Raw genomic sequence first — 55,571 nt, forward strand, 5'->3', positions numbered from 1 at the left:
ACCTCGCCGAAATCCTCGGCACCGATGTACCGATCGACAGCCACTTCTTCGACGACCTCGGCGCCGACTCCATGGTCATGGCCCGCTTCTGCGCACGAGTACGCAAACGACCCGACCTACCCTCGGTGTCGATGCCCGACATCTACAAACACCCAACCATTCGGACTCTCGCGGCGGCCCTCGGCAACACCACAGCCGCACCTGGCTCGCAGCCGACAACCACGCTCGCCGAACGCGAGCGAAATTTCGCCGAGGTGCTCGCCGAAATCCTCGGCACCGATGTACCGATCGACAGCCACTTCTTCGACGACCTCGGCGCCGACTCCATGGTCATGGCCCGCTTCTGCGCACGCGTACGCAAACGACCCGACCTCCCGGCGGTGTCGATTCAGGACATCTACAAACACCCGACCATCCGGAGTCTCGCGGCGAATCCGGACAACACCGATACCGTCCCCACTCCTGCCCCGCGGCCCGCAACTCCGGCGGCTCCCACCGAGCCGCCGAAGCAGGCACGCCACGGTGATCGTGTCCTCTGCGGGGCGTTGCAGCTCCTGGTCCTCCTCGGCTACCCCGCCCTCACCGCGGCCGTCTGGGTGACGGGCTTCCACTGGATCTCGACGAGCCCGAACCTGGTCGAGGTCTACCTTCGATCGGTCGCGTTCGGCGCCGCGATGTTCCTCGGCCTGTGCGCTCTTCCGATCCTCGCCAAGTGGGTGCTCGTCGGCCGATGGAAGCCTCAGGAGATCCGCGTCTGGAGCATGGCGTACGTCCGCTTCTGGCTCGTCAAAACGCTGATCCAGCGGAACCCGATGGTGCTGTTCGTCGGGTCACCGCTCTACTCGCTCTACCTGAGGGCACTGGGCGCGAAGATCGGGCGCGGCGCCGTCATCTTCTCCAGGAACCTGCCCGTGTGCACCGACCTGCTCAGCATCGGCGACGGCGCGGTGATCCGGAAGGACTCGTTCTTCAACGGCTACCGAGCCCACGATGGTGTCATCCGGACGGGTGCGGTGAGCATCGGCAAGGGCGCGCTCGTCGGCGAGGCGACGGTGCTCGACATCTCGACCTCGCTGGGTGACGGGGCCCAGCTCGGACACTCGTCTGCTCTGCACGTGGGTCAGGCAATACCCAGTGGGGAACGCTGGGCCGGCGCGCCTGCCCAGCGGGCCGAAAAGAGCAACCAGATGGCGGTCTCAGCGCGCGACGTGGGCACAGGACGACGGGTGGTCTTCTCGGCCGTGCAGCTGGGGAACCTGCTCCTACTGGGTCTGCCGCTGACGTTCGGCATCGCGGACCTCGCGATCCCTCAGCTCCCGGAGTTCGGCCCCCTGCTGGATTCGGCACCGGTGTCCCTCACGAGCTGGACGTTCTACGCTGACGCGCTGGTCATCTCCGCCGTGGTCTTCTTCGGCGCCGTGCTCGTCGGCCTCGTGCTTGTGGGAGCCGTTCCGCGCGTGCTGAACCTTTTCATCAAGCCGGACAAGGTCTATCCGCTGTACGGATTCCGCTACTGGGTCCATCGCGCGATCGCCCGCACGACCAACATCAGGTTCTTCACGACCCTCTTCGGCGGAACTTCCTACATCATCTACTACCTGCGTTGGTTGGGCTACAGCCTTCGCGGGGTGCGGCAAACCGGCTCCAACTTCGGCGAGATGGTCAAGCAAGACACCCCATTCCTCAGCGCGGCCGGCAGCGGAACGATGGTCGCGGACGGGCTGTCCATCATCAACGCCGATTTCTCGAGCACCTCCTTCCGCCTGTCCCAGGCGTCGATCGGGCCGGACAACTTCCTGGGAAACATGATCGCCTACCCTCCGCAGAGCAAAGCGGGCGACAACTGCCTCCTCGCGACGAAGGTCATGGTTCCCCTCGACGGACAGGTGCGGGAAGGCGTCGGCTTGCTCGGCGCGCCCAGCTTCGAGATCCCACGATCGGTCAAGCGCGACAGGGAGCTCGACGTGAGCAGCGAAGACGAGCTGCGCCGCGGCCTCCGGGCCAAGACCGTCTACAACACCATCAGCATGGCACTGTTCCTGCTGGTGCGCTGGACCTTCTTCGTGTCCGTCACCGTGGTCTACCTGGCTGCTATCAACCTCTTGCACTTCCTCGGTTCGCTCGCACTCGCGGTCGCACTGGCCACCGCACTGGTCATCGTTTTCACGGTCGCCTACAACGTCGTGGTCGACCGGCTGTTCAGGCCGCTGCAGGCCTTGGTGCCGCAGGGTTGCTCGATCTACGAGCGCGCCTTCTGGCGGCACGAACGCTTTTGGAAAGTGACTTCCCTGACCTTTGTCCTCGCGTTCAACGGCACGCCGCTCAAGAACGTGATCTGGCGGCTGCTGGGTATGCGAGTCGGCCGCCGGGTCTTCGACGACGGCCTCCGCGTGCCTGAGCGGAGTTTCACCACGATCGGCGAGAACTGCACCCTCAATGCGGACACCATCGTCCAGTGCCACTCACAGGAGGACGGCGGGTTCAAGTCGGACCGCATCGCGATCGGCGCCGGCTGCACCCTCGGTGTCGGCGCGTTCGTCCACTATGGCGTGACGACGGGCGCCGGCGCGGTGCTCGCCACCAGTTCCTTCCTCATGAAGGGCGAGGAAATGCCACCGAACGCGCTGTGGGGCGGAAACCCCGCCACGGAGATGCGCGAGCGACCCGGCGATCCGCAGGTCCGAGAGACCAGCGATGACAACGGCACCGCCGCACTCGTCCGCGGCGGCTGACCAGGCAAACGTGGAATGTGGAGATGATTCGGTGGACAGACAAGCGGGGTGAGACCGGCCGGGCGTTCTTGCGTGCTGTCCTGCTGCGGGCGGCCGACCGCGATCCCGGGGTGGGCGGCCGACTCGACACCGGACGTCGCCGAGCACACCGCGACCCCTCGATGACGACCTCTCGGCAGCGCCGCGCCGGCCGGCTCCGCCGCTGCACCGGGTCTGGCCGAACACACGAAGGTGCAGTCGCAGGGCGTCTTTAAAGGACATCGCCGAGCCACCACGCGCGAACTGCTGAAGTCGTCCTCTGGTCGGAACCGAAGGGAGATCGAGATGTCGTCATCATCATTGCTGCTGGACGTGGATCTGCAGCCCGGCAGGGTGCCGATGCTGCGAGCCGAGGCCACCGGCGACGGACCGAATTGGGCGGCCGGGCACCGCGACGCCTTGCGCGCCGTCGTCGCCGAGCACGGTGCGGTCCTGGTCCGCGGTCTCGGGCTGCGCGACGCGGTCGAGGTCACCGCGGTGTTCCATGGGCTGGCCACCGCGGCCCTGATGACCGAGCGGGAGGCGTTCGCGGAGCGGCAGACCTACGCAGAGGGCGTGTACTCGTCGTCGAAGTGGCCACCGAACCAGCCGATGTGCATGCACCACGAACTGAGCTACCGGCTCGAGTTTCCCGGCCGGATGCTGTTCGCGTGCCTCTCCGCGCCCGCCAAGGGCGGGGCGACCGGTGTGGCGGACTCGACGGCCGTGCTCGACGCACTGCCCGGTGACCTCGTCGAACGGCTCGAGAGCGAGGGCTGGACGCTCGTCCGCAACTACAACGACGAGATCGGCGCGACGCTCGCCAAGGCGTTCGGCACCGAGGACCGTGGCGCGGTCGAGAGCTACTGCCGCGCCAATGCCATCGAGTTCGAGTGGCAGCCCGATGGCGGGCTGCGCACGTGGCAGCGCCGTAGCGCGGTGGTGCGGCACCCGGTCACCGGCCGGCGATGCTGGTTCAACCAGATCGCCTTCCTCAACGAGTGGACCCTCGACCCCGAGGTGCGCGAGTTCCTGGTCGACACCTACGGCATCGACGGGCTGCCGTTCACCACCCGCTTCGGCGGCGGCGACCCGATAGGCGAGGACGTCGTGCAGCTGCTCAACGAGGTGTACGAGGCCAAAACCATGCGGGAGCCCTGGCAGGCAGGCGATCTGATGCTCGTCGACAACATCCGCAGCGCACACAGCAGGGAGCCCTTCACCGGACCGCGCGAAGTCCTGGTCGGCATGGCGGACCCGGTTCGCCTGGCCGACTGCTCGCCGACCGTCGAGGTCGACGTCGGATGACCACGTCACCCGTGCGGCTGTTCGCGGTCATCTCCGGTGCCCAGGTGCAGCGCGCGCAGGCGTGGCGCGAGCATCGGCCCGGCGGCTTTCGTGGCCTCCCGAATCGAGGGGTCTGATGCGCAACGAGTTGCTGCCGGCGTCCGGGCGATCCGGGTCCCTGTCCTGGAACGGAAAGGAACCTCCGAGATGATCATGCGGTTGCCGGACCTCGTTGCCAGACCCGCCCAACGTGCCCCCGGCGCGCCCGCCCTGACGGCGCGAACGACCACGATCTCCTACGCGGAGCTGGACGAGCGGACGGAGCGAGCCGCCGCCGGCCTGCGCGACCTGGGCCTCGATGGTGGTGAGCGCGTCGCGGTCTTCCTGGACAAGAGGATCGAGACCGTCGTGGCGCTGTTCGCCTGCTCGCGGGCCGGTGGCGTGTTCATCCCGGTGAATCCCGTGCTGCGGCCCAGGCAAGTGAGGCACATTCTCGACGACTGCGCCGCGCGGATACTGGTGACGTCGACTGATCGGCTGCGGGCCCTGCGCGCCGAGCTCGCCGCGTGCAAGTCTCTCTCCCACGTCCTCGCGTTGGGCGACTCGCCTGGCGAGGACAAAGAAGCCCCTTACCGCGTGCATTCCTGGTCAGAGGTCGCCGAGCGCGCGCCCCAGGCGGGATGTCCTCCAACGGGTGGCGTGGACACGGATGTGGCCGCGATCCTCTACACGTCGGGCAGCACCGGAGCCCCGAAGGGCGTCGTGCTGTCGCACCGCAACCTGGTCGTCGGCGCGGAGAGTGTCAGCACTTACCTGAACAACACGGCAGAGGACCGCATCCTGGCAGTTCTCCCGCTGAGCTTCGACGCCGGACTGAGCCAACTGACGACCGGCTTTTGCGTGGGTGCCAACGTGGTGCTTGCCGACTACCTGCTGCCGGGAGAGGTCGTCCGGCTGTGCGCGGAGCACCACATCAGCGGGCTGGTCGGTGTACCGCCGCTGTGGATCCAGCTCGCGGCCCAGACGTGGCCACCCGAGGCCGCTGCCAGGATGCGCTACTTCGCGAACACTGGCGGACGCCTCCCGCGCGTCACTCTGCAGCGACTGCGAGCGATCTTCCCGGCTGCCGCGCCGTACCTGATGTACGGCCTCACAGAGGCGTTCCGCTCCACCTACCTGGATCCGCGGGAAGTCGACCGGCGACCGGATTCGATCGGCCAGGCCATCCCGAATGCGGAGATCCTCGTAGTCCGGGAGGACGGCGGCCTGTGCGGTCCGGGTGAGCCGGGTGAGCTCGTACACCGAGGTCCGCTCGTCAGTTTGGGCTATTGGAATGACGCGCGGCGGACGGCCGAGCGGTTCCGGCCGCCGCCGAACCGTCCAGCCGAGCTGTGTACGCCCGAGCTGGCAGTCTGGTCCGGCGACGTCGTCGTCCGCGACGAGGAGGGCTTCCTGTACTTCGTCGGACGGCGTGACGACATGATCAAGACATCGGGGTATCGGGTCAGCCCCCAAGAGATCGAGGAAGTGGCCTACGAGACCGGGCTGGTCCACGATGCCGTCGCACTCGGCCTCGAGGACGAGGCGCTCGGCCACCGGGTCGTCCTCGTCGTGACCCCCCGCGATCCCGCCGGCTTCGATCCGGCCGCGGTGACCGCGCGCTTGCGGCAGCAACTGCCCGGCTACATGGTGCCCGCCGAGGTGATGGTCCGCAGCGCCCTGCCCCAATCGCCGAACGGCAAGTTCGACCGGGCGGTACTTCGCCACCAGCTCGCCGCCGCGCACCGTCAGGAGCCCGCATGACCACCATTGCCCACGCGCGCACGACCAGCCCGTTCGAAATCGCCAACGGCATCCTCCGCATCCTCGGCCACCCCGTCGGGCCGCTCCCTGAGCGCACCGGCGCCACCCACCGCAAGGAGTCGCGTGGCCACACCTTCCTCATCGACGGCGGCCACCGCCAGTGGGCTGCCTTCCGGAACTTCGGGCAGGTCATCCGCAAGCCGAGTGGCGGCCTTTCCGGCCGGCGCCTCCGGACGACGCCTCCGGCGTTTCTCGGCCATCCGACACCGAGGGAGCCGTAGGTGTAGATCGCACGCCGACAGGCCCGTACGACCGATGAGGAGAGTCCAGATGAATCGCCCGCCAGATACCTCGCAAGCACTTTTCGAGGACGTCAAGTCCGTCGTGGTGGTAACGCTCGACATCGAGGACCAAGCCGCCGGCCTCGGACCGGAGACGGGACTGTACGGCAATCTTCCCGAGCTCGATTCGCTCACCGTCGTCAAGCTCATCGTAGCCATGCGGAAACGATTCGGGATCGAGATAAACATCGACGAGATCGCCTGTGAAATCTTCGACACACTCGGACGGCTCGCGGCGTTCGTGGAATCCAAGGTGTACTTGGAGCCGTTCGGCGGAGTCAAGTAGAACGAAGACGCACCTTCGTCGTCGGCTTCGCCATGGACCTGCTCTCCTCGTGACCACCCACCGTCGCCACCAGAACACCTCACGCAGCCACGCGCTTACCGTCAGCACCACGTCGGAAGCCTCGACCTGACGGCCGGTCATCGAGACCCCGGGATCGCGCGAACCGGGGCTACCGCGTGCTGGGTGTCGATCGTGGCTGGAATCGTTGCGTGCCTTCGGCGAATCCACTTCGCACTCTCGATGACGAGGGGGAGTGCCAGGGCCAGGGCGATGCAGGCCAGCCACTCCCGGCCGGTCAGATGTTGAGTCAGCAGGCTGCTCTGCAGGAACCCGACCTCTGTGGCGGTGATGATGAGAATGACGGGGATGGCTGCGATCGCCAGGACGTCGAGGATCGGTGGCGTGAGGCCGCTCGCGGGGTCGCGGCGGTTGGTCAGCGCGTTGAACACGGTGCCGAGGCCCATCACGACGAAGGTCATCGTCATCGACGCGCTCGGGCGGTCCGGGCTTGGCTCGTCCGGGCCGGCGACGAGCGGGATGAACGCCGCGGCGAACATGACCGCGGCGTAGAGCACCCAGTAGGTGACCGCGGACCGGTTGGTCATCGGGACCTTCGAGTCGCGCGGAGGACGGTGCATGGCATCGGGGTCGCCGAGGTCGACGGCGATCATCACGACGCCGGCCACGGTGACGAAGAACAGCAAGTAGAGGATCATCGGCGGGGTGAGCGCGACGCCGCTGTTGACGTTGAACGCGGTGGCGGCGACGAACAGCAGCACCAGCGAGAGCAGCTGTGCCATCTGGTACCGGACGTAAGCGACCACCTTCTCGTAGACCCGGCGGCCGATCTCGACCGCGTGGACAAGCGTGCCGAAGTTGTCGTCGGTCAGGATCATGCGCGCGGCCTGTTTCGAGACCTCGCTGCCGCTGCTTATCGCGACGCCGATGTCGGCCTGCTTCAACGCTGCGGCGTCGTTGACCGCGTCGCCGGTCATCGCGACGACAAGGCCTTGGCGCTGCATCACGCGGGCGAGCCGTAGCTTGTCCTGCGGTGAGACGCGGCCGAACACGTGCAGCTGCGGCAGCCGCGCGATCAGGTCCTCATCGGAGAGCGCCTGCAGCTCGCGGCCGCTGATCGCGCCCGGGCCGAGGTGTAGTTGTTCACCGATGGCCCCGGCGGTGACGGCGTGGTCGCCGGTGATCATGCGGACGTCGATGCCGGCCGGCGAGCGCCGTGCCGACCGCGTCCTTGGCCTCCGCGCGCAGCGGGTCGATGATGCCGGCCATGCCGACGAACGAGAGCTCGGTGGTCAACGACATCGGTTCGGTGGTCATCGCGGCCAGCTCCTCGGCGTCGACGCTTCGAGCGGCGAACGCCAGTACCCGCAATCCTTTCTCTCCCATGCGCTCGTTCGCGGCTTCGATGCCGGCTTGCGCCTGCGCGATGGGCACCTGTGACCCGCTCAGCGGGCCGCCCGCCTCACTGCAGCGGGCCAGCACGATGTCCGGCGCTCCCTTGACGAGCTCGATGACCCGTTCCTGCCCGTCCAGGTCGAAGCGATGGAAGGTGGCCATGAACTTGTAGTCGGAGTCGAACGGCACCTCGGCCAGCCGCGGGTAGGCCCGGCGGCTTCCTCCGCGTTCACCCCGAGCTTGGCGGCGAGCACGACCAGCGCTGCCTCGGTCGGGTCGCCGACCACGCTACCGTCGTCGCCGACCGTGGCGTCGCTGTCCAGCACGAGGCCGAGCCCGACCCGGCTGAAGTCAGGCACGCTCGCGCCGGCAATCGACGTGATCGCCCCGGACTTGCGGTATCCCTCGCCCTCCACCGCGAACCACGTACCTCCGGCGTAGAGGCTCGACACCATCATCTCGTTCATGGTGAGGGTGCCGGTCTTATCCGTGCTGATGGCGCTCGTCGACCCGAGGGTTTCGACGTCGGTGAGGTTCTTGACGATCGCCTTCGCCTGGGCGAGCTGCTTGGCTCCGTGCGACAGCAACGCGGACACGAAGGCCGGCATCCCCGTCGGGATCGCGGAGATGGCCATCGCGGTTCCCAGCAACAGCACATCACTCAGGCCCAGGCCGCGGACGGCGCCGACGACGACGATGAACGCCACCGCGGTCCACGCGATGATGCTGAGGACCTTGGTCAGCGACCCGAGTTCCTTCTGCAGCGGTGAGCGGGTGCGGGTGACGGAGGTCAACATCTCCGCGATCCGGCCCATCTCGGTCCGCATGCCGGTCTCGGTGGCGACCAGTGCCGCCGTGCCTCTCGTCACGGACGTGTTCTGGAACAGCATGTTCGACCGGTCTCCGATCGCCACGTCATCGCCTGCGAGCAAGCCGACGCCCTTGGGCACGGGTGCGCTCTCGCCCGTCAGCGCGGCCTCCTGCACCTACGAGCGTCGCCGACCGGACGATCCGCCCGTCGACCGGGACGACGTCGCCGGCTTCGAGCTGGACGAGGTCTCCCGGCACCAGGTCTGCGGCCGGGATCGCGGCGACCTCGCCGTCGCTGGTCACCTTCGCCTGCGGCACCTGCATGTTTCTCAACGCGTCGACGCTGGCCCGGGCCTTGAGCTCCTGGCGGGCGCCGAGCACGACGTTGAGGACAACGAGGAACGCCACGATGATCGACGTCGAGACCTCGCCGATGAGAATGGTCACCACCACGACGGCGACGAGCATGAGATTCATCGGGTCGCGAAGCTGTGCCAGCGCCACCATCCACACCGACGCCGGCTTCTCGCGGACAATCTGATTCGGTCCGTACCGCTCGAGCCGTGCCGCCACCTCGGCAGGGGCCAGGCCACGTGTGGCGTCGCTGTCCATCGCGGCGACCACACTGCCCGCGTCCGGTGCGAACCACTTTCCCACCGGGCCGGGGTCGTGCTCGGTGGGAGTGCCTGTCCCGCTGACCATCGTCCCCGCTTCTCAGCCCAGGGTGGCGACAAGGATGGCCTTGATGGTGTGCAACCGGTTCTCGGCCTGGTCGAAGACGATGCTCGCAGCCGAGTCGAACACCTCCCCCGTCACCTCGAGTCCGGACGTCATGCCGGTGTGCTCCATGATCTCCTGTCCGACGATCGTGTTCGTGTCGTGGAATGCGGGCAGGCAGTGCATGAATTTGACCGAGGGATTTCCCGACTTGTCCAGCAGCGTCGTGTTCACCTGGTACGGGGTGAGCATCCGGACCCGGTCCGCCCAGACGTCCTTCGCTTCCCCCATCGACACCCAGACGTCGGTGTGGATGAAGTCCACTCCGGACACCGCGTTCGCGGCGTCATCGGTCACGGTGATTCGCGCGCCGGTGCGCCGGGCGATCTCGCGCGCGACGTCGACAACATCCTGCGGTGGGTGCAGCTCCTCGGGACCTGCGAGCCGCACGTCGCTTCCCATCAGCGCGCCCATGACGAGCAGCGACCGGCCCATGTTGAAGCGGCAGTCACCCACGTAGGCATAGGCGAGCGAGTCGTAAGGTTTGCTGCTGGACTCGTGCATGGTGAGGAAGTCGGCCAGCATCTGGGTGGGATGCCACTCGGCGGTCAATCCGTTGTAGACCGGCACACCGGCGTGTGCGGCCAGCTCCTCCACCTCGACTTGCGCACTGCCCCGGAACTCGATCGCGTCATACATGCGCCCGAGCACTGCCGCGGTGTCCGCAATGGACTCCTTGTGGCCCAGCTGCGACCCGGACGGATCAAGGTAGGTCACGTGAGCGCCCTGGTCGAAAGCCGCGACCTCGAACGACGAGCGGGTACGCGTCGACGTCTTCTCGAAGATGAGCGCGATCTCCTTTCCGTCCAGTCTTTTGACCTCGGTGCCGGCGTATTTCGCCGACTTCAGCGCATCGGCGAGCCGCAACAGGAAACGTAGCTCGATCGGGTTGAAGTCGATCTCCTTGAGGAAGCTGCGACCGTGCAGGTTGAAGGCCATCAGGTACTCCTGAAAGTCAGAACGCGGCGTCACGTTCGATCGGGCAGGTCATGCAGTGCGAGCCGCCGCGACCGCGGCCGAGCTCGAAGCCCTCGATCGTGATCACCTCGATGCCGGCCTTGCGCAAAGCGGTGTTCGTGCCCGTGTTGCGCTCGTAGGCGACGACGACACCGGGTTCGAGGGCGACGACGTTGTTGCCGTCGTCCCATTGCTCACGCTCGGCGCCGAACTCGTCCCCGCCGGTCTCGATCACGTGCATCCTCGGCACGCCGAGCGCGCGGGCCATCAGGTCGGGCAGCGTGCCCTGTTGTTCCTCGACGACCAGATCGTCGGCCGACTCGCCCGGCCGGATCGACCACGTGCGCGCGCCGCTGACCACCTGCGGGAACATTGTGACCACGTCGCGGTTGCACATCGTGATGACGGTGTCGAGATGCATGTAGCTGCGCGACTTCGGCAGGTGTACCGCGAGCACCTGTTTCGCCGACCCGTTGCGGAACAGCGACCGGGCGATCCAGAGCACCGCCTGCGGCGTGGTGCGCTCTCCCATGCCGATCATCACGGACCCGTTGCCGATCGGCTGCACGTCGCCGCCCTCGACGTGCGCGCGGCCCCAGTTCTCGTCGACGCCCCCGAGCCAGACCGGGAAGCGTTCCGCGGCGAACAGCGGATGGAACCGGTAGATCATCTCCATGATCATCGTTTCCGGTTTGCGCGCGGGTTTGGTCATCGGGTTGATCGTGACGCCGTCGTAGATCCAGCACGACGGGTCCCGCTGAAACAGGAAGTTCGGCAGCGGCGGCAGGAGCATGGTGGCGGGGTTCGCGGACTCCCACTCGAGCCCGACGTCCCGCTCGACGTCGGCCCTGGTGATCCCGCCGATCAGGAACTCGGTTACGAGGGCCGGGTCGGCGGTCTGCACCCAGGCGTGGGCACGCTGTGCCGCGGTGATGCCGATCTCACGCTCGTTGAGAATGTGCTCGGTCGCCCAGTCCTTGACTTCGGGCTTGACCAAGGTCTCCGCGAGCAAATGCTCGACGTGGAAGACCTCGACGCCGCGATCGCGCATCACCTCGCAGAAGGTGTCGTGCTCGGACTTGGCCTTGCTGACCCAGATCACGTCGTCGAAGAGCAGTTCCTCCGCGTTCGACGGCGTGAGCCGCCGATGTTCCAGACCCGGGCGGTGGACCATGACCTTGCGAAGTTTTCCGACCTCCGAATGCACGCCGAGCGCCATGGCCGCCTCCACTGGACGAGTGGGCTGTCTGCGAGCAGTCGACACGCAAGCACGGGGCGCGCCGTCACCCGCTGGGGGTGAACACCTTTCGGGAAGGCAACTGTCGGTTGACGGACACTGACGCTACGTCACCCCGTCGAAACGACCGGTGAACGATGAGCGAACTACAGCAAAGTCGGACGGCCGCGGCCGTCTCGAACCCGCCGGCCCAGGTCTCCCGGCCAGGGGTGCGCGACGTCGGCCGGTGTCCAGGTCACCCTCTTCGGGTGACCTCCTGCCAAGGCGAGCGACAACACTGAGGCTCTACGGCAAGGCTGGGGCGGTCGCGACGACTCCAACCGCCGGCGAGTGCTCGGCGCACCCCGACGAGTCTCGTCTCGGACTCCGGAGGTGAGTCATGTCAGGTTCGGTCGGCAATCGCACGGACGCCGAGCAACCCGACGGTGAGAAAACCGACAGAGGGCAAGCGCACCGTTTCGGCCTCACATCGGCGACCGCGCTCATCGTCGGCACCATCATCGGCGTCGGTGTCTTCAACCTGCCGACGTCACTGGCGACCGACGGCTCGATCAGCCTCGTGTCCATGGCCCTCACGACACTCGGCGCGCTCGCTCTCGCCTTGTTGTTCGCCGCGCTGTCGCGACAGCTCCCGGCCGACGGCGGGCCGTACGCGTACGCGCGGGTCGTGTTCGGCAACCCGCTCGGTTCCACCAACGCTCGGTCCTACTGGATCACCTCATGGGCCGGCAACGCAGCCATCGCAGTCGGCTGGGTGCTCTACGTCGAGCACTTCGTCAACACCGGCCACAACGCGTTCTTCGCGGTGCTACTGGTCCTCATAGGACTGTGGATCCCGGTGGCAATCAACCTGTCCGGGGTGAAGAACATGGGCACTGTCCAGGTTGCGACCACGGTGGTGAAGTTCGTCGCGCCGGCCTTCATGTCCACGGTCGGGCTGGTCTTCATCAGCACCGCGAACTACACGCCCTGGAACGTCAGCGGGGAGAGCACCTGGGGGGGGCGATCGGCGGCGGGATGGCCATCGCGCTGTTCGGCTACCTCGGCGTCGAGACCGCCGCCGTCGCCGCGGCGAAAGTGCGCGACCCCGACAAGAACATCCCGCGCGCCACGATCCTGGGACCGCGGGCGACCGCGGTCGTCTACCTGCTTTCGCCCATCGCTGTGTTCGGCATCCTGCCCACCACGGCGTCGGCAGAGGCGACCGCACCGTTCTCCGACGCTGCCAACACCGTGTTCGGCGGCACCTGGGCCGGCAGCGTCATGGCCGTCGCCGTCATCATCTCCGGATTCGGGGCGCTCAACGGATGGACCATGATCTGCGCCGAGATCCGCTCGCCGCCGCGAAGGACTGCCTATTCCCCGAGCGCTTCAACCGAATCCGGCATCACCGCCGCGATCCCTCACGCCTTCTCCTCCCTTGCCCAGCTGAAATGGCGGCCGGCGGACCGGCGCGCGCTCGAAGGTCGCCGGTTCGTCAGGGACGTGACCGTCGCGGTGGTCTCGCTCGTGTTCTCGACCCTGCGCATCTGGTACTCGCGCAATACCGGGCAGCCGTTCTGGCTCTACTGGGCGCCATTCATCCTCGCGGCTGCCGCGCTGCTGCCCGGCGACCCGGTGTACCGGTCACAGCGGCACCGCATGAACGAACCGGCACAGGTTCCCGCTTACCGATGAGTCCGAAGTGGAGGCTGGCATGCGAATAGTGGTCGCACTCGGCGGGAATGCGTTGCTTCAGCGGTCGGACCCGATGACCATCGAGGTGCAGCGGCGCAACGTTCGGATCGCCGCGGAGGCAATCGCCCCGCTGACCGCCGAGCACAGCGTCGTCGTCGTCCACGGCAACGGGCCACAGGTCGGACTGCTGGCGCTGCAGGCCGACGCGTACGAAGGCGCCGAGCCGTATCCCCTCGACGTCCTGGACGCGGGAACCCAGGGCATCATCGGCTATCTGATCCAGCAGGAGCTGCGCAACGTCCTGCCGGCCGAGCAGCCCGTGGTCACCGTCCTCACGATGATCACGGTCGACGAGGACGACCCGGCGTTCGCCGGCCCGACCAAGTTCGTCGGGCCGGTCTATTCGAAGGATGCGGTGGGTGAGCTGGCGGCGGAGAAGGGCTGGACGTTCCGTCAGGACGGCGCCGGCTGGCGGCGTGTCGTGCCCTCCCCCGAGCCGCGGCAGATCGTCGAGATCGAGCCGATCCGCTGGCTCATCGACCGGGGGAGCGTGGTCGTCTGCGCCGGCGGCGGCGGGATTCCCATGACGCGCGCCCTGGCCGGCCCGCTGTCCGGCGTCGAGGCCGTCATCGACAAGGATTTCGCGAGCGGACTGCTCGCCCAGGACATCGGCGCGGAGCTGTTCATCATGGCGACCGACGTGGAGGGAGTCTACCTCGACTTCGGTACGCCACAGCAGCGGAAGCTCGCCGACGTCACGCCCGAGGAACTGGCACGCCACCAGTTCCCGGCCGGGTCCATGGGGCCCAAGGTCGAGGCGGCGAACCGCTTCGCGACCAACACCGGTGGCCGGGCGGCAATCGGCTCGCTGGCCGAAATCGCAGACATCGTGGCCGGCGTCGCTGGCACGAACATCGCCACGCGCACCGGCATCCGCGTGGCAGCCACCGATCCCGCCACGCCCACTGTGGGAGGTGGCTGACATGACCGATACCTCACCGAATCGGAAGTACCTGACTGTCCGGCAAGCGTCGTTCATCGGCGTCGGTGCGATGGTCGGCGCCGGGATCTTCGCATTGCTCGGCGCGGCCGGAGAGGTGGCCGGCGCCGCGGTGTGGATCTCGTTCCTCATCGCGGGCGCGATCGCCGGGTTACAGGGCTACTCGTTCGCGAAGCTCGGGGCCCGCTACCCCTCGGGCGCGGGACTGTTCGAGTACCTCGCGCGCGGATTCGGCAACGGGCACCTCACCGGCGTCACCGCGTGGCTGACCTATGTGGCCAACGCCATCGTCACGGCGATGGTCGCGGTGTCCTTCGGCAGCTACGCGAGCGCCGCATTCACCGACATGGACCCCACCTGGACGAAGATCTTCGCCGCGCTCGTCCTGATCGTGATGACCGGAGTCAACATCGTCGGCTCGCAGCTCGTGGCCAAAGCGCAGACCGTCATCGTCTACGTCGTGCTCGGAATCCTCGTCCTGTTCTCCTTCGTCACACTGATCACCATCGACCCGTCGCTGCTGGCCCCGTCCGGCTACCCGCCGCTGGGCGACATCATCGCCAGTGTGGCGCTGACGTTCTTCGCCTTCCTCGGGTTCGGCATCATCACGTTCACGGCGAAGGACCTCCGTGAGCCGGCCCGGCAGCTCCCCCGCGCGATGTACCTCGCACTCGGCATCGCCACCGTCATCTACGTCGCGATCGCGCTCGGCGTGTTCGGCACCCTGCCCGTGGACGTCGTGATCTCCTCCGGCGGCACCGCGCTCGCGGTTGCGGCAGAGCCCGCACTCGGCCAGTTCGGCTACGTCCTCATGATCATCACCGCGCTGTTCGCGACGGCCGGCGCCACCAACGCCGGCCTCTATCCCGCAGTCGGCCTGTGCGACCAGCTCGCTGCGACCGGCCAGATGCCGCCGCTGATGAGCCACCGCGTCGGTGGCAAGGCCTCGGTCGGCCTGCTCATCGCAGCGGGGCTCAGCCTGATCCTGGCGATCGGCTTCGACCTCACCGCCATCGCCTCGATCGGCAGTGCCGTGGCTCTGCTGGTCTTCATGATGGCCACAGTCGCCCACTTCCGCGTCCGCGCCAACACGGGCGCGAGCCTGACCCTCCTCATTCTCGCCGTCCTCACCTGCGGCATCGCCCTCCTCGCGTTCCTGATCTCGACCGTCGTCAACGACCCCGCCTCAGTCGTCGCGATGCTCGTGATCATCATCCTCAGCGTGATCATGGACCTGTCGTGGAAGCGGGTCCGCGCAAACCGCGACGAGGCGGCCCCGCCCACCACGGCCCCACCTGATCGCGAACCTGGCGAAGCTCCGCCGTCCGAACCATGACGACGGCCGGTCACCGGCGCGCACGGACGGGACGCGGGGCCGATCGTCGTAGCGATGATCTTCCTGTGAGGTATCGCGTCCGCAGGCCCGAGTGCGACGGCAGTGCCACCACGTGCGCGCCGTCCCTCACGGTGTTGCCCGCGACGCCCACGACGCCGGACCACGCAACACAGTCCGGCACAGGCGAGCCCGAGAAGTCGGAAACACGACGACACCATCCAGCAGACGACGACACCACCGGCACCCGGGGACCAGCCGAAAAGGCCTTGTACGACGTCACTCGACACCATCCGGCAGACCAAGCCGCGAACTCTCAATCAGCAGGTTCGAGGTTCGAATCCCTGATGGCACACCCTCACTCTCCCAAGTTCGGATCACTTCCGGCCTGGGGATTTGTGCTTTGTGGAAGAGATTCTTCTGCTGGGTCACCGTCCACAGTGGTCTGTGGTGTGCCTGAGCTCTCGCGTTGTCGTCCGCGGGACGATCTTGGCGGGGGCGTCAGCCGTCGCGAGCGCCGAGCTCGCCGCCGGGCGGTGCCGGCGGCCGACGCGGCGAGACCTTCCGGCGAGGTCGTTTGGGGAGCCTTCGCAGAGCCCTCGCCTGTGCGCGCACGGCGCGAGGCCGTGCGCGCACGGTGCGGCGTCGGTCCGCGAGGGCGGCGAAATCGCCGAAGCCCGGGGCGCGAGGTCGTTGCGGATTGCTCGCTGATCGTCAGTGGCGGGGCGCGCCGGCGGTCAGTTCGGCCGGCACCGGCAGGCCGAGGTGGTCGAGAAGGTCGGCCAGTTCGGCGTCGAGCTCTCGCCCGACCTGCGCGATGCGCGGGTCGTCAAAGCTGTCGAATCGGGTGCTGGGCTGGTCGATCGTGAACCAGGTGCGATCGTCGTGGTCCACGTAGATCGCGGTGCGCAGTGGTGCGTAGAGCATCACCGACGGGTCGTGCTGGAACATGCGCTGGGCGAAGACGTGATTGCCCATAAGGTATTCCACGCACGGGCGCGATTCGGCGGCCAGTTTCATCAGAGAGTAGACATCGGTGCCCCAGTACCGGATGAAGCTGTGCGGGGCGTTTTCCTCGGTGGCCTGCCGGACGACGTCCCAACTGGCCTGTTCCTTCTTGAACTGCTCGTATCGGTCTGCCTCAAGGGCCGGTACCGCGCGTTCGTAGCTGTCTCGGAACTCCGAAAAGGTTGCCGTGACGGGGATGGTCAGGCGGATCACCTCGTGCGGGAAAGTCTGGATGGAGTGGGAATCGCTGGCGGACATGGCGTGCCGTCCTTCGATCGTCATGGCTGTTGCTCGAGTGAAGTCGGGGGAACCGGTGAGAGCGGCCACGGTGCCGATCGGCGACGGCACCGTGGCGACCCGTCAATCGCCGAGGAACTCCAGCACCTGCTGAACGAACAGCTCGTGGTACTGGAAGATCGCGCCGTGGCCCGCTTCCGGGTAGATGCTCAACGTGGCGTCGGGCAGCAGCCGCGCGAGGTTGAACGAGCTGATCGTCGGCACCAGGATGTCGTTGTCGCCGTTGACGACCAGGACGGGCTTGTCCACATCGGCCAGACCGGCGGGTGAGGTGCCCTGCTCCCATTTGGCGGCCGCGGTCAGCTGGGCACCGACCGTCTCGTCCGTCACGGACGTGTCGCGGTCCTCGGTCCGCTCGTCCAGGCGAGCGATGAACGCATCCGCGGCCGCCTGGCCGCGGGGCGTCGGCGAGAAGAAGAGATAGTGCTTGGGGTGCTTGCCTTCGGTGGCCGACTTACCGAACGCGCTCTGCAGCCCGGCGCCCCAGCCGGCAGGCCCTTCGTCACCGGCGGGCGAGGTGCCGGCCAGGACGATCCGCCGGACCAGATCGGGTCGCTGCTGGGCGACCGCCTGGGCCACCATGCCACCCAGGGAAAAGCCCAACAGATCGACCGTGTCCAGCCCGAGAGCCTCCAGGAAGGCCACCGCGTCGGCGGCCATCGCCTCGATGCTGTCGGGGGTGGTGCCGCCGGAGGCTCCGACGCCCCGGAGATCCACCGCGATGACGCGTCGCTCGGCCGCGAAGCCGTCGACCACGGCGGGGTCCCAGTCGTCCAGCACCGCGGTGATGTGGTTCAGCAGCACCAGCGGCACACCGGCGGCCGGACCCAGCTCGCGGTACGCGAACGGCGTGCCGCCGACGTCCACCGTCTCGCCCGGTGCTTGCACAAAACTCGCTGCCATGTCTTGCCTTTCCTGCGCGGTGATTCCGCGCTCGTCGAGGGGAATTCGCCTCTTGGCGCTCTTCGACAGCCTCGCCGGGATCGGCGGGGAGCCGCTTCCGTCGGAAAACCACCGCCGGGCAGCGCGAAACTGCGCGCCAGGCAGTCATTCCTCCGTGCCACCGCGGTGTGCGCAGGTCGGCGCAGTCAGGACGAGCTGACGAAAGCAGCCTTCGCGATGATCTTCGCGCACACTGAACCGATTTGGGCCGGCCCTCGACGGAAAACCCCTCGCCCGATACCGTGCAATCGGCACGCCTGAGCATTTCACGTGCTCAGGGCCGCATCGATGAGCCACAGTCTCGCTGACAGTCATTCGACTTATGCGAACGGATTCCGTCATGCCGACACTGATGGGACAGCCGGGAGTGAGTTGGTGACGGCGAGCCGGCCTGCGCGGACCGTTCTCGGTCGCCGCTGCGCTTCCATGATCTGCCGACGAGTAACGAGGAGTACCATGTCACAGATCGTCCTTGTTACCGGGGCTTCCAGTGACCTCGGAGCTGCCACCGCGAACGCGCTGGCCGATTCAGGCCACACCGCGTACGCGGGGATCAGCCCGGCTGTCGCCCGGCCGGCCGGCCGGCTCCCCGAGCCGAGCGGCCACGGGCCGCGCCCTATTACGCTGGACGTGGCCGACCAGCGCTCGGTCTCGACCGCGGTCGGCGACATCTTGGCGGAGGCCGGACGAATCGACGCGGTAGTCCACGCCGTCGGTCCGGTGCCCCGGGGGCCGATCGAATCCTTCACCCCTTACCAGTTGGCGCAGATCTACGACGCGCATGTGCTGTCCACTCAGCGCGTCAACCGTTGCGTGCTGCCGCGGATGCGCGAGCGGCAGGAAGGCCTGCTGGTGTGGGTGGTGCCGGCGAACCACGAAGCCAAGGGCGCGCCCTACCTCGCGCTGCACTCGGAAGCGGTCACGATGATCGACCATCTCGCAGCGAGCTACGCCCGGGAACTGACCGAATTCGGGGTCGAGACCACGATCGTCGTCCCCGGATTCCTGGTCCCCGAGACCGGCCCGCGCGTGCGCACCGTCCATCCGGACGACGCCGAGACGGTTCAAGCCTACGAAGACCGATACCCCGGACTGGCCCACCGGGTGGACTCGAAGCTGGCCGAGCACGCGGTCACGGGCGCGGAGGTCGCCCTCGCCGCCCAGGCCATCGCGGCCGTCGTCGGCAGCCCCAAGGGCACCCGTCCGCTGAGGATCGCTCCCGGCCGGCCCAGCATCGCGTCCGGGCAGGACGTCATGTGATAGGCGGTCGAGCGGGCCGCGTCGACGAGAGGTTCGCCGATTCGTCGTTCATCACGGGGGGGTCATTCCTCCAGCGCCGCGAGCGCGTCGCGAAGTGCGGCCCTGGAGGTGATCCCGAGCTTCGGAAAGATCTGGTACAGGTGTGCACCGATGGTCCGGTGCGAGAGGTACAAGCGCTCGGCGATCTGTTTGTTGCTCAAGCCCGAAGCCGCGAGATCCGCAATTTCCCGCTCCTGGGGTGTGAGCACTTCCCCGCTCGCCGTGGTTCTCGGTGCGCCCCATCCGGTGGCCCGGAGCTCCTTGGCGGCACGGTCCGCCCAGGGCCCGGCACCGAGCAGCGTGAAGGCGTCGTACGCCAGACGCAGCGGCTCTCGGGAGTCGGCGTTGGCCCGGGCGCGTCGCAGCCGTTCCCCATACGCCAGTTGCACACGGGCCAGATCGAACGGCCATCTTTCGACGCCCGGTCTCTCCAGCGCCTCCTCGAACAGGCGCACCGCCTCGTCGTCGTCGGTGGCGCACAACGCCGCCGAGCCGGCGGCAAGCAGGCTGAGCCGCGGGGACAGCGCACCGATGTCGGCCTCCCGCATGGCCCGTACGTGAGCGGTGGCCTCACTGTGCCGGTCGGTCCGTACCGCGGCTTCGACGACGTCCAAGGCCACCCACATCGCATGCGGCACGTGGGAGACGAACGTACCCGCCGGGCCCAGGGCCGTCGCGTTCCGATAAGCGCTTTCGAAGTCACCACGGCCGGATTCGGCGACGGTGCGGACGTGCCGGGCGTAGTGCAGCGCCGCCCCCACTCCCCGGGGTGTGGCCCAGCGAATGATCTGGTCGCTCAGGCGGTCGACCGCTTCGTCGTCGCCGCGGGCCGCGGCGACGACGGCTTGGCAGTACCAGAAGTACCAGGTGAAGAAGTGGTAGCCGGAGTCCTGGCACACCTGGATTCCCTCCTCGGCCAGTTCCAGGCATTCGTCCCACCGGCCGGTGAGGTAGTCGTCCAGGCACAGGTGCATCAGCGCGCCGACGTGCCGGCGCGGTGGGCCGCCGTCGCGCCCTTGGAGCACGACTCGCCACGACGGCTCGCGGACATCTGCCAGGCGATCGGCGTAGAGCGCGCCGGTGCCGGCGCGAACGATCCGGCCGGGGTCGGTTTCCTTCTGCAGGTCGCTGAGCACGGATTCCAGCTGGTCCAGCGCACCGGCACCGGAACGGACCGGGTCGGAGAAGGTCTTGGCGGCCACCGACAGCAGGGCGGGCGGCTCCGGTCGCAGGCGTCGGAGCGTCGCGTACAACGGATCCCACAGCTCCGCGCGGCCGCTGAAGAAGCAGAGGAGCAGCAGCAGGTGGAGCGCTTCGATGAGCGCGAAGTCCTGGGCGTCGTAGCGGTGCATGCCGGACTCGACCGCGCCGACCAGCAGCCGGTGGGCGGTGTCGATGTCCCCGTCGCCGTTGATGATCAGGAAGACCGCGGCCGCCGCGAAGTGGAGGGAACCCATCAGCTCCGGGTCGGCCAGGCGGGCGCCTTCGAGCAGTTCCGAGGCGTTGCGGAGCTGCCCGGTCGCGTCGGCGCCGATGTAGGCGGCCTCGGCGAGCCGGCGAGCGCGATCCGAGCCGTGGGGACTCAGATCGGCGGCCCTCACCAGCGCCGCCACCGCACCGACGGCGTCTCCGCGGGCCGCGATGCGACGCGCCGCTTGTTCCAGCAGGACGGCCACCTGCTCGTCCGGCTCGACGGACGCTTCGCCGAGGTGCCAGGCCCGCCGCTCGGGGTGGCTCACCAGCACCTGGGCCAACGCGCGATGAGCCGCTCGGCGCTCGGCACTCGTGCAGGCGTCCACGACCGCCGAGCGGATCAAGGGGTGCCGGAAAACCAGCCGGCGCGTGCCCTCGTCGAACGCCACCAGCCGATCCTGCTCGGCCGAGGCGAGGTCTTCGAGGTCGGATTCGTAGCCGGCGTGCCGCGCCGACGCCTGCAGGACCGCGAGATTGCCCGTTCCCTCCAGCGTCGCGAGCAGCAACAGCCGCCGTGCGGCGAGGGAGAGGACGGACACCCGGGAGACGAACAGCGCCTGGAGCCGCTCGCTGAGCGGGAGCACTGCGGGAAGGTTCTCCAGGGCCACCCGCTGCTGCCCGCTCAGCGCCGTGGGCAACTCGAGCAGGGCCAGCGGGTTCCCCTCGGCCACCGACAGCAGTCGCTGACGCACGCGAGCGGCCAGCGTCGGGAATCGGGTGTTGAGCAGCAGCTGTGAGGACTCTCCGTCCAACGGCGGCACCTCGTACTCGGGCAGGCCACCGCGGTTGAAGAAGGTCTCACTTCCCGAGCGCATGGCGCCGAGGAAGGTGACGCGGGTGCCGTTGAGCCTGCGGGCGACGAAGCCCAGTACGGCGGCGCTGGCCCGGTCGAGCCACGGCAGGTCGTCGACGATCAGGAGCAGCGGGCCGGCCTTGGCCACGTGCCGCAGGAGCATGAGGGTCGCGTTCGACACGACGAGCCGTTCCGGCGGTGCTCCGCTCCCGAAGCCCAGGGCGACTTGCAGCGCATCGGCATGCGGCTTCTCGAGTTCCCCGAACGCCTCGTAGAGGGGGAACAGGACCTGGTTGAGCCCCGAATAGCTCACGTCGGCCTCGAACTCGACACCGGCGGCCCGAAGGACCCGAGAGCCACTCGCGACCGCCGCTTCCGCCACGGCGTTGAGCAGTACGGTCTTGCCCACCCCTGCCGCCCCCGACAACAGGAGCGCTCCACCGCGATCTGTGGCGTCGAGGAAGCCGCGGATGCGTTCGAGCGCCACGCCGCGTCCCACGAGGACATCGACACCGCTGTGGTCGAAAAGACCGTTGCCGCCCACTGGATCACGCTCCCCCGGCCACGCGGGCCGCCGAGACTTCCCGGCCTGGTGCGCGACCTCGCGGACCGGACTGTCCACAAGCGATTCGCCGGTGTTCACTTCTGCCTGTCAACGTACGAATCCTTCACCCTGGCCACGCGAAGCGCTGACGTCGGCTATCGTGCAGACCTGGCGCTGAAGCACTCGTTCCACGTTCGCGCGTTCAATAATTTTGGACGATGCTCCACAGCATCGCGTGAAATTTCGCGTGGTCACGGGTGGGAATCGAGGACAGACGATGCATGATCGCCGTATCGCGAGCGATGGCGACCTGTTCCTTCACCTCGATGCCTTTCGCGGTTGCCCGGGGAATGCGCACGCGCCGGTCACGGGCGGAGAGTTCGCGGACGGCGAGCCCGTCGCGCTCCATCCGGTCGAGAATCGACACCAGCGTGGTCTTGTCGACACCGAGCTCCGTGGCGATCTCCAACTGCGTCCGCTCCGGGCCCCTGCTGATCAGTTCGAGAACGAGCCAGTCGCGCAGATCGTTCAACCCCGCATCTCGCGAGACCTCGTTGAACGCGTCGCCGAGCGCTGCCGCGGCCCGATGAGCCAGCCAGGTCAGGTCACCGCTCGCCGAAGCGGCGTCGGGTGGCGGCAACGCGCCACGGCGGTCGCTCTTCGGGGACACTGCGCGACCGTATCATCCGCAGCCGGACCGTCCAAGGATGGATTGGATCGCGTGAAATGATCCGATGTCATATGATCCTGGCTCCTCTGTCGGCAGCGCTGGGGCCGCTCGTGCGGAACCACTCGCCCATTCAGCGTCGCAGCCTAGATGGAGGTTCGAACAAAAACATGGCTCAAGATCCGGAAGACTTTGCCGATTCTCCACAGCCGCCGGCTTACGGCGAGCACGATGCGCTCTCGGACGTGCTGCAGGCGATTCACCTGCAGGGCGGCTATGTGCGCCGCCGGTCGAGCCCGCGTGAGCGGCACCCGGCCGGGGCCAGGTTGTTGCACATCGTCGAGGAGGGCGGGCTCAGCGTCGAGGTCGCGGGCGAAAACAGCGTGGAACTGGGCGCAGGGGACCTGGTGCTGCTCGTGCGGGGTGATGCCCACCTCGTCAGGGCGACGCCGCACGCGAGCTGGGTGACCGGGGAGTTCCTCGTCGAGACGGTGGTCGCCGCGCCGCTGCTCGGCGTGCTGCCGCCGGCGATCGTGATCCGCGGCGGCCCGGGATCCGCGGCGTGGCTCCCGCCGATCAAGGAGCTGCTCATGTCCGAGGTGACGCACCCGGCACCCGGCGCCCGTGTGATGGTGTCCCGAGCGCTCGATCTGCTCTTCATCTGGTCGCTGCGGTCGTGGGCTTCATCCGGCGACGCGCGCCACGCCGGCTGGCTGACGGCAGCGCTGGACCCGGTGCTCGCACCGGTCCTCACCGCGATCCACCGAGACCCCGGTCGCGACTGGCCCGTCGAGGAGCTGGCGCGGCTCACGTCGCTGTCGCGTTCGGCGTTCGCGACACGGTTCGCCGAGTCGGTCGGGGAAACGCCCGGTTCGTACGTGTTGCGGTGCCGGCTGGGCCACGCGGCGCACCTGCTGCGCGGCACGGCCGTCCCGGTCGGCCGGATCGCGGCTCGCGTGGGCTACACCTCCGAAGCCGCCTTCAGCCGGGCCTTCTCCCGCGCCTACGGCAGTTCACCGCGGGCGTGGCGCGGCGGGACCGGTTCCGATTCTTCCGAACGAACGCCGGAATAACTCGCCGATACCGGACGACACCGCCGGGTTGGCCGGCGGTGTCGTCCAGGTTCACGTCAGCGGGTGCCTGCGACGGCCCGCTCGATGAGGTTGACGACGATCCCCGGGTTGGTCACCTGTGCGGCGTGGGGGGTGTTGGCCTCGACGATGTGGGAGTGCGCGCGGGTGGCCATGAAGCGCTCGGCGGCCGGGGGAATCAGGTGGTCGGCGTTGGAGACGAGGGTCCACGAGGGGATCGTCTTCCAGCCCGGCTGGCCTTCGAGGTTCTCGCCCAGGGCGGTCCCGGCGACGGGGTTCTGCGTGGCGGCGCTTACCGCGGCGGTGGCCGCGGAGACTTGGTTGCTGAAGAACAGGTCCCGGTACTGGGCCGCCTTGGCGAACAGCTCGATCTCGGGATCGCCGTTGGGGTTGGTGTAGGGGACGGGGACGGCGCTGAGCGCGGTGGGAGGCACCGCGGTGGGATCGGTGCTGAGGTGGCTGCCCGGGAATTGCCCGGCCAGGGCGGTGATGTTTTCACCCGTGTCCGGCTCGAAGGCCGAGACGTAGACCAGGGCCTTGACGTTGGGGTTGTCCGTGGCGGCGCTGGTGATGACGGCTCCGCCGTAGGACTGTCCGACCAGGACGATCGGGCCCTGGATGGTCTGGAGGTAGGAAGCCAGCAAGGCGGAATCGCCGGAGAGGCTGCGCAGGGCCGTCGGCGGGGCGACAACCGGGTAGCCGGCCGCCTGCAGCGACCTGGTCACCTCGTCCCAGCTCTCCGAGCTCGACCAGGCTCCGTTGACGAGGACGATCGTCGGCTTCGGAGCCGTGACCGGGTGCGAGAGCGCGACAGGCGCGGCCTGGGGGGCCGGTGCGGCCGAGGCCAGCGTGGTCACGCCGGCGACGAGAGCGATCCCGGTCGCGCCGAGGACGGCGGAGCGGAAAACACGACGTTTACGCACGGTTTCTCCTTGTTCGAAAAGGTTGTCATTGCTGTCCGCGGACATGTCTGCTCGCGGGGGTTCGTGGTGGTGGGTCCGGAGGCGTCGACGCTCAGACACGAGCGGCGGCGTGTTCCTCGGCCCAGTTCAGCGCGTACTCGGCGACTTCCTGCCAGCCGTCCTGGCCGATGATGAAGTGCGAGCGCCCCGGGAATTCCTGGTACTCGGTGACGGCCGCGGACTTGCTGGCGAGCCGCCAGTTGGCCTTGTTGACCTTGGGCGGCACAAGGTGGTCGGACCCGCCCGCGATGAACAGGAGCGGGGCCTGGCGCTTGCGGAAATCGACCCGGGTCGCGGCTCGCGGGTTGAAGTTGCCGAACGCCCCCTGGAAGAGCACGCGGGCCGAGCCGGGGACGGCATACCGCTCGTAGCGCGCGGCGGACTCGCTCTCGGTGAGCGTGTTGGTGACGGCGTAGTGGAACTGCTCCGGCGTCAGCGAGACCGCTTTGTTCTTGTTGGCCGGGTTCCCGAGGACCGGGAAGGTCGACTTGAGGGTCGACAGCGGCAGCGGAAGGACCCCCTTGACGGCCGCCGAGTCGATGGCGACGCCGACGCTGCCCAGCCCGCGGTCGAGCAGCATCTGGACGATGGTGCCGCCGAACGAGTGGCCCATGATGATCGGCGGTCGATCCAGCGCGCGGATGATGTTCGCGTAGTGGTCGACCACCTCGCGAAGGCCGACTCCCGCGATCCCCGCGGGGTCACGCCGAAGTTCCTCCACCTCGCGGTCGAGGCCCGGCCAGGCCGGGGTGAGCACCCGGTATCCCCGACCCTCGTAGTGGTGTTTCCACCCCTCCCAGCTACGCGGATTCACCCAGAGGCCGTGAACGAGCACGATCGTGTCGGCCTCGTCGGCGGAGAAATCATTCATGCGGACCTTCCTTGGGAATAGGACGCTCTGTTGGCTGGAGCAGGCCTGACCGGCGCTCCCCGAAAGCCGCCTCGGTGCGGGTCGAGCGCGCGCCCCGCGGCGGGCTCCCAGGATCCCGCGCGGCTCTGCCCGTCCGCTTCCGTCGGATGGCCACCGGGATTCGGCGCTGCCGCGTCGCGTCGGACAGTCGTTCGACGGGTTCCGGTGTTTGCGCAGCTCGGCCGCGCGTGGCGGCGCGTGCCCGACTCACTCCCGCGCCGTGCCCGTTCCGCATCCGCCGGTCTTCGCGGCCGGCCGCAGTCGACCGGAGCCGCGGCCATCCGCACAGTCAGTTGACTTAAACCGGGCAAGGCGGAACGCCGGCCCACCACCGCGCCGCAGCTGCCCGGTCCGTTCGACCTGCGGGGCAAGCCCGCCTGCGGCGGTCGGGAGTGGTGAAGGGCAGTCCGGCCGCCGCCTCCGGCAGGAGTCAGCAGGGGTCGCGAGTGGACAGTGGACCTTGGACAGGAGCCGCGGGCGGGGGCGGCAGTCGGATGACGGTGACCCCGAAGGTCGCGGATTCGGTACCGTCCGGCGGAATGTCCGCGTCACCCCCGCGTCGAGAGTGAGGATTCATGTCGAACGAGCCGGTCGTTCTGCTGCACGGCTTCTACCACGGAGCGTGGGCTTGGACGGAGGTGATCGCCGAACTGGCGGCGCGGGGCCGCACCGCGGTCGCGGTCGACATGGCGGCGCACGGTCTCCACGCTGCGTCTCCGGCGTCCGCCGGCCGACGTCCGTTCGACTCGGCCGCCTACGCCACGGAGCCGTCGCCGGTCGCGGGAGTCGGGCTGGACGCCGCCGCCGACCTTCTGGCGGCGCAACTGGAGAGCGTCGGCAAGGGAAAACCGGTCAGCGTGGTGGCGCACAGCATGGGGGGTGCCGTGCTGAGCAGGGCGGCGGAACGGCAGCCCGGGCTCGTCGCGCACATGGTGTACATGGCCGCGTACATGCCGGCGTCGAACACGCCCTGCCTCGACTACCCGTCACTGCCCGAGGGCCGTGACAACCGGTTCATGCAGTTGCTGGTCGGCGACCCGGCGGCCATCGGCGCGCTGCGGATCGACCACCGCAGCCCGGATCCCGACACTCAGGCGGCCATCCGGGAAGCCTTCTACGGCGACGTCGACCCTGCGCGCGCGGCGGCCGCGACCGCCCTGCTCAGCTGCGACGCACCGCTGGCGATGGTGGCCGAGAGCACCACGCTGACCGAACAGGGCTGGGGATCGATTCCCCGTACTTACGTGGTGTGCACGGAGGACCGCACCATTCCGGCCGGCCTCCAGCGGCTCTTCATCGCCCAGGCGGACACGGCGTTCCCCGCGAACCCCACGACGGTCGTCGAGCTGCCCACGGCACATTCGGCCTTTCTGTCGGCGCCGGCTCGTGTCGCGGACATCATCGCGGACCGTGTGGCCGGCCAGCGGTGACTTTCACGGATTTCTGAGACGCTGCCCGCGGGCGTGCCGGCTGCGCGAGCCCACGTCCGTGACGAAGCGAGACGTCAGGCCGCGAACAGTCCCCGGTGGCGCACCCTCACTCCCCAGGTTCGGACGAATTCCGGCCTGGGGATTGGTATCTGTGGAAGGAATCTTCCCTCGCGCGTTACCGGTGTCCGGGTGATTTGGGCGGTCCACCCGGCTCGTTCGGGTGGTGCTTTTCCTTCTTCGGCCCCAGGTCCGGCTGCCGGATCGGCGGCGGGGCGGCCGGTGCGTTGTGAGCGACCGGTGTGACGGGCTGGGCGGCCGCCCGCAAGGTGGCCGCGGCCGAGTGGGGCACGCTGACCGGGGTGGGAGACGGTGCCTGGGCGCCGGAGGCGGGCGGCGGCGTCGCCGTTTGCTGGGGGGCGCTGAAGTGGAGGGGCACCGCGATGGCGGCGGCGCCGGCGACGAGAGCCGCCACCGCGGCCACGCGTCGTCGCTGCCGGTGGCGAGGTGGAGCGGGCGCGGGGTGAACCGGCCCGCCCGGCAGGGTCTGCCCGGCGGTCGCTACGGCGAAGACCGGCCGGATCGGCGGCGCGCCAGTACCGCCCGTCCCGGCCGCCGGATTCGCCGGGCGCGTCAGGGCCGCGTGGACGGCCGCCGCGGTGGGGCGGGCGCCCGGTTCGCGGGCGGTCATGCGGTCGAGCAGGTCCGACAAGCCGGCCGGCAGCCCGGCCGGAATGCGGGGCCGGCGGGTCAGCCGCGCCACGGCGGCCTCGACCATGGTGCCGGGGTACTCGAGCTTGCCGGTGAGGCATTCGAGGAGGATCAGGCCCAGCGCGTACACGTCCGCGGCCGGCCCGACCGGGTCGCCCACCACCTGCTCGGGTGCCATGTAGGCGGCGGTGCCGACCACGGTGCCGGTCGCGGTGACGCGGGTCACGTCGAGCGCGTGGGCGATGCCGAAGTCGGCGATGAGCGGCCCGCGTTCGCCGAGCAGGATGTTCGCCGGTTTGAGGTCGCGATGGGTCACCCCCGCGCCATGGAGGTGCACCAGCGCGTCGGCCAGCCGGATCGCCATCGCGGCCACCTCCTCGGCGCCCAAGGGCCCGCCGAGCAGCCGCTGCGCGAGGTTCTCCCCCGCCACGAACTCCGTGACCAGGTACATCCGGCCCTCTTCGGACCCGCTGTCGAGCAGCGCGACGACCCCCGGGTGGTCCACGCCGGCGTGGATCCCGACCTCCCGCAGCCGCCGGCGCTGCTCCTCGGCGACCGCGTCGCGGTTGAAGACCTTGATGGCGACCTCGCGGCCGAGGCGCCGGTCGTAGCCCCGGTAGACCCGGGCCGTCGCGCCGACGCCGAGGAGGCCGCCGACCTCGTAGCGATCACCGAAGACCGGTCCGCTCCCCTCCGGCCGGTCATCCAGTCTGAACCGCGGCTTCGTCGAGCGGTCGTCACGCAGTGGATCCACGATGGCTGCCCCGTTCCTCGGTACTCGGGCCCTGGTACCCGGCAGCAGCCCTTCCCCAAACGGCAAAACGGCCTCTCGACGCGGATCAGCCTTGTCCACGACCGGACAGCTGGTGCTTGATCACCGCCCGGCCGGCGTCGTAGAGGGACCGCGCGATGGTCTGCGGGTCACCGAGATAACCACCGACCATCGCGCCGTCCCGAAGGATCACCAGCTGATCGGCGGCGGTGGACACGTCGGCGACACCGATCTCGCCGAGCATCTCCTCGATGGTGTGCTTGAACCACTTCCGATGGGCGTCCACCGTCTGCCGCACCGGGTGGTCGGCGTCGGCGTATTCGGCCGCGGCGTTGATGAACGGGCACCCGCGAAAGCCCGGTGAGCAGCTCTCCGCGCCGATCGCCTCGGCGACCATCCGGAAAACCTCGGGAACGTTGCCCTCGGCGGCCCGTCGCGCGCCCTCGACCGCGTCGCGCTCCCACTTCGCGCGGCGTTCGAGATAAGCGACGATCAGGTCGTCCTTGGTGCGGAAGTGCCGGTAGAAGGTGACCTTGGTGATGCCGACCTTGGCGATGATCTTCTCCGCGCTCACCGCTCGGATCCCCTGCCCGTAGAACAGCTCCGTCGCGGCCTCGAGGATCCGCTCCCGCATCGACAGCTTGCCCGCCGCCTCGGACCGCTGTTCCGTCATGCCACCCTCCGATCGTCTCCGGCTCCGGCGCGCCGGCCGGCGAAGACGCGCCAGACCCTGGTAGAGCCACCAGTCAGTCTACTCGGCCGGATCCGGCCGCGCCCTCGCCGAAGCCGGCGGCCGGTTATTCCCGGCGGCGCCTGCGGCCGACGAGGGCGAGGAAACCGATCGTGACGACGCCCGCGGCCGCGCAGATCGTCCAGGCGACAACGTAGGCGCCTTCGCTGGCGATCCTCGTGCCGGGCAGGGTCATGCTGGACAGGACGAGGGCGAAGACGGCGCCCCCCAGGCTGCCGCCGATGGCTCGCGTCGTGTTGTACATGCCGGTGGCCACCGCGATCTCGTCGGCGGGGCTGTGCTCGGCGATCATCGCCGGGAGCGCGGCGAACGCCAGCGACGTGCCCAGCGTCGAGAGCGGAGTCATGATCACGAAAAGCACCGCCGACTCGTGCTGCGCGATGAAGACGACCTGCACCACGACGTCGATGACGATGCCGGCGATCGCCGTGCGGGTGCCACCGATGGCGCGGCTCAACCGGGACATCAGCAACGCGCCGATCCCCCCGGCCAGACCGGCGACCAACAGCACCTGGGCGAGGACGAGGGGCGGAAGTTTCAGCCCGTAGCCGACCTTCGCGGGATCCGCGGACAGGAACGTCAAGCCGACCGTCTGCGAGCCGATCAGAGCGAGGCCGAGGGTGATCGCCGCGAGGTACCAGCGGAGGAGCTGCGGGCGGACCAACGCGCGCACGTCGACGAGCGGGTGATCACTTTTCAGCTCGATCACCACCCACAGGGCCAGGACCGCGAGGGATCCGGCGAGCAGCCCGAGGGTCATCGCGAGCGGACGGCCACTCGCTCCGCCGAGAACCCACAGCAGTGAGCCCAGTCCGACGCTGATGGCCAGCACACCGGCCCAGTCCACGTTGCCACGCGCCCGGACGGCGCTCTCCGGCACGAAGAAGAACACGATCACGAGGCCGAGAACAGCGAGCAGAACCGGGACGGTGAGTGTGGCGCGCACGTCGTTGGTCGTCGCCTGCACGATCCCGCCCACCTCGAAGCCGGCGGTGCCGCCGATCATGGCCGCGGCGGCGAGGAAGCCGATGGCACTGCGGGCCCTGGTGCTGTCCAACCGGCTGCGCACGATCCCGAGCTGCAGTGGCAGCAGGGCGGCGACGGGGCCGAGGAACACCTGCCCCAGCAGCATCACCGGGAACGAGGGACCGTAGGCGAACAGCACCGCCCCGGTCAGCACGGAGATCAGCGAGAACCTCATCAGCCGGCGATGTCCGTAGAGGTCGCCGAGCCGGCTCACGATCGGCACCGAGATCGACGCGGCGAGCAGCTGGATCGACGCGATCCAGCTGAGGTCGGCCGCCACGATGCCGAACTGCTTGCCGATCTGCGGGATCAGTGACGGGGTCATGCCCTGGATGAGGCCGCTCACCATCTCGACGACCACCAGCATTCCCACCGCGCGCCGGACTGAGCCGCGTGGCGGGGAAGCGGTCGTCGACGGCGACGCTGCCGTCGTGATTTCGTTCACGGGAGCTCCGATCGTGGTCCGCGTGGAGGGGAGAGCGCAGCGGCTGCGGCGTCGTTCGGGGAACGGGACCGACGCGTGCCGCGGCGTCCACCGAAGGTAGGTCGAGGGACCTGGTTCGCTGATCGTTCTTCGGAAACGCTCGCCGAAGCGGTCGCAGAACCGGGTCGACGATCGCTCGGCGGCCACGCGGCTCACATCGCGCTTGGTCGCGGCGCGCCGGTGTTCCTTTCCTCGTCCGTCCACCCAGGACGGATTCGAAACGACTGCGCGAGGTTGCGGACGACGGGACGGTGATCGTTCATCGCTGTCGGCGCACCGTTCTGGTCGTTTGCTCGGCGAGCCCGGGGATCGATGAGCACTTCGGCGGAATCAGCCGAGTCCCACGGGCTCCGGTTCTACGCTTTTCGCACGCGACGACGTCGAGGAGCAGCGACGGCCGACGCGCTCGGCCATCCCGCACATCGACGTCAAACCCGAAGGAGCAACCAGCTCGTGACCGCGACCGCACCGCCGACGGTGATCTCCGAACGCGACATCCGGACACCCATGCGAGACGGCGTGCTGCTCCGTGCCGACTTGTGGCGCCCGGCGGGACCGGAACGTCATCCGGTGCTGATTTCCCGGACGCCGTACAGCCCGTCGATGGTGATGGTGTCACTGAATCCGCAACGGCTGGCCGCGGCGGGTTTCGCGGTGCTCGTCCAGCATTGCCGCGGCCGCTTCGGCTCCGGTGGCACCTGGTCCTACGTCCATTCCGACGTCGAAGACGGCTACGACACCGTGGAATGGGCCGCCGCCCAGCCGTGGTCCGACGGACGGGTCGGCATGTTCGGCCAGTCCTACGGCGGGTCGACCCAGTGGCTGGCCGCCCAGACGAAGCCGCCGCACCTCGAAGTCATCGCGCCCGAAGCGTGCGCCGCCGACTACTGGGAAGGCACGTTCGACTCGGGCGGCACCTTCCGGCTCGCCCTGCGGGTCGGGTGGACTGCGCACGTCATCTCGGAAATGGCCGAGGAATGGGGAATCGACGACGCGCGGCTGAAGCATCTTCGCGGCGTCACCCTCGGCCTGCACAGCGCGATCGCCAGTGGCGATCCCGAGCAGCAGCGCCGGGCCCGCGCGGCGGCCGCCGCCGCATTGGACGAGGTCTTCCGGACCCGGCCGTTTCGGGACAACGCGCTCTGGCACGACCGGGCGGGCTGGCTCGAGGAAGCCTTCGACCACGAGTCACGCGGCGATTCCACGTGGCTTCGGCACAACCCGACCACGCACTACAGCGAAATCGACCTGCCCGCGCTCCACACGGGCAGCTGGTACGACATCCACCTCGGCGCCGCTCTCCGGCACTACACCGGCATGCGCCGGCAGGCGCCCACCGCCGCCGCGCGTGACGCTCAGCGGCTGGTCATCGGCCCGTGGGACCACTGGCACCCGACCGCGACGGTCGTCGGTGAAGTCGACTTCGGCGCCGAAGCCGCCATCGACATCACCGCTCATCGCGCCGAGTGGTTCCGCCGCCACTTCGACGGCGAACCCGACCCGACGGCACCGGTCCGGTTGTTCGTCATGGGGCGCAACCAGTGGCGCGACGAGTCCGAATGGCCCTTGGCCCGCACCGAGTTCACGCCGTTCTACCTCCACGAGGGCGCGCTGCTCGACCCGCGGCGCCCGACCACCGACACCGGCGCGGACAGCTTCACTTACGACCCCCGGGATCCCGTCCCGACCATCGGAGGGCGGTTGCTCGGCAGCGGCGGCGAGGTCGCCGGCCCGGCCGATCAACGGCCCAACCTCGCCCGCGGCGATGTGCTGACCTACCTGTCGGCCGAGCTGCCGGAGGAACTCGAGCTCACCGGCCCGGTGACGATGGACCTGTGGGCCTCCACGGACGCCCCGGACACCGATTTCACCGCCGTCCTCGTCGACGTGCATCCCGACGGTCGCGCCATCAACCTGTGCGAGGGCGCGGTGCGGGCGCGCCACCACCTCCCGGCGACGCCGCTGGAGCCCGGCGCGGTCTACCGGTTCTCCCTCGACCTCGCCGCGACCAGCATCGTGATCCCGCCGGGCCACCGCATCGGCGTCTACGTCTCTTCCAGCAGCTACCCCGAATGGGAACCCAACCCCAACACGGGAAACCCCCTCGGCACCGACACGAACGAAGACCTGCGGACGGCCCACCAGACGATCCACCGGACCGCGGCCTGCCCGAGCCGTATCGTGTTGCCGATCATCCCTCGTTGGAATCCCGTACAGGAGGTATCCAGGATGGAGCCCAGGCGCACGGTCAGGATCGGCTCGGGTGCCGGGTTCGCCGACGACCGGATCGAGCCGGCCGTCGAGCTCGCCGAGCGGGGAGAGCTGGACTACCTGGTCTTCGAGTGCCTCGCGGAACGCACGATCGCCCTGGCCCAGCTGGAGCGGTCGCGCGACCCGCTCGCCGGCTACAACGAATGGCTCCCCGACCGGATGCGGGCGGTTCTCGCGACCTGTGTCGCGAACGGCACCAAGATCATCACCAACATGGGGGCGGCCAATCCCGTCGAGGCCGCTCGCGTCGTGGTCGAGATCGCGCGGCACGAGGGCTTGGCGGGCCTGCGGGTCGCCGCGGTCACCGGTGACGACGTCCTGTCTCTCGTCACCGCCGAGGACCTTCCGCTGCTGGACCGCCCCGGCTCGGTCTCCTCGCTGGGAAAGGTGGTCTCCGCCAACGCCTACCTGGGCTGCGAGGGCATCGTCCGCGCGCTCGCCGAGGGCGCCGACGTGGTCATCACCGGCCGCACGGCGGACCCGTCGCTGTACCTCGCGCCGCTGGTCCACGAGTTCGGCTGGGACCTGGACGACTGGGACCGGATCGGCAAGGGGATCTGCCTCGGCCACCTGCTCGAGTGCGCCGCGCAGGTCACCGGTGGCTACTTCGCCGACCCCGGGTTCAAGGATGTCCCGGCCGTCGCGCGGCTGGGTTTCCCCATCGCGGTCGCCGATGCCGACGGCACGTTCGTCGTCACCAAGGTCGACGGCTCGGGTGGCCTCGTCGATCTGCGCACCTGTACCGAGCAGCTCCTGTACGAGGTGCACGACCCGGCCGCCTACGTCTCCGCCGATGCCGTCGCCGATTTCTCCGGCGTCCGCTTCCGCGAGCTCGGCGCGGACCGTGTCCAGGTCACCGGTGCCACCGGTCGTGCGCGCCCGGACCGGTTGAAGGTCTCGGTCGGCTATTCCGATGGTTTCCTCGGTGAGGGCCAGATCTCCTATGCCGGGCCGAATGCGGTCGCCCGCGGCCGGCTGGCTCTCGACATCGTCCGGGAGCGGCTCGCGATCGCCGGTCTTTCCGGCGCGGACCTGCGATTCGAGCTGATCGGGGTCGACGCCGTGCTGCGTGGGCAACGGGCGGACGCCGGCGATCCGCGCGAGGTGCGCATTCGGGTCGCCGGCCGGACCAGCTCACTGGACGCGGCCAAGTACCTCGGCCGCGAGGTGAGCGCGTTGTGGCTCAACGGCCCGGCCGGCGGAGGCGGCGCGACCCGCAGAACCGAATCGGTCGTGGCGATCGCCTCCGTGCTCGTGCCGAGGCACGTCGTCCATCCCGAAGTGTCCCTTGTGGAGGTATGAATGCTGTTGCACCAGCTGGCTCACGCTCGCGCCGGTGACAAGGGGACGACCTCGGACATCACGCTCATCCCCTACCGCCCGCAGCACTACGAGCACCTGCGCCGGTACGTGACCGGCGAGCGCGTCCGCGAGCACTTCGCGGACATCGTCCAGGGCACGGTGGAGCGATACGAGGTGCCCCAGCTCTTCGCGCTGAAGTTCGTCCTGCGAGACGCGTTGAGCGGGGTCACCAGGGCACCCGATCTCGACGCCCACGGCAAGAGCCTGTCCTCGTCCCTGCTGGAAATGGTCGTGCCGGAACCGCCCGGCGCGGGAACCGACGGGTAGGAGACGACGACTCGGCCGTGCAGGAGCGGTTCCCGCACGGCCGAGGGCGGACTCAGGACGCGTGGCGGGCCGCGTCTTCGATGACGTGTTCCACGGTGCCCGGGTGGGACAGCATCGACAGGTGGGACGCGTTGATCGTGGTCACCGTCGATCCGGCGCGTTTGGCCATGAACTGCTGGGTGGCGGCGGGCAGAGCGTGGTCGGCGAGACCGATGACGTCCCAGCTGGGGATCGTGGTCCAGGCCGGAGCGCCGGAGCGTTCGTCGAGCGCGGACGCGACGAGCGGTCGCTGGGTGGCAGCGAGCTCGGCGGCCTGCCGGGCGGGCAGATCGTTGGCCAGGATGTCGCGGAACTGCGCCGGCTTGATGTAGACGTCGACGGCGCCATCGCTCAGGGGCACGAAGTTCAGCGCGTCCGGCGAGACCTTGCTGCCGGGGAACTTGGCAGTCAGGGAATTGAGGGTGTCACCCTCGGCCGGGAGGTAGGCGTCGACGTAGACGAGTGCCTTGACGTTGGGGTTGCCGGTGGCGGCGTTGGTGATGACGAACCCGCCGTACGAGTGCCCGACCAGCACGATCGGTCCGGAGATCGTCTTGAGGTAGTCGGCGAGGTAGGAGGAATCGAGGACGACTCCGCGCAGCGGGTTGGGCGGGACGGCGACGGTGTACCCGTCGTGCTGCAGCCGGGTGACGACGTCGCCCCAGCTCGACCCGTCCGCCCAGGCGCCGTGCACGAGCACGACGGTGGGCTTGACCGCGGGTTTGCTGTGGCTTGCGCTCGCCGGAGCCGCGGCCGGGCTCTCAGCGGCCGTCGCGGCGGGGGCGACGGTGGCGGCGAGCGCGACGGCGGCGCCCAACAGGGTCAGCCGGCGGCCGATTCTGCGGGACGTGATGGTGGACTTCATGGTGTTTCCTTCCTTGGCGGGTGGCGCGGTGCGGAGCGGTACGCGAGTCGGTCAGAGGCCTTGACGCCGCAGCCACGCGAGGGTGAAGTCGGCGACTTCACGCCAGCCGTGGTCGAAGACCAGTGAGTGGCCCCGGTCGGGAAACGACTGGTAGTCCGTGATCGCACTCGAGTGGGCGTAGAGCTTGTAGGCGGCCTTCGCGACGACCTCGGGAACGGTGTGGTCCTTGCCGCCGCCGATCACCAGCAGCGGTCCGCGGTCGCTCTTCCCGGTGTCCACCGCCGCCGGGGAGTTCTTGCTGAAGTTCGCGGCGCTCGCCTCGAACAGCGGCCTGCCCGGCCCCGGGATCGCCCAGCGCGCGAACAGCGCGTCGGACTCCTCCTTCGGGATGGCGTTGCCGAAGGCGTACCGGAACTGCTTCTCGGTGAGGGCGACGGCCCGCTTCTTGTTGCCGGGCTTCGACAGGACCGGGAAAGCGGAGCGGATCTGCGCGAACGGCAGTGGCTTGACGCCCTTGATCTGGCCGGGATCCACCGCGACAGCGGCTGCCGCGTGCCCGCTCGCAAGGATCTTCTGGGCGATCAGGCCGCCGAAGGAGTGGCCGACGACGATCGGCTTGGCGTCGAGGCCAGCGATCACCTTGAGATGGCTCTCGGTGATTTCCCCGATCCCGCGATTGGCGAGTGCGGCCGGGTTCTGCCTCGTCATCGCCACAGTGCGGGAGTCGCCCGGCCATCCGGGGGCGATCGGCTCGTAGCCGGCCGCACGGTAGAGCTCCGCCCAGCTCTCCCAGGCGTCGGCGTGGATCCACAGTCCGTGGACGAAGACCACCGGCTTTGACGAGGGCATCTCAGGTCTCCTCAAGTAGACTAACTAGTAACTCTACCTACCGTAGCACGCCTTCATCGCCATGCGAAACACCCGTCAGTTGTGCCGGACAGCCGAACCGAGCGGTGCCGGGCGGACGAGCCGGCACTCGGCCGCCCGGCACAGGATCCTCAGAAGGGTTGGGTACCGAACTCGCGCATGTCGGCGGCATACGGTGCGACGCTGAGGACGCCGCCGTCGACGGCGTGCACGCTGCCACTGATGAACCCGGCGTCGTCGGAAGCGACGAAGGCGACGAACTTGGCGATGTCGTCGAAGTGCCCGAGCCTCGGGGTGGTGTGGTGGCGGGCCATCATGGTGAGCCAGTGCGTACCGCTCAGCGCTGCCGGCCCCTGCTCGCTCAACGTGATTCCGGGCATGACTGCCACGCACCGGATGTTCTGCTTGCCGTAGCGGGCCGCGACCGAGCGCGTCAAGGAGTTGAGCCCCGCTTTCGAGGCGCCGTAGGCGAATCGCGTCGGTTCACCGATCACGCCGGATCCGGAGGAGGTGTTGACGATCACCCCGCCGCCGGCCTCGATCATGACGGGGACCGCGTACTTGCATCCCAGCATGGGTCACCGCAGGTTGACCGCCAGCGGCCGGTGCCACAGGTCGGCGTCCATGGTGGTCAGATCGTCGTCCTGCTGCGAGGCGAAGGTCGCTGCCGCGTTGTTGTGCAGGATGTCGAGACGGCCGAAGCGGTCGACCGCTTCGGCGATCATCGCCTGCACCGCCTTCTCGTCGGCGACGTCGGTTTCGATGCCGACCGCACGCCCGCCACCGCGGACGATTTCGGCGGCCTGGGTCTCGGCGGCTTCGCCGTTGATGTCGGCGAGTACCACGGCCGCGCCGCGACGAGCGAACTCCGCGGCGCACGCCGCGCCGATCCCGCCGCCGGCTCCGTGATGAGCGCGACCTTGTCCTGTGTGAAAAGCCTTCCCTTGGGTCGGAGTCGGTCAGCTGAAGAAGTTGCCGCCACCGTCGACGGGAATCGTGCATCCGGTGAGGTAGCCGGCGTCGGGTCCGGCGAGGAACACCACGACACGCCCGACGTCGGCCTCGGCGTCCCCGGTTCGGGGAATGGACGTCTTGGCCAGCAGGCCCGCGAGTTCGTCCGGTTTGGCGGCGAAGTACTGCTCGGCCTGCTCGCTGAGGACGAACGGGGCCAAGGCGTTGACGGTGATGCCGTAGCGGCCCCATTCGCGGGCGGCGACCCGGGTCAGCCCCGCGATGCCGCCCTTGGCACTGACATACGCGCCGTACCCGGCCAGTCCGTCCACTTCGGATCCGGACCTCATGTTGACGACGCGCCCGCCGTTGATGCACAGGTGGGGAAAACACGCGCGCATGAACAGGAAGCTGCCGTAGGGACCGACGCGGAACGGCAGCTCGAAATCCGCGGGGTCCAGCTCGTGGAGGGGAATTCCGGGCTTCTGGGCCATCGCGTTGTTGACGAGCACGTCGACGGACCCGAACCGCCGCACCACCGCGGCGACGGCCGAGTCCACCTGGTCGACATCGCGGACGTCGCAGGTGATCGCCAGGCCGTCGATCTCCTTCGCGGTCGCTGCCGCCCGGGCTCCGTCGCGGTCGACCACCGCCACGGAAGCGCCCTCGCGGGCCAAGGCGCGGGCGATGCCGGCACCGATGCCCTGGCCCGCGCCGGTGACGATCGCCGCCTTTCCGGCGAGGATCGATCCGGTCATCCGATCACCTGATAGGTGAAAGTGGATGGGCCATAGTGGACGGTCACGGTTCCGGCGGGCGCGTCCGAGTCGATCACGCCCTCGTCACGGCTGGCGACGCGGATCCGCAGCCGGTGCCCCGCCTTGAAGCGGTGGTGCGCCGCCCACAGGGGTACGCGCAGGTCGTAGGGCGTTCCCGGTTCCACCGGCACCCGCGCCTCATTGCCCTCACGGTGGCTGGCGCGCAGGAACCCGTGGGTGACCCTGGAGACCTCGTCGTCGGCGCCGAGGTCCTCCAGGATCACGGCGACGTACCCGTCGTCCGCGGTGAAGGAGACTCGCAGATCGACGAACGGGGTACCGGCCACCACCAGATCCGCCGGCAGAGCGTCCGTCTCGGCGAGCACCGCACCGGTCTCCACGTCGAACGCCTCGGTGGCTTTCTCGGCCGGACCGGCCACGAGCTTGCCGCCGGACGCGAAGGCCAGCTGGTCCTCCCGCGACTCGGCCGGCGGCCAGGCCGAGTACTGCTTCCATCCCGCGTCGGGCATCTCGTAGGAGGTGACCTTGGTTTCGGGCAGGAGGCCGGGGACCTCGTCGGACAGCCAGTGGTCCCACCACGCCAGGTAGCCCGCGGTCGCGATGTCCTCGAACTGGCCGGGGAGCATGCCGTGGCTCCACGGGCCCGCGACCATCCAGACGTTCTCGGGGCGGGCACGGAAGTTCTTCACCATGGCGTTGCGGTACTGGTCGAGCCAGCCGCCGACGTCGAGAACCGGTACATCCAGGCGGTCCCAGCGCACCCGCACGCTGCGGTCGCGCCAGTAGCCGTCGTAGAGCGGGTGCTGGGGGTAAGTCTTGAGGGTCGCCGGGGCCGTGTCCCGCTGCCAGCCGCGGATCCGGTTGTTGTAGATCCCGCCGCCGAGGTAGATCGTGTCCTCGTACCAGTCGCTCAGCGCCTGGGCCGCGATCACCGCGGTGAGGTGCTCCGGCTGGTGCACGGCGGCCAGCATGGTGGTGTGGCCGCCGTAGCTGACGCCCATCTGGCCGACCTTGCCCGTCGAGAACGGCTGCGTCCCGAGCCACTCGATCAGGTCGACGTTGTCACGCTGTTCTTGGGGGCCGAACGGGTCGATCTCACCCGGTGAGTCACCGCTGCCTCGCACGCTGCACACCAGCGCCACGTACCCACGGGTCACGAACCCGCGGGCACCGGCGGCCATGAACGACACCGCGTTGTACCCGTTGAACTCGTAGACGATGCCCGGAAACCGCCCGGGCGCCGGGGTACCGTCCGCGTTCGCGGGGCGGTGGAGCTCGCCGGCCAGGAGCACGCCGTCCCGCATCTCCACCTGGACCTTGCTCACGTGAACGCCGTGCGTCTCCGGTCTCGCATACGTGAAGAACGGGTCCGTCGACGAGGTCGAGGGAAACACGGGCTTCGAGAGGTCGAGTCCCGCGAAGTTCGCGGACAGATCGGCTGGTGACAACGGTTCGGACATGTCCGGAGCGTATCGACGACATCCGGGCGAGGGGACGAAGCCGACGAAGTGCTCACTTGTTCCACCTTTTGGCACAGAAACACTCATTTTGATCTTCGATCGAACGTTTGGTGATCACTTCAGGGCGGCTTCCGCTCGGCCATCCAGCGCGGCTGAAACCCGCCCAGCTGCGCAAACACCACGCCGAGAACGTCGATTCGGCTGCCGCGCACGTAGGCCTGATTCATGGCAGAGTGCGATCACTGAAGTGCGCTTCCTGCCGCAGAAACAGGTAGCATTCGCCCACTGTGGGTGTTTCCCGCGCACCCTGTGCTCCTGGAGCGCCGCCATGCACGAGCAATTGTCCGAAGACGACCTCGCACTCATCCACGCGTTGCAACTGTGGCCACGAGCCAGCTGGAGTTCCCTCTCGCCCGTCCTCGGCGCGTCGGCACCGGCGCTCGCGAGCCGGTGGATCCGGCTGCGCGACAACGAGCTCGCGTGGGTTTACGCCTATCCGCTCGGCGGGGTGGCCGCGCGCAACCGGCAGCTGGCCATCGTCGAGTTCGACTGCGCCCCCGGCCGGCTCGACGACGTGGTCAGAACGCTCGAGGGGCTGGTCCACGTGCGCGCCATCGAGTACGCGGCCCGCGGCCGCGACCTGATGACGATCGTCGCGGCGCCCACATTCGAGAAACTGTCCTCGTTGATCCTGGACGAGCTGTCGCGGATCCCGGGCGTGATGTCGACGAGGACGCACCTCGGCACCGAGATGCACATCGAAGGCAGGCAGTGGCGGCTCGACGCGCTCGACGCCGGCGAGCAGGCGGCCATCGAGAAGGCCGCCAAGGCCGCCACCCCCAGCCAACGAGGAGTGCCCGTCGACATCACCGCGCCCACCTACGCCCCGCTGATGTCGGCGCTGAGCAAAGACGGCAGGGCGACGGCGATCGACATCGCCGACCAGGTCGGCCGCCCGGCGTCGACGGTGCGGCGGCAGCTGGGGCGCCTGCTCAAGGCGGGGGCGCTGGCGATGCGGTGCGAACTGTCCCAGCTGCACACCCGGTGGCCGGTGAGCGTCATCTGGTGGTGCCGCGTGCCGAAGCCGCTGCTGCTGTCCGTGGTCGCCAGGATGCGAGCCGAGCCGCGTGTGCGGATGTGCATGTCGATGACCGGGCCCGCGAACTTCGCCGTCTTCGCCTGGACGGCGGGGCTCACCGACCTGATGCAGCTGCAGGGTGTGCTCGAGGACCTGTTGCCGCCCGGGGCGCTCATCGACAGCTCGGTGACCCTGCGCACGCGCAAACGTGCGGGCTGGCTGCTGCGGCCCGACGGCCGGCTCGACACGGACACGCCCCGGCCCGTCCGGTAAACGCCGGAAATCGGCCGACGCCGTCCTGCGGTGAGAAGCCGGCCGGCTCAGTCGAACCGAGCTCAGGCCGGTCCGGCCGCCGCGTCGATGAGCGCCTGGGCGAGTTCCTGGGCGTCTTCGAACGGGCGGGCGTCGTTGAGCGAGGTCGAGAGCGCGCGAGCGCCCTCGAACAGCACGGCGAGCCGCCGGCCCAGCACTTCGGGCTCGCGCGCGCCCGCCTCGGCGGCGGTCTTGATCAGACGTGCGGCGAGGTCCCTCTTGTGACGCTCGACCACCGCCGCGGCTTCGGGCATCGTCCCGGCGGCTTCGACGGCGGTGTTGTGCAGCGGACAACCGCGCACCACCGTTGCCGAAGCCGGGCCGGCCGGACGTTCGGCGAACAGCGCCAGGAGCCGCTCGCGCGCGCTGAGGTCGCTGCGGTCCAGCGCGGACTCGGCGAGGAGCTCCTCGTCTGACTCGATCCACTGCACATACGCGCTCACCAGCGCTTCCTTGCTCGGAAAGTGCTGATAGAGCGTCCGCGTGGACACGTGCGCCACGTCGGTCAGCTTCGCGATGCCGGTGGCGTGTATGCCATCGCTCGCGAACAGCTCGGCCGCGGCACGCAGGATGCGCTGACGCGCCCCACGCCCGCCCGCGGGGGCGGCGACCGTCACCTCACTCGTTCCCATGCCGAAAGTATAGCGATCGTTTTACATCTCGTCGGCCGCCTGCTAGCTTCAAGTACAGCGATCGCTTTACTTCGGGTTGGCGTCCCGCACCGTCGGGCCGCGCACGGTCGCGACCTGCGTCCGCGCTTCTTCGCCCGCAGCCAAGAGAGGAACGAAAATCCCATGTCCAGTCAGAACTTCAGTTCGGTTCGCCACGAGGTCGTCCGGTGGTCGATCGACACCGGAACATCCTTTGAGGACTTCCGGGATCGGTACGAAGCCGCTGTGCCCGCGCTGGACCTGGATCGGATGGCGCAGCTGCGCGCCGGGCACGCGAGCTGGGACACCGTGCTCGCCGCTGCCGCGGAGAACGCACCGCACGGGTTCATGCGGTTCTGGGGCACCGATGTCGGTGAGCTCATGCAGCTCGCCGGCAATCCCGGGGCCTGTGTCACCTACCTGATGGGCAACCACACGATCGCCGAGCGCATGTACCGGCACGACCCGGCGGTGATGCTCTACGCCCCCTTGCGAACGACGATCCACCGAGATCGGCACGGCGTCACGCGGTTCTCGGTCGACCAGCCCAGCACCCGGTTCGCCAGCTTCGACGTCCCGGAAATCGCTTCCGTCGGACGGGAACTGGACCGCAAGGTCGCCGATCTCCTGCGAGTTCTGGATGTTCCGGCCGCCCTCCCCACATCCGACTGACGAATTTCGAGTGCAGGAGAACGAACTCATGCGAGACGATCAAGTACCGGCCGAACTCGGGGTGGCGGCAGCGGCCGCGGCGATCCGCGACGGCGACCTCACCGCCGAGTCATACGCGACCGCATTGCTGCGGAACGCTCGACGATACGCCGATCTCCATTCCTTCATCACGGTCGATGAATCCGCCGTGCTGGCCGCGGCCGAAGACGCGGACAAGGCGCGCGCCGCGGGTGCGAGCGCTCCCCTCCTCGGCGTCCCGCTCGGGGTGAAGGACAGCTACACGACCCGTGGTCTTCGCACCACACTCGGCGTGAAGACGCTGGAGACCCACACCCCGGCCGAAGACGCGGATGTCGTCGCCGCTCTCAAGAACGCCGGCGGCATCGTCTTCGGCAAGAACAACCTCGTCGAAATGTCCTTCGGCCTGACCGGAGACAACAAGCGGTTCGGGCAGGTGAAGAACCCCTACGGGCGCGACCACGTGCCAGGAGGCTCTTCGAGTGGCGCCGGTGCGTCGGTCGCCGCTCGGATCGTCCCCGCGGCACTGGGCGGCGACACGGTCGGCTCCATCAGGGTGCCCGCCGCGCTGTCCGGCGTGGTGGGCTTCAAGCCGACCACGGGCCGATGGCCGGGTCGCGGTATCGCGCCGATTTCGCCCACTCTCGACACGCCAGGTGTCCTTGCGCGCAACGTCGAAGACTGCGCACTGATCGACCGAATCGTCACGGGGAACGCGGCCGCTCCCCCGGCTGATCGTACCGATCTGAAAGGGGCGAGATTCGCCTACGCGCCCCGGCAGTACCTGAGTTTGATCGACCCTGCGGTCGAAGCACAGTTCACCCTCACACTCCAGCGCCTGCGAGACGCCGGCGCCGAGGTTGCCGAAATCGACCTCGGCGAGGACTTTTCCGCGTTGGCGGATCGGCTGACGTGGAACCTCTTCTTCCGCGAGACGCGGCAAGCGGTTTCGGAATTCCTCCACCAGAACGACTTCCCGGTGTCGTTCGATGAAATTCACCGCGAGCTCAAGCCTCAGCTCAAGGAAACGTGGAGCCAGCTCGTGCTGCCGAGCGGGCCAGGCCACCTTTCCCGGGAGGCCTATGAGACGACGCTGTCCGTCGACCGTCCGGAACTTCAGCGCCGCCTCGGCGAGGTGTTCACCCATCGCGGGTTCGATGCCCTGCTCTTTCCGACAACGCCCTGCACCGCACCGTTGATCGACCACCGGTCGTTCACGATCGCGGGTGCGGAGGTCGGCGAACTGATCCTCGCGAAGAACACCGTTCCCACCAGCGGCGCAGGTCTACCGGGCATCAGCATCCCCATGGGCCTGGCCGGCAACGGCCTGCCCACCGGACTCGAGATCGACGGCGCACACGGCCAGGACAGCCGGCTTCTCGACCTGGCGCGCCGGGTGGAGGCCATCCTCGGGAAGTTGCCCGCGCCGGCGTGAGGTGGCAGGCGGTTTGCCGTCACGATTTCGTAAGAGCCGACAGTGCATAAGAAATAATCAAAACTATTACGATCATGTCGAACCCTTGAGCGACGACCTGAGGACTTCGATGAAATTCAGCTTCGCGACCGCACCGATCGGCATCTGCGCACTCGCCGCGACCCTCCTCCCCTCCGCCGGTCAGGCAAGCGTTCCTCCACTTACCGACCAGCAGCGGCAGCAGATCGTCGGCAGGTTCGCGACGGCGATCACCCACGACGACCACCAGGGCATCATCGGCATCACCACTGCTGACATGACCTGGACGATCCCCGGAGACAGCGTCGTTGCCGGGCGGTCCGTCGGCCGGCGCGCCGTGCTGAAACTGGCGGACACCTTCGCCAGGTACAGCCTGACCATCTCGGTGCACGAACTCGCCTTCGGCACCGACACCGTCGCGGTCGAACTCCACGACACCGGAAACCACAACGGCAAAACCCTCGACCAGGACATCGTCAATGTGCTGACGATCAGCGGCGACGGCAAAGTGTCCGCCGTCGACGCGAACCTCGGTGACGTCAAGCAATTCGACGCCTACTTCTCCTGATCACCACGCGGGCCCTTGCACCAAGGCGGCGCCCCGACGGTCGTCGGGGCGCCGCGTGCCCGCGAGTAGTCGCGTCAGATCGAGATCAGCACCCGGCCGAAAGGATTCCCTTCCATCAGGTGACGCTGCGCCTGCGCCGCCTGCGCCAAGGGGAAGATCTCGTCGACGACGGGTGCGATCTCCTTGGCGGCGACCAGGTCGAGCAAGCGCGAGTTCGCGGTGTTGACCTGTGCCGGGCTGAACAGGGCGAACCGGAAGCCGTGCACGTGCGCGTTCTTCCAGATGAGGTCGGTGACGTCGATCGTGGCGCGGGTTCCGGCGGCGTAGCCGATGCTGATCAAGGTGCCATCCACCGCGAGCGCGGAGAGGGCCTCACCGGTCACCGGCCCGGCCACGCCGTCGAGCACCACGTCCACGCCTTGGCCTTCGGTGATGCGCTGGACGCCGTCTCGCAGCGACTCCGTCGACAGGTCGATCACCTCGAACCCGGCTTCCCGCCCGCGCGCCGCCTTGGCGGAGCTGGTGGCGGTGGTGATCGCCTTTCCCGCGCCGAGCACGCGGGCGACGTCGACGCCACCCTGCCCGACCGCACCACCTACACCAGGAGCGAGCACGGTCTGCCCGGGCCGGAAGTTCGCGAGTTCGGTCAACGCGAGGTACGCGGTGAGGTGACCGGCGCCGGCGGTCAGAGCGGCCGCGGCGACATCGTCGACCTGATCCGGCACCGGCACGAGGTGCTCCGGGGCCACGGCGACGTACTCGGCCCAAGACCCGTCCGCGCCGACGCCGTAGCGGCCACCGCTGAGCACCACCCGGGTCCCCGCCGGCCATGCCGCACCGCCGGGCTCCTCCAGCACACCGACCCCGAAACAGCCGGGCCGCAGCGGCAACGCTTTCACCGCAGCCGCCGGCAGTTTCCCTCGCCGCACCGTGTCGTCGAGCGGGTTCACCCCCGCGTACGTGATCCGGACGAGCGCCTGCCCGGGGCCGGGCTCGGGAGTGGGGACGTCGACCGGTTTCAACACGTCGTAGTCACCGAAGCGGTCGAACTGCATGGCACGCATGGGCACCTCATTCGGACAGGAAGTCGCTGTCCACCACGGCCATCGGCTGCCGACCCCGGCTGTGGTGGCCCGGCCACCGGAGCCGGGGACATAATCATAACACGTTTGCCTATTACGTTCTCGGCTCTGCTGATGCCCCGGTCGTCTGCCGATGAGACCGGAGACGATCGACGGGCCGCACGTCCGTTCTCTTGTGGACACTCGTTCTCTTGTGGACACTGTTTTCAACGCCCTCACCGTCGGCTGAGTCCGTCAGATCCCGGGTGTCCCCGGCGGCGCACGATCAGGCTCACCCCGTCGATCACGACAGTGGACACCCGCACCGGCGGCGCGGGATCGACTTCGACGAGCGCGTCGGCCAGCCAGCCGCGGACGGTGAGCAGGCGGTCGGCCCGGGTCACCTGCAACGGGCGGCGGGTGCTTCGCGAGGAGGCGACCACGATCACGCGGGTCGACGCTCCGCCAGCCGGTCCGCGGCGAGCAGGAGGGACAACCCGGTGATCCACAGTCAGTCGCAGGGTCTGCCGGTCACCGGGACCGACACCGCCGTGGGGCGCGGGAACAGCGGTCCGGTCGCCATCTCCGGAGTGGTCCACGATGGGCTCTGCGCGCTGGGCTCCTGTGCGCGCTGACCTGCGCGGAGCGCAGCACCTGGTCGGCTGTCGGCGACGGTCGTCGTGAGCGCGTGGCCTGGGCTCTCCCGGCGCGAAGCTCCAGCGTTTCGCGGTTCGGGCCCGGCGCGCTGTTCGCGTTCCGCCCGGCAGCCCCCCGCGTACGCTGGAGACTCCCCGGTACTTGGACCTCGCCGGAGACGGAGCAGACCCATGGACGACAACTCCACCACGGCGGCCCAACTCGTGAGCGGCCGGGAACGGCACCTGGCCCGCGCGTTCGTCGCCCTCGCCGACACGCTCGTCGCCGATTTCGACGTCGGCGACTTCCTCGGGATGCTCACCGGGCAGGTCGTCGACCTGGTCGACGTCGCCGCGGCGGGGGTGATCCTCCGCGGCGCGCACGATCGGCTGGAGGTGGCGGCGACGTCCTCGCACCGGGCGGAGCTGCTCGAGCTGTTCGCGGTGCAGGCCGACGACGGCCCATGCGTGGACTGCGTCCGCTCGGGCGCACCGGTTTCGAGTCCGGACCTGCAGGACTCGGCCCGCCGCTGGCCCCGGTTCGCCGCCGCGGCGCGCGAATGCGGGTTCCGGTCCGCCCACGCACTGCCGATGCGGCTGCGGGAACAGGTCCTCGGGGGCCTGACACTGCTGGGTACCGAACCGCGCGGCGTGGGAGCCGACGACCTCGCTCTGGCGCAGGCCCTGGCCGATGTGGCGACGATCGGGATCCTGCAGCAGCGCACCATCGAACATGGTGACCAGCTCTCCGCCCAGCTGCAGACCGCGTTGAACAGCCGGGTGCTGATCGAGCAGGCCAAGGGCGTGCTGGCCGAACACGGCGGGGTGTCGATGGACGAGGCGTTCGGCCACCTGCGCGGCTACGCGCGGGGCCATCACCGCCGGCTCACCGAGCTCGCGGCCGAGGTCGTCGACGGCAGCGCCGATCTCGACCTCGTCCTGCGCCAGCGCCCTGTCTGACGGTCCCGCCTAGCCGCGGGCGAACACGTCGGCGGGACTGACGGTGCCCTCGGCGAGGTCATGTGCGACTTCGGACAGCCCGCGTCCCTGAGCGTGGGCGTAGCGGCGCAGCGCGGTGAAGGCCTCTTGCATGTCGATGCCGCCGTGTTCGGCCAGCACCCCCTTGGCCTGCTCGATCACGGCGCGCCGCCGCAGCGTGGCTTCGAGCTCTTCGGCCAGCAGCTCCGCGCGTGAGGCGGCCCGGTTGTGCAGGATCCCGATCGTGGCCACGTCGGCCAGCGCCTGGCCGATCGCGATGGTGTTGTCGTCGGGGTCGACCGGTGCTTGCTTCAGCAGGGTCAACGCGCCGACGGTCTGCTCCCGAAGCCGCATCGGCACGGCGGAGGCCGCGCGGAAGCCGGCGTCGAGAGCCGCCGGGGCGAACTGCGGCCAGCGCCGCAGCGCGGCTTCGGTGGCGAGGTCGCCGCTGCGGACCGGCCGCCCCTCGGCGACACAGTCGAAGCACGGGCCTTGCCGGGCCTGCACGGCGAACAGCTCGACCAGGTCCGCCCGCTCGGACGAGCCGGCGGCGGGCCGCCAGCCTCCACGTTGATCGGAAAGGATCACACCCGCCGCGTCCACCTCGAGCAGCTCGACACTGCGTTCGGCAAGCGCGGCGAGGAAATCCAGCACGTCGAAGCCGACGACGAGGGTGTCGGCCAGGGCAACGAAGGTGCGGGCCAGCCGCTGGTCTGGGGTCGCGCTCATGCAACACGCCTTTCTGCGCCGGTCATCATGCGGGCTTTTCCTCGTCGGTGAACCGCAGCGTGCGGGCCACGACCTGGCGGGCAACGTGGCTCAGTGTCGCCCCCTCGGCGAACGCGTGCCCGCGCAACCGCAGCAGGGCCGCGTCGGCGGTGACGCCGAGCTGGACCTTCACCATCCCCACCGCCTGGTGGATCTCGACGTGGGAGTCGGCCAGCCAGGACAGATCGCTGACGGCGTGCCCGTCGAGATGGCCGACGACCACCTCGGTGGCCACGTCGGCCAGCAGGAGGGCGTCGGCCAGCCGGCTCGGCGACAACGGACCCGCTTGGTCGCGGTAGAGGTCGAGCGAACCGAGGCGGACAACCCCCACCTGCAGCGGGAAGGAGAAAACCGCCGCGACACCGAGCCTGGCCGCGGCCGGGCCGAACGCGGGCCATCGCGCGCTCTCGGCGAGCAGATCGGGGACCAGGATCGGGCCGCCGGTGGCGTAGGCGTCCAGGCACGGCCCCTCGCCGACGGTGAACTGCAAGTCGTCCAGCCCGGCGCTCACGGTGTCGCTGGCGTGCACCAGGCCTCGGTGTCGCCCGGCACCCGCTCCGTTGCCGTTGCCGTTGCCGTTGCCGTTGCCGTTGCCGAGCACCGTCGCACCGGCGCCGGACACGTCGAGCGTTCCCACGCACACGTCGCAGACCCGCTCGATGCGCGGGCCCGACTGCTCCCGGCCGTCCTCGGCGAGCAGCCGGTACAGCTGCTGCCGCCGATCGTCCATCACGGCCACTCCCGTCTCGGCTCTCCCACCGACCCCCTGAGCCTAGCCGTGTTCGCGGTGGACGCGCGGCCGTCGCGGTCGCCGATGCACCACGTCGGGACGCGTGTTTGGCCGACTCGGATCGCGGTTATCCGGTGCGAGAGCCACCACGGCCGCCCCGGACCTGGCGACCTCGTCCGTCCGGGAAGGACACCTATGCCGCCGCGCACCGACACGGCCTCCGCCGCTGCCCTTTCACCGCTCACCTCCCGCGACACGGGAGACCGCGACTACGTCGAGCTCTCCCGCGAGATCCGCGCCGCCGGACTGCTGAAGCGCCGCAGGGGCTACTACGCCGTCAAGATCGGCCTCACTTTTCTGGCCTTCGCGGCCGGCTGCGCCGCCTTCGCGCTCATCGGGGACAGCTGGTGGCAGCTCGCTACCGCGGTGTTCTTCGCCGTGATGTCCACGCAGCTCGCCTTCCTCGGCCACGACGCCGGGCACCAGCAGATCTTCCGCAGCCGTGCGGCCAACGACCGGCTGGGCCGGGTGCTCGGCGGGGTCATCGGTATCAGCTACCAGTGGTGGACCGGCAAGCACACGAGACACCACGCCCACCCCAACCACGAGGAATCCGACCCCGACCTCGACATCCCTTTGCTGGCCTTCACCCGCGACCAGTCGCGCGACCGCCACGGCCTGGTCCGCTGGACCGCGCGCAACCAGGCGGTGCTCTTCTTCCCGCTCCTGCTGCTGGAAGGCCTGAGCCTGCACTGGGCCGCCGTCAAGGCCGTCCGGGACCCGGCCATGCCGCGCCGGCGCAGTGAAGCGTCCATCCAGCTGGTGTCCCTCGCGTGCTACCTGACCGCGGTGTTCCTCGTGCTGTCGCCGCCGGTCGCGATCGCGTTCATCGCCGTGCACCAGGGTCTGTGGGGTGTCTACATGGGATGCTCGTTCGCGCCGGGGCACAAGGGAATGCCGACCTACTCCGGCTCGGCCACACCCGGGTTCGTGGCCCGGCAGGTGCTCACCAGCCGCAACGTGCGCGGCAGCCGCTGGGTCGACGGGCTGCTCGGCGGTCTGAACTACCAGATCGAGCACCACCTGTTCCCGACGATGCCGCGGCCCAACCTCCCCCGGGCCCAGCCGCTCGTGCGGACGTTCTGCGCGTCCCGCGGCATCGACTACGCCGAATGCGGGTTGTTGCGGTCGTACCGCTACGTCCTCGCCCACCTGCACGAGGTGAGCACACCGTTGCGGTCACCCCGCCCGGCCGCACGAGAGGTCTCGTCATGACATCGCAAGAGCGCGCGCCGGACACCGGCGTGCGCCTGGAACGGAAGCCGGCGGGCTCCGGCCCCCGGCCGACCGACGGGATCACCGCAGACATCCGGACCGCACGGCGCCCGGTCCCCCGACCCAGGAAGAACCGCACCCCATGACACGTTCGGCCATCACCCCCGTCCGCGATCCGTCGCTGGCCCCGCCCGTCGCGGCGGAAGCCGGTTGGACCGGCACCGACGTCCGCGCGGTGGACACGATCCGAGTGCTGGCCGCCGACGCGGTCCAGCGAGCCGGCAGCGGCCACCCTGGCACCGCGATGAGCCTGGCACCACTGGCGTACTTGCTGTTCCAGCACGTGATGCGGCACGACCCGGCCGATGACCAGGGGCTCGGCCGGGACCGGTTCGTGCTGTCCTGCGGCCACTCGAGCCTGACGCTGTACCTGCAGCTCTACCTGCGGGCACCTGGAGCACCGCCACACCCGCGGCGTGGAGATCACCACCGGCCCGCTCGGGCAGGGCTTCGCGAGTGCCGTGGGCATGGCGATGGCCGCCCGGCGGGAGCGGGCTGCTCGACCCGGACGCCGCCGACGGCGAGAGCCCGTTCGACCACCACGTCTACGTCATCGCCTCCGACGGCGACCTGATGGAGGGCATCACCGCCGAGGCCGGCTCGCTGGCCGGGCACCAGGAACTCGGGAACCTGGTGGCCTTCTACGACGAACCACATCTCGATCGAGGACGACACCGACATCTCCTTCAGCGAGGACGTCGCGGCCCGCTACGCCGCCTACGGCTGGCACGTCCAATCCGTCGACTGGACCCGCTCAGGCCGGTCCGTCGAGGACGTGGACGCGGTTCTCGCCGCCGTCGAGGCGGCCAAGGCGGACACGGGCAGGCCGTCACTCATCGTGCTGCGCACTGTCATCGGCTGGCCCGCGCCCACCAAGCAGAACACCGGCGCCGCACACGGTTCGGCCCTCGGTACCGACGAGGTCGCCGCCACCAAGACGCTGCTGGGCTTCGACCCGGAGCGGAGCTTCGCGGTGGAGGACGAGGTGCTCGCGCACGCCCGCGAAGTCGGCGTTCGCGGCCGCGCCGCCCACGAACGCTGGAACCACGGCTACACACGCTGGCGCACCGGCAACCCGGACCGCGCCGCGTTGCTGGACCGGCTGCGGAACCAGGAGCTGCCCGGCCGCTGGACCGACGCGCTGCCCACGTTCCCGGCGGACAGCAAGGGAATGGCCACGCGGAAGGCGTCGGGGCAGATCCTCACCGCCCTCGCCCCGGTGCTGCCCGAACTGTGGGGCGGCTCGGCGGACCTGGCCGGCAGCAACAACACCACGATGGAGGACGAGCCGTCGTTCGTCCCGGAGGGCAAGCAGACCGCGCAGTGGCAGGGCGGTCCCTTCGGCCGCACGCTGCACTTCGGGATCCGCGAGCACGCCATGGCCGCGATCCTCAACGGCATCGCGCTGCAGAGCCTGACCCGGCCCTACGGCGGCACGTTCCTGGTCTTCAGCGACTACCAGCGGCCTGCGATCCGCCTGGCGGCGCTGATGCAGCTGCCCGTCACCCACGTGTGGACCCACGACTCGATCGGCCTGGGCGAAGACGGCCCGACGCACCAGCCCGTGGAGCACCTCGCCGCGCTGCGCGCGATCCCGGGCCTGGACGTGGTGCGCCCGGGCGACGCGAACGAGACGGTGGTGTGCTGGCGGCGGATCCTGGAGAACCGGGACCGGCCCGCCGGGCTGGCGCTGACACGCCAGAACGTTCCGGTGCTCGACCGCATCGGCGAACTGGCCGCGGCCGAAGGCGCCGCCCGCGGCGGGTACGTCCTCGCCGGCGGCCCCACCCCGGATGTGCTCCTGGTCGCCACCGGTTCGGAGGTCCAGATCGCCCTCGACGCCCGCGACCTGCTCGTCCACGACGGCGTTTCGGCCCGGGTGGTGTCGATGCCTTGCCGCGAGTGGTTCAGCGCGCAGGATCTGTCCTATCAGGACGAAGTGCTGCCGCCTTCGGTGCGGGCGCGGGTGAGTGTCGAGGCCGCGGTCGCCCAGGGCTGGCGCGACGTGGTGGGCGACGCGGGGCGGATCGTGTCGCTGGAGCACTTCGGCGCGTCCGCCGACTACCGGCGGCTCTACGACGAGTTCGGGATCACCCCGGCCGCCGTCGCGGCCGCCGCGCACGACAGCCTGCGCGACGCGGCCGCCGAGCCTCGCCCCGGCGGCGTGCAGCAAGCGTCGGCTCCCACCACCGGCGGCACCGGCGACCGCCCCGCCTGACGAACCGCCCCGCCATCCCCGCTTACGGAGGTTTTCATGACCACGCACCACAACGACCCACTCGCCGAGCTGTCCGCAGCCGGCGTGTCCATCTGGCTCGACGACCTTTCCCGTGAGCTGCTCGAGAGCGGCGACCTGGCGGCGTTGATCGCGGACAAGCACGTCGTCGGGATCACCACGAACCCGACGATCTTCGCCTCCGCTCTGGCACACGGCGACCGCTACGAGCCGCAGCTGCGCAAGCTGGCCGAGGCCGGCAGCAGCGTCGAGGACATCGTCTTCGCCCTCACGACCGACGACGTCCGCGCCGCGTGCCAGGTCCTGCGACCCGTCTACGACCGCACGGACGGCGTCGACGGCCGAGTGTCGCTCGAAGTCGATCCCGGCCTCGCCCACGACGCCTCCGCCACGGTGGACCGCGCGCGTGAGCTGTGGGCCGCGGTCGCCGAACCGAACTTGCTCATCAAGATCCCCGCCACCGCCGAGGGCCTCGCCGCGATCACCGCGGTTATCGGCGACGGCATCAGCGTCAACGTGACCCTCGTCTTTTCCCTCGACCGCTACCGCGAAGTGCTCGACGCGTACCTCACCGGCCTCGAGAAGGCCGACCTGGAGGGACGCGACCTCACCGCGATCCACTCCGTCGCGTCGTTCTTCGTCTCTCGCGTCGACACCCGGGTCGACGCCCTCCTCGACACCATCGGCACCGCTCGCGCCCAGGCCGTGAAAGGCAAGGCGGCTCTCGCCAACGCGCGGCTGGCCAACCGGATTCACGAAGAGGTCTCCGCGAGCGCCCGCTGGGACCGGCTCTCCGGCACCGGGGCGTGGCTACAGCGGCCGTTGTGGGCCTCCACCGGGGTGAAGAACCCGGACTACCCCGACACCGTGTACGTGTCCGAACTCGTCATCCCGGGCACTGTGAACACCATGCCCGGCAGCACGCTCGCAGCGTTCGCCGACCACGGCGCCGTGCCCGCCACCCGGGTGCAGGACACCTACGCCGCGGCCACGGACGTGTTCGACGAGCTCGCCCGGCTCGGCATCGACTACCACGACGTCGTCGCCACGCTGGAGCGAGAAGGGGTGCGCAAGTTCACCGACAGCTGGGACGAGCTGGGAAAGACGGTCGGCGACCAGCTCAACCAGGTCGCGGCCGGCTGCTGAGGCCCGCCGCCCCTGCGTGGCTGGCCGGTCGTGAAGCACCGCTCACCGGCCGTCGTGGGCGATCGGGCGAGAAGTTCCGGCCCAGGCCGAGCAGCTTCCCCGTTCCTCGGTTCGGACGGTGACCGCCACGCGTGCGGATCCGCGGCGCAGCAGCACCCATCCCTCAGCGGCGCGCTCGACGTCGTAGCCCTCGGCGAGGTGGTGGTCGAGCTGCCCGCCCGGCGCGGCGGTGCCCGGGAACGGGATCGCCATCAGATCGTGCCCTCGGCGAGGGCCTGCCCGTACCCGGATCGCGCGACGGTCCGCAACGCCGCCCGCAGCAACAGGGCGACCTGCGCCGGCGTCCAGCCCGCCAGCGCGGCGACTTCCGCGACGGACCGGCGCTCGACCGCGGCGGACCACAGCGTGAAGCATTGCCGTGGCGGCAGCAACGCCACCTCGTCCAGGAGGAGCGCCTCCTCCAACGCCGCGAGCAGCCGGTCCCGCGCGGTCCCCGCCGCGAGTTCCCCGTGCACCGCGGCCAGGACCAGCCCGCGGATCCGCTCGTCCTCGTTCGGTGCCCCCGCCGCTGAGCGGGAGGCCACCACCGTCGACACGCTCCGCCAGACCCGTGCGCGCGTACGGCGGGAGCACCCCGTGCTCACGGTGACCCGGTAGGCCAGGTTCACCATTCGCACGGCGAGGTCGTCCTCGCCCCTCGACCGGGGTCGGGCGGCGCTGAGGAGGCCCGCGTCGGCTGCCTCGACGAAGACCGGCGCGGCCCTTTCGACGACAGACGGTTCGTGTGGTGTCGTTGCCTCGTCGGACATGGGCGCGCCCCCTTCGCACAACGGGATACCGGAGCCCGAAGTCCGGGGGCGCGCCCCTCGGGTACCCCGGCCGCATGATCGTAAACTCGCCGACCTCGCGGGCGCTTCTCCTCCCGGGTTGTCCTGGTCGCGGGTCGGGCGGACGCTGGGGTGGTCGACCGTGCGACCCCGATGAGTCCGAGGCAGCAGTGAAGGGCAACAACGAGATTCCCGCAGCCGCGAGCGGCCGTCGCCGGATTTCGCTCTCGATCGGACGGAGACCCGGTGACGTGATCTCGCTGGCGATCGCGGCCGCCGTGGTCACCTTGTGTTCGCTCGTGGCGAGGAACCCGGCCGTCAATCCGGTCGAGGTCGTGATCTACCAGCAGTTCGGGAAGATCCCGGCCGCATCCCTCTGGGTGTGGCGGGTGCTGGCGGCGATCGGGAGCTGGCTCGGCATCGCCGCCGCGTCCGCATTGGCGTTGTACTTCAAGCGAATACGGCTCGGGGTGTACCTCGCGACGGCCGGAACCCTGGCCTGGGGGTCGGCGCGGATCCTGCACTGGTTCATCGGGTACCGGCCCGTTCCCGCGGAGTTGTTCGCCGACCCGGCGATCCGCCTTCCCGGTGCCGCCGGGTTCGCCTTCCCGTCCTCACCCGCGGCGGTCGCGGCGGCGATGGCCACGGTCGCCGCCCCGTACCTCACCGTCAAGTTCCGCGACCTGGCCTGGGCGGTGGCGATCCTGGTCGCCGCGGCCGACGTGTACCTCGGCGGTCATCTCCCGCTCGGGGCCTTCGCCGGGGTGTTCCTCGGCTGGGGCGTCGGCACGATCGTCCACCTGGTGCTGGGGGCGCCTGGTCGCCGAACGTCGGCGGAAGCGGTGCACCACGCACTGGACGTGGCCGGGTTGAACCCGATCCGGGTGCTCCCGGTCAAGAAGAACACGTGGGGGCCGCTGCAGTTCACGGTGGACACCTCGCCGGGCGATCGGCTGCGAGTGGAGATCGTGCGGCGACTGCACCGCCGTGCGGGAACGTGGTACCGGCTCAGGCGGCTGCTGGTCTCCCTCGACGTCGAAGACGATCCTCCGCTCTCGACCACCTACCACGAGGCCGAGCACGAAGCGTTCGTAACGCTGTTCGCCGACCGCGCCGGAGTACGGACGCCGCCGGTCGTTTCGGTCTGCGAAACGGAGCACGGCTCGCCGCTGCTGGTGCGCCGGCAGGTCGAGGGCCGCCGCTTGACGGAAATGGGTTCCGCCGACATCGGCGAGTCGGTGCTGGACGGCATCTGGAGGCAGGTCGCGATCCTCGCCGCGGCCCGGATCGCCCACCACGACCTGAGGCCCGAGAACTTCATCGTCGACACCGCCGGCGACGTGTGGCTGCTCAACTTCACCTTCGGCAGGGTGAGCGCGGCCCCGGCTCGCTGCGAGCAGGACCTCGCCGAGGCG

46 protein-coding genes and 5 pseudogenes are annotated in these 55,571 nt (G+C 69.3%); 23 read left to right on the top strand and 28 right to left on the bottom strand.

The window, feature by feature from the left end:
- From AB0K15_RS43015 to AB0K15_RS43035, 5 genes are all read left to right on the top strand, one after another.
- The coding region (locus AB0K15_RS43015) for a Pls/PosA family non-ribosomal peptide synthetase (RefSeq protein WP_364065325.1) at positions 1-2,732 on the top strand (2,732 nt) is incomplete at its 5' end.
- Between the two features lie 324 nt (positions 2,733-3,056).
- Positions 3,057-4,058, top strand: a complete 1,002-nt coding sequence (locus tag AB0K15_RS43020; protein WP_364065330.1) for a TauD/TfdA family dioxygenase — start codon at positions 3,057-3,059, stop codon at positions 4,056-4,058.
- Positions 4,059-4,244: 186 nt separating this feature from the next.
- On the top strand, positions 4,245-5,840 hold the full coding sequence (locus AB0K15_RS43025) for an acyl-CoA ligase (AMP-forming), exosortase A system-associated (protein ID WP_364065336.1): 1,596 nt from the start codon (positions 4,245-4,247) through the stop codon (positions 5,838-5,840).
- The gene (locus tag AB0K15_RS43030) at positions 5,837-6,121 is read left to right on the top strand and encodes a hypothetical protein (RefSeq protein ID WP_364065342.1); all 285 of its coding nucleotides are present in this window, start codon (positions 5,837-5,839) and stop codon (positions 6,119-6,121) included. Before AB0K15_RS43025 ends, AB0K15_RS43030 begins: the two co-directional genes overlap by 4 nt.
- A 49-nt stretch (positions 6,122-6,170) precedes the next feature.
- Complete coding sequence (locus tag AB0K15_RS43035; RefSeq protein WP_364065346.1) at positions 6,171-6,467, top strand: phosphopantetheine-binding protein; 297 nt, start codon at positions 6,171-6,173, stop codon at positions 6,465-6,467.
- A 137-nt stretch (positions 6,468-6,604) separates the two neighbouring features.
- On the opposite strand, the gene AB0K15_RS43040 is transcribed toward AB0K15_RS43035, so the two are convergent.
- From AB0K15_RS43040 to AB0K15_RS43070, 7 genes and pseudogenes are all read right to left on the bottom strand, one after another.
- Positions 6,605-7,672: an HAD-IC family P-type ATPase gene (locus AB0K15_RS43040; RefSeq protein WP_364065352.1), complete on the bottom strand. Its 1,068-nt coding sequence runs from the start codon at positions 7,670-7,672 to the stop codon at positions 6,605-6,607.
- On the bottom strand, positions 7,629-7,919 hold the full coding sequence (locus tag AB0K15_RS43045) for a hypothetical protein (RefSeq protein WP_364065513.1): 291 nt from the start codon (positions 7,917-7,919) through the stop codon (positions 7,629-7,631). Before AB0K15_RS43045 ends, AB0K15_RS43040 begins: the two co-directional genes overlap by 44 nt.
- Positions 7,920-8,006: 87 nt before the next feature.
- Positions 8,007-8,069: pseudogene (locus AB0K15_RS43050) on the bottom strand (hypothetical protein); the annotation flags it as partial.
- A 425-nt stretch (positions 8,070-8,494) separates the two neighbouring features.
- Positions 8,495-8,866: pseudogene (locus tag AB0K15_RS43055) on the bottom strand (hypothetical protein); the annotation flags it as partial.
- Complete coding sequence (locus AB0K15_RS43060; RefSeq protein WP_364065360.1) at positions 8,796-9,302, bottom strand: cation-transporting P-type ATPase; 507 nt, start codon at positions 9,300-9,302, stop codon at positions 8,796-8,798. The gene AB0K15_RS43060 and the pseudogene AB0K15_RS43055, both read right to left, overlap by 71 nt.
- A gap of 102 nt (positions 9,303-9,404) precedes the next feature.
- The gene (argF, locus tag AB0K15_RS43065) at positions 9,405-10,406 is read right to left on the bottom strand and encodes an ornithine carbamoyltransferase (protein ID WP_364065367.1); all 1,002 of its coding nucleotides are present in this window, start codon (positions 10,404-10,406) and stop codon (positions 9,405-9,407) included.
- 16 nt (positions 10,407-10,422) lie between these two features.
- Entirely contained in the window at positions 10,423-11,643 is a 1,221-nt protein-coding gene (locus AB0K15_RS43070; protein ID WP_364065375.1) for an arginine deiminase, read from the bottom strand.
- A gap of 397 nt (positions 11,644-12,040) precedes the next feature.
- Here AB0K15_RS43070 and AB0K15_RS43075 point away from each other — a divergent pair.
- The 4 genes and pseudogenes from AB0K15_RS43075 to AB0K15_RS43090 form a co-directional block, all read left to right on the top strand.
- Positions 12,041-12,652, top strand: a pseudogene (locus tag AB0K15_RS43075) (amino acid permease); the annotation flags it as partial.
- A gap of 14 nt (positions 12,653-12,666) precedes the next feature.
- Positions 12,667-13,338: an amino acid permease gene (locus AB0K15_RS43080; protein ID WP_364065507.1), complete on the top strand. Its 672-nt coding sequence runs from the start codon at positions 12,667-12,669 to the stop codon at positions 13,336-13,338.
- A 19-nt stretch (positions 13,339-13,357) separates the two neighbouring features.
- Complete coding sequence (arcC, locus tag AB0K15_RS43085) at positions 13,358-14,320, top strand: carbamate kinase (RefSeq protein WP_364065380.1); 963 nt, start codon at positions 13,358-13,360, stop codon at positions 14,318-14,320.
- Position 14,321: 1 nt separating this feature from the next.
- Entirely contained in the window at positions 14,322-15,674 is a 1,353-nt protein-coding gene (locus AB0K15_RS43090; RefSeq protein WP_364065388.1) for an APC family permease, read from the top strand.
- 711 nt (positions 15,675-16,385) lie between these two features.
- On the opposite strand, the gene AB0K15_RS43095 is transcribed toward AB0K15_RS43090, so the two are convergent.
- Both AB0K15_RS43095 and AB0K15_RS43100 read right to left on the bottom strand, forming a co-directional pair.
- Positions 16,386-16,961: a DUF302 domain-containing protein gene (locus AB0K15_RS43095; RefSeq protein WP_364065391.1), complete on the bottom strand. Its 576-nt coding sequence runs from the start codon at positions 16,959-16,961 to the stop codon at positions 16,386-16,388.
- A 78-nt stretch (positions 16,962-17,039) separates the two neighbouring features.
- The gene (locus AB0K15_RS43100; RefSeq protein WP_364065394.1) at positions 17,040-17,879 is read right to left on the bottom strand and encodes an alpha/beta hydrolase; all 840 of its coding nucleotides are present in this window, start codon (positions 17,877-17,879) and stop codon (positions 17,040-17,042) included.
- Between the two features lie 495 nt (positions 17,880-18,374).
- Here AB0K15_RS43100 and AB0K15_RS43105 point away from each other — a divergent pair, with 495 nt between their 5' ends.
- Complete coding sequence (locus tag AB0K15_RS43105) at positions 18,375-19,178, top strand: SDR family NAD(P)-dependent oxidoreductase (protein WP_364065397.1); 804 nt, start codon at positions 18,375-18,377, stop codon at positions 19,176-19,178.
- A 62-nt stretch (positions 19,179-19,240) separates the two neighbouring features.
- Here AB0K15_RS43105 and AB0K15_RS43110 read toward each other — a convergent pair whose 3' ends face one another.
- Both AB0K15_RS43110 and AB0K15_RS43115 read right to left on the bottom strand, forming a co-directional pair.
- Positions 19,241-22,027 (bottom strand): AAA family ATPase, encoded by a 2,787-nt coding sequence (locus AB0K15_RS43110; RefSeq protein WP_364065400.1) that lies wholly within the window; start codon positions 22,025-22,027, stop codon positions 19,241-19,243.
- Positions 22,028-22,229: 202 nt separating this feature from the next.
- Positions 22,230-22,697: a MarR family transcriptional regulator gene (locus AB0K15_RS43115; RefSeq protein ID WP_364065406.1), complete on the bottom strand. Its 468-nt coding sequence runs from the start codon at positions 22,695-22,697 to the stop codon at positions 22,230-22,232.
- A gap of 167 nt (positions 22,698-22,864) precedes the next feature.
- Between AB0K15_RS43115 and AB0K15_RS43120 the strand changes: the two genes are divergently transcribed.
- Positions 22,865-23,767 carry an AraC family transcriptional regulator gene (locus AB0K15_RS43120; RefSeq protein ID WP_364065410.1) on the top strand — a complete coding sequence of 301 codons (903 nt, stop codon included), beginning with the start codon at positions 22,865-22,867 and terminating at the stop codon, positions 23,765-23,767.
- Between the two features lie 56 nt (positions 23,768-23,823).
- Here the strand turns inward: AB0K15_RS43120 and AB0K15_RS43125 are convergent, their stop codons facing one another.
- Both AB0K15_RS43125 and AB0K15_RS43130 read right to left on the bottom strand, forming a co-directional pair.
- Positions 23,824-24,708, bottom strand: a complete 885-nt coding sequence (locus tag AB0K15_RS43125; protein WP_364065413.1) for an alpha/beta hydrolase — start codon at positions 24,706-24,708, stop codon at positions 23,824-23,826.
- 91 nt (positions 24,709-24,799) lie between these two features.
- Positions 24,800-25,618 carry an alpha/beta hydrolase gene (locus tag AB0K15_RS43130; RefSeq protein ID WP_364065416.1) on the bottom strand — a complete coding sequence of 273 codons (819 nt, stop codon included), beginning with the start codon at positions 25,616-25,618 and terminating at the stop codon, positions 24,800-24,802.
- 614 nt (positions 25,619-26,232) lie between these two features.
- Between AB0K15_RS43130 and AB0K15_RS43135 the strand changes: the two genes are divergently transcribed.
- On the top strand, positions 26,233-27,087 hold the full coding sequence (locus AB0K15_RS43135; protein WP_364065419.1) for an alpha/beta fold hydrolase: 855 nt from the start codon (positions 26,233-26,235) through the stop codon (positions 27,085-27,087).
- A gap of 175 nt (positions 27,088-27,262) precedes the next feature.
- Here the strand turns inward: AB0K15_RS43135 and AB0K15_RS43140 are convergent, their stop codons facing one another.
- The 3 genes from AB0K15_RS43140 to AB0K15_RS43150 all read right to left on the bottom strand — a co-directional run bounded on the left by AB0K15_RS43140 (position 27,263) and on the right by AB0K15_RS43150 (position 30,789).
- Complete coding sequence (locus AB0K15_RS43140) at positions 27,263-28,549, bottom strand: protein kinase (RefSeq protein ID WP_364065423.1); 1,287 nt, start codon at positions 28,547-28,549, stop codon at positions 27,263-27,265.
- An 85-nt stretch (positions 28,550-28,634) separates the two neighbouring features.
- On the bottom strand, positions 28,635-29,240 hold the full coding sequence (locus AB0K15_RS43145) for a TetR/AcrR family transcriptional regulator (RefSeq protein WP_364065429.1): 606 nt from the start codon (positions 29,238-29,240) through the stop codon (positions 28,635-28,637).
- Positions 29,241-29,364: 124 nt separating this feature from the next.
- Positions 29,365-30,789 carry an MFS transporter gene (locus tag AB0K15_RS43150; RefSeq protein ID WP_364065434.1) on the bottom strand — a complete coding sequence of 475 codons (1,425 nt, stop codon included), beginning with the start codon at positions 30,787-30,789 and terminating at the stop codon, positions 29,365-29,367.
- Between the two features lie 492 nt (positions 30,790-31,281).
- Between AB0K15_RS43150 and AB0K15_RS43155 the strand changes: the two genes are divergently transcribed.
- Together AB0K15_RS43155 and AB0K15_RS43160 are read left to right on the top strand one after the other, a co-directional pair.
- On the top strand, positions 31,282-34,401 hold the full coding sequence (locus tag AB0K15_RS43155) for a CocE/NonD family hydrolase (protein ID WP_364065438.1): 3,120 nt from the start codon (positions 31,282-31,284) through the stop codon (positions 34,399-34,401).
- Positions 34,402-34,728 (top strand): hypothetical protein, encoded by a 327-nt coding sequence (locus AB0K15_RS43160; protein ID WP_364065443.1) that lies wholly within the window; start codon positions 34,402-34,404, stop codon positions 34,726-34,728.
- A gap of 52 nt (positions 34,729-34,780) precedes the next feature.
- On the opposite strand, the gene AB0K15_RS43165 is transcribed toward AB0K15_RS43160, so the two are convergent.
- From AB0K15_RS43165 to AB0K15_RS43185, 5 genes and pseudogenes are all read right to left on the bottom strand, one after another.
- Positions 34,781-35,632 carry an alpha/beta hydrolase gene (locus AB0K15_RS43165; protein ID WP_364065447.1) on the bottom strand — a complete coding sequence of 284 codons (852 nt, stop codon included), beginning with the start codon at positions 35,630-35,632 and terminating at the stop codon, positions 34,781-34,783.
- Positions 35,633-35,683: 51 nt separating this feature from the next.
- On the bottom strand, positions 35,684-36,481 hold the full coding sequence (locus AB0K15_RS43170) for an alpha/beta fold hydrolase (RefSeq protein WP_364065450.1): 798 nt from the start codon (positions 36,479-36,481) through the stop codon (positions 35,684-35,686).
- 149 nt (positions 36,482-36,630) lie between these two features.
- Positions 36,631-37,392 (bottom strand): annotated as a pseudogene (locus AB0K15_RS43175) (SDR family oxidoreductase); the annotation flags it as partial.
- Positions 37,393-37,458: 66 nt separating this feature from the next.
- On the bottom strand, positions 37,459-38,208 hold the full coding sequence (locus tag AB0K15_RS43180; protein ID WP_364065453.1) for an SDR family oxidoreductase: 750 nt from the start codon (positions 38,206-38,208) through the stop codon (positions 37,459-37,461).
- A complete protein-coding gene (locus AB0K15_RS43185; RefSeq protein ID WP_364065456.1) occupies positions 38,205-39,689 on the bottom strand; it encodes a CocE/NonD family hydrolase in 1,485 nt (494 codons plus the stop codon). The genes AB0K15_RS43180 and AB0K15_RS43185 overlap by 4 nt, the downstream gene beginning before the upstream one ends.
- Positions 39,690-40,017: 328 nt before the next feature.
- On the opposite strand from AB0K15_RS43185, the gene AB0K15_RS43190 reads away from it, so the two are divergent.
- Positions 40,018-41,040: an Lrp/AsnC family transcriptional regulator gene (locus AB0K15_RS43190; protein ID WP_364065459.1), complete on the top strand. Its 1,023-nt coding sequence runs from the start codon at positions 40,018-40,020 to the stop codon at positions 41,038-41,040.
- 62 nt (positions 41,041-41,102) lie between these two features.
- Here the strand turns inward: AB0K15_RS43190 and AB0K15_RS43195 are convergent, their stop codons facing one another.
- Complete coding sequence (locus tag AB0K15_RS43195; RefSeq protein WP_364065462.1) at positions 41,103-41,711, bottom strand: TetR/AcrR family transcriptional regulator; 609 nt, start codon at positions 41,709-41,711, stop codon at positions 41,103-41,105.
- Positions 41,712-41,873: 162 nt separating this feature from the next.
- Between AB0K15_RS43195 and AB0K15_RS43200 the strand changes: the two genes are divergently transcribed.
- From AB0K15_RS43200 to AB0K15_RS43210, 3 genes are all read left to right on the top strand, one after another.
- The gene (locus AB0K15_RS43200; protein ID WP_364065465.1) at positions 41,874-42,401 is read left to right on the top strand and encodes a DUF302 domain-containing protein; all 528 of its coding nucleotides are present in this window, start codon (positions 41,874-41,876) and stop codon (positions 42,399-42,401) included.
- A gap of 10 nt (positions 42,402-42,411) precedes the next feature.
- Positions 42,412-43,854 carry an amidase family protein gene (locus AB0K15_RS43205; RefSeq protein WP_364065469.1) on the top strand — a complete coding sequence of 481 codons (1,443 nt, stop codon included), beginning with the start codon at positions 42,412-42,414 and terminating at the stop codon, positions 43,852-43,854.
- 85 nt (positions 43,855-43,939) lie between these two features.
- Positions 43,940-44,440, top strand: a complete 501-nt coding sequence (locus AB0K15_RS43210; RefSeq protein ID WP_364065473.1) for a nuclear transport factor 2 family protein — start codon at positions 43,940-43,942, stop codon at positions 44,438-44,440.
- 74 nt (positions 44,441-44,514) lie between these two features.
- Here AB0K15_RS43210 and AB0K15_RS43215 read toward each other — a convergent pair whose 3' ends face one another.
- Together AB0K15_RS43215 and AB0K15_RS43220 are read right to left on the bottom strand one after the other, a co-directional pair.
- Positions 44,515-45,504 carry a zinc-binding alcohol dehydrogenase family protein gene (locus AB0K15_RS43215; RefSeq protein ID WP_364065477.1) on the bottom strand — a complete coding sequence of 330 codons (990 nt, stop codon included), beginning with the start codon at positions 45,502-45,504 and terminating at the stop codon, positions 44,515-44,517.
- Positions 45,505-45,737: 233 nt separating this feature from the next.
- On the bottom strand, positions 45,738-45,950 hold the full coding sequence (locus AB0K15_RS43220) for a hypothetical protein (RefSeq protein ID WP_364065480.1): 213 nt from the start codon (positions 45,948-45,950) through the stop codon (positions 45,738-45,740).
- A 378-nt stretch (positions 45,951-46,328) separates the two neighbouring features.
- On the opposite strand from AB0K15_RS43220, the gene AB0K15_RS43225 reads away from it, so the two are divergent.
- On the top strand, positions 46,329-47,096 hold the full coding sequence (locus AB0K15_RS43225) for a GAF and ANTAR domain-containing protein (protein WP_364065483.1): 768 nt from the start codon (positions 46,329-46,331) through the stop codon (positions 47,094-47,096).
- Positions 47,097-47,105: 9 nt separating this feature from the next.
- Here the strand turns inward: AB0K15_RS43225 and AB0K15_RS43230 are convergent, their stop codons facing one another.
- Complete coding sequence (locus AB0K15_RS43230; RefSeq protein ID WP_364065486.1) at positions 47,106-47,843, bottom strand: GAF and ANTAR domain-containing protein; 738 nt, start codon at positions 47,841-47,843, stop codon at positions 47,106-47,108.
- Positions 47,844-47,868: 25 nt separating this feature from the next.
- Positions 47,869-48,612, bottom strand: a complete 744-nt coding sequence (locus AB0K15_RS43235) for a GAF and ANTAR domain-containing protein (RefSeq protein ID WP_364065489.1) — start codon at positions 48,610-48,612, stop codon at positions 47,869-47,871.
- A gap of 195 nt (positions 48,613-48,807) precedes the next feature.
- On the opposite strand from AB0K15_RS43235, the gene AB0K15_RS43240 reads away from it, so the two are divergent.
- The 3 genes and pseudogenes from AB0K15_RS43240 (at position 48,808) to tal (ending at position 53,329) form a co-directional block, all read left to right on the top strand.
- Positions 48,808-49,887, top strand: a complete 1,080-nt coding sequence (locus AB0K15_RS43240) for an acyl-CoA desaturase (protein ID WP_364065492.1) — start codon at positions 48,808-48,810, stop codon at positions 49,885-49,887.
- 142 nt (positions 49,888-50,029) lie between these two features.
- Positions 50,030-52,084: pseudogene (locus AB0K15_RS43245) on the top strand (transketolase); the annotation flags it as partial.
- A 117-nt stretch (positions 52,085-52,201) separates the two neighbouring features.
- The gene (gene tal, locus AB0K15_RS43250; protein ID WP_364065495.1) at positions 52,202-53,329 is read left to right on the top strand and encodes a transaldolase; all 1,128 of its coding nucleotides are present in this window, start codon (positions 52,202-52,204) and stop codon (positions 53,327-53,329) included.
- 42 nt (positions 53,330-53,371) lie between these two features.
- Here tal and AB0K15_RS43255 read toward each other — a convergent pair whose 3' ends face one another.
- Together AB0K15_RS43255 and AB0K15_RS43260 are read right to left on the bottom strand one after the other, a co-directional pair.
- Positions 53,372-53,581, bottom strand: a complete 210-nt coding sequence (locus AB0K15_RS43255; protein WP_364065498.1) for a hypothetical protein — start codon at positions 53,579-53,581, stop codon at positions 53,372-53,374.
- The gene (locus tag AB0K15_RS43260; protein ID WP_364065501.1) at positions 53,581-54,138 is read right to left on the bottom strand and encodes a hypothetical protein; all 558 of its coding nucleotides are present in this window, start codon (positions 54,136-54,138) and stop codon (positions 53,581-53,583) included. Before AB0K15_RS43260 ends, AB0K15_RS43255 begins: the two co-directional genes overlap by 1 nt.
- 269 nt (positions 54,139-54,407) lie before the next feature.
- On the opposite strand from AB0K15_RS43260, the gene AB0K15_RS43265 reads away from it, so the two are divergent.
- On the top strand, positions 54,408-55,571 hold a 1,164-nt coding region (locus tag AB0K15_RS43265; protein ID WP_364065504.1), incomplete at its 3' end, for a phosphatase PAP2 family protein.

It is taken from the genome of Amycolatopsis sp. NPDC049253 (assembly GCF_040678995.1).
Taxonomy (GTDB): Bacteria; Actinomycetota; Actinomycetes; order Mycobacteriales; family Pseudonocardiaceae; genus Amycolatopsis.

Bases quoted from the DNA above. Each gene is read 5' to 3' on its own strand.
- AB0K15_RS43105 (WP_364065397.1), top strand. From the start codon at position 18,375: ATGTCACAGATCGTCCTTGTTACCGGGGCTTCCAGTGACCTCGGAGCT.
- AB0K15_RS43185 (WP_364065456.1), bottom strand. From the start codon at position 39,689: ATGTCCGAACCGTTGTCACCAGCCGATCTGTCCGCGAACTTCGCGGGA.
- AB0K15_RS43195 (WP_364065462.1), bottom strand. From the start codon at position 41,711: ATGGGAACGAGTGAGGTGACGGTCGCCGCCCCCGCGGGCGGGCGTGGG.
- AB0K15_RS43130 (WP_364065416.1), bottom strand. From the start codon at position 25,618: ATGAATGATTTCTCCGCCGACGAGGCCGACACGATCGTGCTCGTTCAC.
- AB0K15_RS43215 (WP_364065477.1), bottom strand. From the start codon at position 45,504: ATGCGTGCCATGCAGTTCGACCGCTTCGGTGACTACGACGTGTTGAAA.
- AB0K15_RS43180 (WP_364065453.1), bottom strand. From the start codon at position 38,208: ATGACCGGATCGATCCTCGCCGGAAAGGCGGCGATCGTCACCGGCGCG.
- AB0K15_RS43160 (WP_364065443.1), top strand. From the start codon at position 34,402: ATGCTGTTGCACCAGCTGGCTCACGCTCGCGCCGGTGACAAGGGGACG.
- AB0K15_RS43200 (WP_364065465.1), top strand. From the start codon at position 41,874: ATGTCCAGTCAGAACTTCAGTTCGGTTCGCCACGAGGTCGTCCGGTGG.
- AB0K15_RS43240 (WP_364065492.1), top strand. From the start codon at position 48,808: ATGCCGCCGCGCACCGACACGGCCTCCGCCGCTGCCCTTTCACCGCTC.
- AB0K15_RS43170 (WP_364065450.1), bottom strand. From the start codon at position 36,481: ATGCCCTCGTCAAAGCCGGTGGTCTTCGTCCACGGACTGTGGATCCAC.
- AB0K15_RS43025 (WP_364065336.1), top strand. From the start codon at position 4,245: ATGATCATGCGGTTGCCGGACCTCGTTGCCAGACCCGCCCAACGTGCC.
- AB0K15_RS43040 (WP_364065352.1), bottom strand. From the start codon at position 7,672: ATGATCACCGGCGACCACGCCGTCACCGCCGGGGCCATCGGTGAACAA.
- argF (WP_364065367.1), bottom strand. From the start codon at position 10,406: ATGGCCTTCAACCTGCACGGTCGCAGCTTCCTCAAGGAGATCGACTTC.
- AB0K15_RS43060 (WP_364065360.1), bottom strand. From the start codon at position 9,302: ATGGACAGCGACGCCACACGTGGCCTGGCCCCTGCCGAGGTGGCGGCA.
- AB0K15_RS43255 (WP_364065498.1), bottom strand. From the start codon at position 53,581: ATGGCGATCCCGTTCCCGGGCACCGCCGCGCCGGGCGGGCAGCTCGAC.
- tal (WP_364065495.1), top strand. From the start codon at position 52,202: ATGACCACGCACCACAACGACCCACTCGCCGAGCTGTCCGCAGCCGGC.
- AB0K15_RS43235 (WP_364065489.1), bottom strand. From the start codon at position 48,612: ATGGACGATCGGCGGCAGCAGCTGTACCGGCTGCTCGCCGAGGACGGC.
- AB0K15_RS43120 (WP_364065410.1), top strand. From the start codon at position 22,865: ATGGCTCAAGATCCGGAAGACTTTGCCGATTCTCCACAGCCGCCGGCT.
- AB0K15_RS43225 (WP_364065483.1), top strand. From the start codon at position 46,329: ATGGACGACAACTCCACCACGGCGGCCCAACTCGTGAGCGGCCGGGAA.
- AB0K15_RS43230 (WP_364065486.1), bottom strand. From the start codon at position 47,843: ATGAGCGCGACCCCAGACCAGCGGCTGGCCCGCACCTTCGTTGCCCTG.
- AB0K15_RS43100 (WP_364065394.1), bottom strand. From the start codon at position 17,879: ATGGCAGCGAGTTTTGTGCAAGCACCGGGCGAGACGGTGGACGTCGGC.
- AB0K15_RS43190 (WP_364065459.1), top strand. From the start codon at position 40,018: ATGCACGAGCAATTGTCCGAAGACGACCTCGCACTCATCCACGCGTTG.
- AB0K15_RS43090 (WP_364065388.1), top strand. From the start codon at position 14,322: ATGACCGATACCTCACCGAATCGGAAGTACCTGACTGTCCGGCAAGCG.
- AB0K15_RS43260 (WP_364065501.1), bottom strand. From the start codon at position 54,138: ATGTCCGACGAGGCAACGACACCACACGAACCGTCTGTCGTCGAAAGG.
- arcC (WP_364065380.1), top strand. From the start codon at position 13,358: ATGCGAATAGTGGTCGCACTCGGCGGGAATGCGTTGCTTCAGCGGTCG.
- AB0K15_RS43030 (WP_364065342.1), top strand. From the start codon at position 5,837: ATGACCACCATTGCCCACGCGCGCACGACCAGCCCGTTCGAAATCGCC.
- AB0K15_RS43095 (WP_364065391.1), bottom strand. From the start codon at position 16,961: ATGACGATCGAAGGACGGCACGCCATGTCCGCCAGCGATTCCCACTCC.
- AB0K15_RS43035 (WP_364065346.1), top strand. From the start codon at position 6,171: ATGAATCGCCCGCCAGATACCTCGCAAGCACTTTTCGAGGACGTCAAG.
- AB0K15_RS43165 (WP_364065447.1), bottom strand. From the start codon at position 35,632: ATGAAGTCCACCATCACGTCCCGCAGAATCGGCCGCCGGCTGACCCTG.
- AB0K15_RS43145 (WP_364065429.1), bottom strand. From the start codon at position 29,240: ATGACGGAACAGCGGTCCGAGGCGGCGGGCAAGCTGTCGATGCGGGAG.
- AB0K15_RS43135 (WP_364065419.1), top strand. From the start codon at position 26,233: ATGTCGAACGAGCCGGTCGTTCTGCTGCACGGCTTCTACCACGGAGCG.
- AB0K15_RS43020 (WP_364065330.1), top strand. From the start codon at position 3,057: ATGTCGTCATCATCATTGCTGCTGGACGTGGATCTGCAGCCCGGCAGG.
- AB0K15_RS43070 (WP_364065375.1), bottom strand. From the start codon at position 11,643: ATGGCGCTCGGCGTGCATTCGGAGGTCGGAAAACTTCGCAAGGTCATG.